This window comes from Ectobacillus polymachus (assembly GCF_048159605.1).
Classification (GTDB): domain Bacteria; phylum Bacillota; class Bacilli; order Bacillales; family Bacillaceae_G; genus Ectobacillus; species Ectobacillus polymachus.
This window is the reverse complement of the sequence record NZ_JBLREB010000007.1, coordinates 1-57,671: the sequence shown is the minus strand read 5'-3', so window position 1 is coordinate 57,671 and position 57,671 is coordinate 1. Positions and strand designations below refer to the sequence as shown.

Sequence of the window (57,671 nt, the reverse complement as noted above, 5' to 3'; positions counted from 1 at the left end):
TCACACCTCCAACGTCACTACACACACCAAATTATATATATTGACACTTATTTTCATCATACCATTGTATGGTGCAAGTTGCAAAGCCTTCCTCGCTTCTTGTTTATCTTTACCAAGCAAACAAGGAATCATTCGCATCTGAATCTATTACAGATGTTCTTTCCTTTTCTTAACGTTCGGTTAGTAGGTTTTCAATTCCTACAATTTGACCATTCTTTCGAAAAACACGAGGTACACGGAAATTAATCATACAAGTAATTTCATAATTAATGGTACCTAAATATGCAGCAACATCATCTGGACTAACCGCTTCATTTCCTTGCGTACCAATTAACGTGACATGTGTACCTACCGGTAATTTATAAGGAAGCCTGATCATCATTTGGTCCATACAAATACGACCGACAATCGAAACCTTCATACCATCTACTAAAACTTCAAAGCCTTGTAATTTCCGAATCCATCCATCAGCATACCCAATTGGTACTGTTGCAATCCATTCTGGCTCTTGTGCTGTATACGTAGCCCCGTAGCTTACGCTTTCCCCACTTTCAATTTGCTTTACATGAACAATTTTACTATGAAGTGAGAAAGCTTCTTTCAGCTTATACGGAAGAAGCGTATTCATTTCTGGAGATGGGGTAAGCCCATACATAATGATACCAATGCGCGCTGCATTAAATAAGCAATCGGAAAATCGTAAACTTGTCGCACTATTCGCACAATGAATGAGTGCAGGGCGTCCGTGCATCTCTTCAAGCCAGTGTATTTGTTGCTGGAAGGTAGCATATTGTTTTTCAAAATATGTTGTGTCTAATTCATCTGCTGTTGCAAAGTGGGTAAAGGCTCCCTCGATTACAAAATCAGGGATATCCTTAAGTTGTTCAAGGCAAGCGGCTAATTCTTCTTTTAATCGTATTCCAATACGTCCCATTCCACTATCAAATGTAATATGAAGACGTAAGGGATGATTGTTATTCCATACTTCCTTAGCTTGCTTCAACCACTCAGCATCAAAAACCGGCAGGGCTACATTGCTTGCAGCAGCTATATTTACATCTTGCGGACGTACAGCTCCCAAAACTAAAATAGGTGCAGTAATCCCTGCTCTTCTCATAGCTAATGCCTCGTCCAGAAATGCGACCGCTAAACGAGTAGCTCCTGCTTCTAGCGCTGCTCTTGCTACATAAGCCGCTCCATGACCATATGCATTTGCCTTTACAACTGCAAATAACTCTACATCTTCGGGAATATGCTCTCTTGCATGCCTTACATTCTCGTGAATAGCATCTAAATCCACTTCGATCCACGTATCCCGGTAAAACGATGACACCTTCATTAAAAAAACACTTCCCTTATACGTTATGCAATGCTTATTCTTGTATATTCATAGTTTAAAGTCTATTCTAGATTATTGACTTAAGACAAGGAAAAGTCAACGAAATTTCGAAAAACGACACTTCTAAAAATGACCTATTCTAACAATTTTATACTTAAATAAACAACATGACGAGTCTGGACCCGTCATGTTGTTTATTACTTCGATGATTTTTGGTATACAGAACGAGCCACAGCAAGAATTTCATCCTGTGATAACCCTTTTGCAACTAACATATAGTCAACGCCGTTTTGTGACCAACTCACCGATTTATCTGTTAATGCACCAATTGTAAAGCCTAAATCTACTGGCTCCCCGTTTAAACCAATCGGCGTACTTGTCTGTGATGTTCTAGCTTTCTCCTCTACTAATGTAAAGGTTCTGTTACTATCTCCATAAGTAAGAATGATTCGTTTTCCGTTATTCGTTTGCAATTGTTTTTCATCATTTAGTTTCATATCCTTCGGTAGGTCATTCGGATACAAAACTGAAAACGGTTGATCCTCTTTCCCGTTCGTAGGCATTTCCATTTGAGCACCCGACATGTTCTTCTTCATATCAAATGAACTCTTATCGAATTTTGCATCGAATTTCACATTCGAAAACTTCACTTCAACAAGGGGATTTTTATCATTGTCTAATAGCTTAACTGAAACTGGGGCTAAATCTTTTTTGCTAAACGTAATTTCCTGCTTCGGCATCATATTCTGATTTTGATAGTTTGTTTTCGTTTCAAAAATATAGTATTGATCCGTACTCGTAAACGTAGCATTTTTATCCTTCATTACATCGCGAACGAGCGATTCGAATAAATAAGATTGACTACTGTTTTGCGGCCAATCGCTTTGAAAGCGAAAGCTTTTATTTAAGGCAGGCGTTAATACAAATACACCATCATCATTTCGCAAAATAATTTGACTTTGCTCCTGCTTGGCATTCTTTAAGTTAACACGATAATACGCAGGCTTGCTATGCCAAATATCAACCATGTACTCCTGTACATCTGCCCCAGTTTTAATCGATAGCGTTGCCTCAGCTTGATAACCTGACATCTTTTTCACTTTGGCATCTAAATCAGAAATAACACTTTCCTTTGTTTTTGGCCCACAGCCTGCTAAAGCCGCCATTGCAAGCAACCCGATTATTACTGCAAACAGCAGTTTTTTCATTATTTCAGCCCCTTTGTCTCATAAGTTAAGTAGAATCTATCGCTACTCAAATATATGAGAGGAAAAGAACGATTATGCAGACTAGCATGACGGGCTTTCAAGAATTACTTGTGCTACCGCATAGCTGTTGCTATGTGAAATAGAAATATGAATATTGTAGGAGAACACAGAATGAACCACTGGCTTTCCTAGCTCATCATTTATAATTTCTACATCTTGAAAACTAACGTCTTTGCCAATCCCTGTACCTATTGCTTTTGAAAATGCTTCTTTTGCAGCAAAGCGCCCAGCCACAAATTCAACTTTTCGTTTTCCTTTAAGAGAAGAAGCAAATTCGCGTTCACAAAGCGTAAGGATACGCTCTAAAAATTTAGGCTGCTCCATAGACTTCGCAACTCTATCTAGTTCAATTATATCGATTCCAATACCTACTATCATTCTCATTCATCCCTTTTTACCCGAGTCCTTTTAGTGCATAGAGAAGGCAGAATGATGACCAATTCCCTTATTAACACGAACAGGCAGTAAGCCCCTCTTTAGGCACATTATATTATAAGCCTAAGTGAGAGATTACTGCCTGTAAAATGTAAAAATTGGTTTGTTAGCCTAACAAGGAATGTTTCACTTTATTTCGTTGCAGTAGGCTTGCGTCCCTGCTTACGATTATCAGAGTAGCCTCTACCTTGTCCTCTGCCTTGTCCTTGTCCTTGTTCATAATGATGGCCGCCCTTACGATTTCTGCTACGATCGCGGTTACGGTCATCCCCTCTATTACGATCACGATTACCACGGTATCCACCTTTTTGTTTGTCACGTGATGAAACAACCGGCGGTTCATCTGTCAATCTAATAGGAGTTGTATCTGGCTCTTTTGTCATCATTTTTAAAGCTGCAGCAATAATTTCTACTGAATCTTTTTCTTCTAAGATTTCTTCTGCCATACGCTTATAATATGACAAGTTTTCATTATCAATGATAGAACATAATCGATCCGCAATAAGACGTTGTTGACCTTCTAATGCTTCGTCTAATGTTGGTGCATTCATACGTTCAATTTTACGTTTTGTTGTACGTTCAATATTATGCAATTGACCAGATTCACGCGGCGTAACGAATAGCATAGCCACTCCTTTTTTACCTGCGCGACCAGTACGGCCAATACGGTGTACATAGGATTCTGGATCTTGCGGAATATCGAAATTGTATACATGTGTAACTCCTGAAATATCCAATCCACGAGCTGCTACATCTGTAGCTACAAGTACATCAATGGAACCTTCTTTAAATTTCTTCAATACAGACAAACGCTTCGCTTGGGTTAAATCACCATGAATTCCTTCTGCTGCGTAGCCACGAAGGTTTAATGCTTCTGATAATTCATCGACACGACGTTTTGTACGACCGAATACAATCGCAAGCTCTGGAGATTGAATATCCAATAAACGAGTAAGCGTATCGAATTTCTTCTTTTCTTGTACTTCAATGTAGAACTGTTGAATATTAGGCATTGTTACTTCTTTAGCCTTTACCTTGATGTGCTTTGGCTCCTGCATAAAACGTTCTGCAATACGGCGAATTGGTTCTGGCATAGTAGCTGAGAACAACAACGTTTGATGCTCTTTTGGTACATCCGTTAAAATAGATTCAATATCTTCAATGAATCCCATATTTAACATTTCGTCTGCTTCATCAAGTACCACTGTTTCAACGCTTTGCAAACGAATTGTTTTGCGATTAATATGGTCAAGAATACGACCTGGAGTTCCGACAATTAAATGTGGGTGTTTCTTCAAGGAACGAATTTGGCGATTGATGTCTTGCCCGCCGTATATTGGAAGAATACGAACGCGCTTGCTAGTTCCAATTTTGTATAATTCTTCCGAAACTTGAATTGCTAGCTCACGAGTAGGTGCAATTACAATTCCTTGAATCCAATCATGGTTTGTATCTATTTTTTCTAATAACGGTAAGCCAAATGCAGCAGTTTTCCCAGTACCTGTTTGTGCTTGTCCGATAATATCTAATCCTTCTAAGGCAACCGGAATCGTTTCTGCCTGTATAGGTGTTGCTTCTTCAAATCCCATTTGCTCTACTGATTTGAGCAAAAGTTCACTTAATCCTAATTCACGAAATGTTGTCAATTTTAACGTGCTCCTTTTCTTTTTCATATCACTATTCACATAAAAAGGCATCCTCCTCGCGCGAGGAAAATGCCCTTACTATCGTTAAGGAATCTCTTCCGACTTATCTAATGGGCTCCCCTCGAAAGAGAAATAATGGAAATGCATTTTTTATGCTCTACCTATTATAAGTTTTGTAGTAAAAAAAAGCAAACTCACTATTTCCTTCTTTTTCGAAATTAGGTCCTTTTTTACTAAATTTAGCTCTTACATGAAAAAACGATAGGTAGTGAGGCTCCTATCGTTTATTATTTATTAAAGTAACGGGATCAATTCTTCGAGTTTCATACCTCGAGATGCTTTTAGCAACACAACATCTTGTGGGGATACCACTTTTCGCAATGCACTTGCCAGCTCCTCTTTATCAGTAAAACTCATAACACGTTCCTTAGCAAAATGTTCGTTCGCTCCTTGAGCAATATGCTTGCCAAGTTCTCCGTATGTGAAAACATAGTCGACAACCTGCGGATCAATACATGTTCCAACCTCATGGTGAAACTGTTCTTCTTGATCGCCAAGCTCTAACATATTTCCTAATACGACAATTTTCTTATCATATCCGTGCAAATCTTTCATGATAGCAAGCGCCGCTTTCATCGAAGTCGGGCTTGCGTTATAGGCATCATTTATTATTGTTAACCCATCGGCAGTATGGATGATTTCTGAGCGCATGCGAGTCATTTGTAAACGGGCAAGGCCTTCCTTCATACTCTCCCATGTAACACCAAAGAAAGAAGCAATCGCTATACACGCTAAGGAATTATAGACATTATGCTTGCCAAGTGCCGGGATGAAAAAGGAGAGATCTGACGCTTGGTTAATAGAAAATTCCGTACCATTTTCCTTCGTTACAATGCGAGTAGGAAAATAATCATTCGTGCTATTATCTCCAAAGGTAGCGATCTTCGCTTTTATTTCTAATTGCGGAACTCTCTCTCCTAGTAACGGCTCATCTCCATTATAAACAAACAAGCCATCCGGCTGCAGTCCTTGAACAATCTCCGTTTTTGCAATTGCGATTCCTTCTCGTGAACCGAGATCCATTAAATGAGACTCACCGATATTTGTAATAATCGCTGCATTAGGTCTAGCAAGCTTTGATAAAAATTCAATTTCACCAAAGTTTGACATACCCATTTCAATTACAGCCATTTCTGTATCTTCCTCTAAACGAAGAATGGTAAGAGGTAATCCAATGTGATTATTCAAGTTACCTTCTGTTTTTTGAACCTTATACGTTGTGGCAAGTATACTAGTAAGAATATCTTTCGTAGATGTTTTTCCATTGCTGCCCGTGATTCCAATTACTCGAATACGTAACTGGCTGCGATACTCATAGGCTAAAGCTTGCAATGCTTCTAGCGTATCTTCTACAAAAATTACAGGTATATTCGTTGGCGGACTTGGCACATCCTTCTTCCAGAATGTTGCAACAGCACCGTTTGCCACTGCGTTAGCTACAAAGGAATGTCCGTCAAAGCGCTCTCCCTGAATCGGAATGTATAGATTCCCTTGTTGAATCGAACGGGAGTCTATGGATACACCCTTTATACGTACGTTCTTCCATTTTTCATCAAGGCCATTCCCATGAACCATTTCTTGAACTTGTAATAGTGTTCGTTCTAACATACGAGTTCCCCTTTACAAGGAAGAAACACTATTCCCTTTGAATAGTGCTTCGGTTCCATCTTAAATTGTATATTTGATTTGTTGTTTTTCTTCATGACGTTTGATAGCCAGACGCACAAGCTCTTCAATAAGCTGCGGATATTCAATACCCGTGCTTTGCCATAATAACGGGAACATGCTTACAGGTGTAAAGCCAGGCATAGTATTTACTTCATTGATATACACCTTGCTGTCCTTCGTTAAAAAGAAGTCCGCTCTTGTTAATCCAGAACCATCCAATGCTTGAAATGCAGTAATAGCATCGCTGCTAATTCGTTTATATTCTTCTTCTGTAATGTCAGCAGGAATAATTAATGCTGTGCTTTCATCAGAATATTTCGCCTTATAGTCGTAGAATTCTTTTTTCGGTACAATTTCACCAACTACCGAGCAGCGAGGTTCTTCATTTCCAAGAATGCCAATCTCTACTTCGCGTGCTACGATATTCTCTTCAATAATTATCTTACGATCAAATTGGAATGCTTCTTCAAAAGCCGCTTCTAATTCTTCGCGGTTTTTACATTTACTAATTCCAACGCTTGAGCCAAGATTTGCAGGCTTCACAAAGCAAGGATAGCCGAGTGTTGTTTCCACTTTATCATAGGCTGCATTGCGGTCTTTTTCCCATTCATGTCGAATAAACCAAACGTAATTCGCTTGAGGAAGACCTGCTTGTGCAAAAATATTCTTCATAATTACTTTATCCATACCTGCTGCCGAAGCTAATACGCCATTTCCTACATATGGAATGTTCAACAGTTCAAGTAAGCCTTGTACCGTACCATCTTCACCATTTGTCCCATGAAGAAGCGGAAATACAATATCAATTCCTTTTTCAGTACTCTTTGCAGAAGTCAATTCATGACTTAATGAAAGCGGAGATACTTCATTACTGCTTTCCGTTAGCTTTAAAGACTCAACAGATGTAACGTCACCTTCAATACGATTGCCATGGCGCCACTGACCTTGTTCTGTAATATAAATAGGGTAAATGTCGAATTTATTACGATCTAATGCTTTTGTAGCAGCGAGCGCAGTTTGTAACGACACCTGATGCTCTGCTGATTTTCCACCATAAAGTAAGCCTAATTTTATTTTCATGGTAAACCACCTTACTCGTTTTTTATCACCATCTTATTTTAACACTTTTTAAAAAAATGGATAGAGAATGTTTACAGAAACTTCTTTTCGAAATGTTCCGCTGCCAATTACATCAAAGACTATTTATAGGTATATACCTAAGTATATGTAAGCAACATAAAAGATGATATGATTTTATCAGAATTGACATTAGTTAGATGTCTAACTATAATGATGCCATGATTAAGAAAAATGCTGTTGCGCTCATTAGTAGATTGAAGGAAAATAGCGACCGACTGATCTTGTCAGAGCTAGAGAAACATGGTGTGAAAGGAATTGCCCCTTCACACGGTGGAATATTAGTAGCTTTATACGAAAAACAAAAGGTGACAATGAAGGAGCTTGCGGAGCGTATTAAACGAACGAAGCCTACCGTTACGGTTCTCGTAAATAAGCTGGTTGATTCCGGGTATATTAAAAAGGAAAAGGATCCGCAGGATAACCGAGTCACTTATATTTCATTAACAGAGAAAGGAAAGGATTTAGAGCAAATTTTTTATCAGGTATCCTCTACATTAAACGATGTGATATATGGTGACCTTACTGAGGAAGAGCAAGAACAATTAGAACATATACTCACAAATAGACTAAATCGATTTAGGTAAGCTAATTAGGGATTCTTTGCAACCATTCTTGTTTTGAAGGATTGCTGCAAAGAGTCCGTTCCTCGGAACCGACTAATAGTTAGATATAAAACTAAAAAGGAGACTTGAACATGAAACACTTAATTGTATATGCACATCCAAATCCAAATAGCTTTAACAACGGTATAAAGGAATCACTCATAAAAGCATCAGAAAAAAACGGACATGAAGTGGTCGTTCGCGATTTATATGAATTAAACTTCGAACCTGTGTTAAAAGGTTCTGACTTCGAATTGTTCCAAAAAGGACAAGTAGCAGAAGATATCAAAAAAGAACAAGAGTACATCAAATGGGCAGATGTGATTACATTCGTGTATCCTGTGTGGTGGACAGGATTTCCTGCTATTCTAAAAGGATATGTCGACCGTGTCTTTTCTTACGGCTTTGCCTACGCCTATGTTGATGGAGTACCAAAAGGATTACTTACTGGTAAAAAAGCACTTTTATTTAGCACAACAGGTACTCCAAGTGAAATTTACGGACCAAACGGTATGCTTAATGCAATGAAGAAAATATCAGATGAAGGTATTTTTGGCTTTACTGATGTGGAGGTCTTAGATCACGTCTTCTTCTGTGGTATTCCGGCGGCCGACGAAGCAGCGTTAAAAAACTATTTAAAAGAAGTTGAAAATACTGTAACAAAGTATCTTGGATAATGGAAAAGACTGCTGAACTAATATTCAGCAGTCTTTTTATATCTTATCTTGCCATCTTTATTTCCTTCCAGTTTCCATACATGTAATACAAAACATTACATACAACGGTCACTGCAAAGCTGATTGGGAAGCTCCACCATAATGCATCAAGTCCATACATCTTTCCAAGATAATACGCAAGGGGTGTACGCAATACCCAAAGTGCTATAAATGTAATGATAAGAGGTACCATGACAGCCCCTGTAGACCGAATGACACCAGAAACGACAAACATAACTCCAAATAAGATAAATGACCAAAGTGTTATGTTGTTAATCTGAATACCAATATGTAAAGCATTACTATTTGCTGGCAAGAAGAGAAGAAGTGCCTGGCGATTGAATAAGTGGATAATAGCAACAAGAAAGCCTGTTAATAACACATTAAATGCTACTCCCATCCACGTAATACGATGAACACGATCCCATTTACCAGCACCTACATTTTGTGCAGCCATGGAAGTGACCGCTCCTCCTATAGCCATTGCCGGCATTTGTACATAATTGGATAGCTGTGAAGCTGCCCCATATGCAGCCGTCGCTTCAGAGCCAAAGGTATTAATTATATTAAATAAACCAAGTGCACTAGAAGAAACAACAATCATTTGCAATCCCATTGGTATTCCCTTCGCAACTAGAACGCGGAGAATATCCCAATCGATACGAAGCATATGAAGTTCATTCTTCGTAATACGAAGAAAATATTCCTTTTTATACAAATAGAAAATAATAGCAAAGAGACTAATAAATTGTGCAATAAAAGTAGCCGTCGCCGATCCTCCAATTCCAAGCTTAGGAAAGGGGCCAATTCCAAAAATAAGCATAGGATTTAAAACAATATCCAAGCCTGCAGATAACAACAGGAAATAAAATGGCGTCTTGCTATCTCCAGAGCCACGCAAAATAGTCATTACATAATTGTATCCGAACATAAATGGAACACCTGCAAACATGATACGCGTATAAATAAGAGCCATCGGCTTTGCATCCGCTGGTGTATTTAGTACATCTAATATAGGTGAGACAAATATCAAACCTAATGCCGCTACAATCAGGGACAAGGCCATGAAGAAGATTGCACTCGTTCCTACTACTTTCTTCGCCTCTTCGATTTGCTTAGCACCGATTTTTTGCCCAACTAATATCGTCGCTGCCATTCCAATCCCGAAAACAGAACTAATAAGAAAAAACAAAAGAATATTGGCATTAGAGGTTGCAGCAAGTGCCTGTTCCCCCAGAAATTTCCCAACCCATATCGAATTGATTGAACCGTTTAAAGATTGCAGTATATTGCCTAATAAAATTGGCATTGAAAAGAATAATAACGTTTTTGCAATTGGTCCTTCCGTTAATATAGGACGTTGCTTCATTGATGCTTTTTCCAAATAATTTCCTCCTTATGATTTCATTTCAATATGTAAGTAAGCATAACCATATTTTTTCTAACTAAAATTCTCTCTATGTATCATCAGCGAAGGGAAAGTAAAAAACAAATAATTTGTGCTTACCCTTTGAATTTACTATCACTAATCTGTACTTACTCCTCGCGATATTCTCAAATCTTAAAAAATAATTACTCTTCCTTTTTCTATTAAACATGATACATTTAGTAAGTTGGATCATATATCTTAATAGATAAGGAGTGTCCTAGAAATGAAACTTATTTCCATTGATATGGACGGAACATTATTATCAAAGGATTTAACCATTTCACCACAAAATATCGATGCTATCAAAAAGGCACAAGCTGAAGGCCATATCGTAATGATATGCTCAGGAAGAACGAAGTATAGCATCTTGAAAATATTAAACGAATATTCGATTCGCTGTCCGATTGGAGCAAGTAACGGATCTATAGCCTTTGTAGACGACCAAGTAATAGAAGCAAACTATCTACCAAAACAGACAGTGTCTGAACTTACTCGCTTTTTAGAAGCAGGCTCTTTTCCTTATAAGCTTTACACAAATAAAGGTGTATATGTACCGAATACATGGAAAGAGCGTGTCATGAAGGCTTATAAAGAAGGTTCTTATCCAGATAGAAAGATGACAATAGAAGATCTAGAACGTGTAACGGTTCAAGAATTGAAAGCAACATATTACCACTTATTTGATGATGTGACAACTATACTTGCGGACAATTCTACTCACATGGAAAAAATATTTCTTCTTACATTAGAACAAGACAAACGAAAGCAGTTAGTACAAGATATACAGCAAATTACAGATATTACGGTTACATCATCAGCCCCAAGTAATTTAGAAATAACAACTGAACATGGAAATAAAGGAACTGCACTACAAGCTATTGCTAACCATTTTCACATCCCAATGGATCAAACGATAGCAATTGGTGATAATTTTAATGATGTACCTATGATGAAAGCAGCCGGCTTCAGCATAGCGATGGGGAATGCAGAAGAAGAAGTAAAAGAAATTTGTGATACTGTTACTCTTACGAATAATGAAAGCGGCGTAGCCCATGCCGTGCACAAATATGTGTTACACACTGAGAAAGCCGTACAATAACTACAAATAATTAAGAAAGGGGACGTTATCGTAAATAACGCCCCTTTTTTGGTACATATACTTTAATTTTGCTCCGTTAATATAATCGGGTCTCCATCTGTAATGACAAGCGTATGCTCATATTGTGCTGACAAAGAACCGTCAATCGTTCTCGCTGTCCATTTGTTGCTATCCATCTTCGATTGCCAAGCTCCTATATTAATCATCGGTTCAATGGTAATAACCATACCAGGTTTCAATCGATGACCCTTTCCTGGAAGTCCATAATGCGGAATGTACGGATCTTCATGAATCGTATGGCCTATACCATGACCGGTAAATTCTCGAACAACAGAATATCCTTTTGGTTCTACAAAGCTTTGAATGGCATGGCCAATATCTCCAATACGATTGCCTGCCTTTGCCTGATTGATTCCAAGGTACAATGCTTCTTTTGTTACTGCAAGTAAGTCACTTGCATGTTTGGATATTTTTCCCACTCCATAACTCCAAGCGGAATCCGCTAATCCACCATGTAAATTTACTACCATATCAACTGTCACGATATCTCCCTCCTTTAGAGGAGATTTACGTGGGAATCCATGGCATATTTCATCATTAATCGAAGCACATGTAGCATACTCATAGCCTCTATATCCCTTTTGTTCAGGCTTTGCACCGTTTTGCGCTAAAAATTTGTCTACAAATGCATCAATTTCCTTCGTCGTAATTCCTGGTTGTATTAAGTCAGCAAGTTTTTGATGACAAGCTGCAAGCAATTTTCCCGCTTCGTGCATTAATGTAATTTCACGTTCTGTTTTCAAAGTAATCATATTACAGTCCTCCCTACCTACATACTAATACTTCTCTCTCATAAGAGACAAGCACACTGCATATGCATTCCTTGAAAATATATGTTAGGAGTGAGAAATGGTCCTTCATTTACCCAATTTTTTTTCGAAAAAAGAAAACGGGACTTTGCCCGTTTTTCGCATTCGCTCTTATTCATATCGAATCCGATATAAACCTATTATAAAAAATACGGCAGCAAAGGCTAGCAAAATCCCAGCATAGCTTGCGATATCTGATACACTTCCCCCTCGTGCAATGAGCTCTGTAAAGCCCCGCATCGCCCACGTTTGAGGTATAAAATCTGCGATTCGCTGCATGAAAGCAGGCTCAATCTCAAGTGGCCAGTACATGCCAGATATCATACATGTGCTAGCTACTACAATATTACCAATTGCAGCTTGCTGCTCTGACGTTTTTACCATTCCCGCTATGAATAATGCCAGACCAACGATAGCTAGCAGCATGGCAGAAACAAGAACGATATTCCCGATTATGTTCCCCCACGTTACGTGGAAAAGAAGATTGGTCAGCAACATCAGCATTCCAAATTGGATCCAGCCGAGTACGAAGAAGGACAAAATATACCCTCCTAATATTTGTGCTTTGGAAGCAGGTGTACTCATCATTCGATACCAAACACCGTTTTTACGCGCTTCTAATATCGTACCGGTTGCAACCATCATGACGATCATAACGAACAGAATGGAAAAGCCAGCTGCTCGACCAGACATATTGTTTAAACTCGTAGCTTGAGTTCCTTTCGATACCGTATCTTTTTCCAAGGTAACAGGCTTTGCAGCAGCTTCGCTTGTTAGCTTATCATACATAACAGACCAAGAATCACCGCTATATGTGCTCCATGACTTCGCAGCACGAACCCGCATATTGACCGAAGTAAGATCATCTTGCAACGATTGTTGCACAGTCCCAACAGTAGTGAATTCAGGAGTATGTTCTAGTACAATTTCTTTTTTGTTATCATTTTCTACACTATCTTGAAATCCTTTTGGAATCGTAAGCACACATTCAACCTTTTTATTTTTTAGCAAATCTGCTGCCTCTTGTTTTGGCGATAACGAAACATTTAGCAGCTTATTTTGCGTTATGATTTCATAGTATGACTTTGAAAGAACAGATTGGTCTTCATCCACGACAAGCATCTTTATGCGATTGTCTCCTGAATCACTAATTAAACTTCCAAAGATGAGAGTAAAGACTAGAGGCAATGCAAACATCACCAAATAGCTTTGCGGTTTTTTCAATAATCGCATGAGTTCGAACTGACAGATGGCAATCACTTGTTTCATCGTTTGTTTCCCCCTAACGCGCCTGCAAACGCCATGTTCCTAAAATAAGCGAAGCGAATCCTATAATAAGAAGGACGCTAAACGCAGGAAATAGTTCTTGCCACGTAACTCCTCCCATTATGTCAAGAAAACTAACCAATGCCCATTTGTTCGGTGCAATGTTTGCTATTACTTTTAACGAATCTGGGAAAGCATCTAATGGCAGCATGGAGCCTCCTAATAGTGCAAGAAGCTGAATCACAACACCATTTATCGTATCTGCTGTCTTTTCACTTTTAATCATTCCAGCAAGTAACATTGATAATCCAGATACACAGATCGAATACGAAAGGCCTACCGCAGCAATTTGGAGCATATTATCTCCCCAATCTACACCAAAAAAGTAATGGGTACCAGCAACAAAAACCACAAACTGCATAACCGAAAACAGTAACGTTCCGATAAATTTCCCTGTTATGATGGACAATGCACTTGTAGGTGTACTCATTAAGCGAGCTAACGTTTCTGTAGATCGCTCAGCAATAATCATCTTTGCTCCAATAGATATGTTAAATAGCAGGAACATAACACCCATTCCAACTGAGTAATATTGCATGGATGACACACTCTTCTTCCCAGCTGTCTTGGCAGTAATACCTGTTTTTTCAGTTGCCATACCCTTCAGCTGATTACTAATATCATAAGCAACATTACCTAAGTTGACGCTTCCTGTCATAACAGGTGTTGATTTTGCTAAATCATTCACAACCATATTTACCCCTAGGGAAGCCGTTTGGGCACGTTGTGAAAAGGATTGGATAACCGTCTCAATAATAGAAGATTGCATAGTCTTACCTGGATCGGATAACAAAATAGGTTGCTTGAGTTCACCTTGATTGATATTTTCACTCCACTTTGCTGGAATAATTAAGCCTGCATCTACTTTTCCTTCTTGTATGAGTGTTGTGAGTTCTTCTCGGGATGCTACTTCCTTCACTGTAATATAAGAGCTTAAGTCAGCACTTTGCAGAACATCCTTTTTAAACATATCTGCAAAGGAATCATGGTCTTCTTGATAGTAGCCTAGCACGGTATTTGGCAATTTGTTTCCTTCCATTACTCCGCTAAGTGCAGAACCTAAAATGGCTGTCAAAAGAAGCGGCATGAATATCATCAGTAAAAACCCACGCTTATCAGTAAAACGAATTTTGAAATCCTTCCATGCAATAATTAAGCTTTTCATCGTAATGTCCCCCTTAATCCCGCAGTGAACGTCCTGTTAGCTGTAGGAAAAGCGCCTCTAAATTGGGTTTCTTCACTTCAAGCGCTTCGATTTGCACCTGGTACATCACTGTGGCACCGACAATCTCCCCAATTACTTTCTCGTCTGTAACAAAAATATCGATGCTGCTCTCATTCACCTTAACCCGTTCGACATTAGCAAGGTTTTCTACGAAACGAATAAACTCCTTCTTTCCCTCATTGACTTTGAGCTTAATTATCGAACCATTTGCAATTTGGTTAACTAAATCTTCCTTCGTTCCGAGTGCAATCAACTGACCGTGATCTAAAATGGCAATTCGCTTACACAAATATTCAACTTCCTCCATATAGTGACTTGTATAAATAACTGTCATTCCTTGTTCATTTAACTGTTTTACTGTTTCTAAAATATGATTACGTGATTGCGGATCAATTCCAACGGTCGGTTCATCCATAATTAACAGCTCTGGCTTATGCAATAAAGCTGCACCAATATTAATACGCCGTTTCATTCCACCTGAGAAGGTTTCAATTTTCTCCTTCGCATGATCAGAAAGCCCTACATACTCTAGGACCTCATCGGCACGTTTGTTCACTTGTACTCCGCTTAATCCGTACATTTTCCCCCAAAAAATTAAATTTTCTTTGGCACTCATTGTCGGGTACAATGCAATATCCTGTGGAACAACCCCAATTTTACGTTTTACTTCTATCGGTTTATCTTTCACCGATACACCATCAACGACTATATCACCGCTATCAGAAGAAACAAGGCCGCATATCATTGAAATCGTTGTTGATTTCCCTGCTCCATTCGGTCCTAGCAGCCCAAAGGATTCCCCTTTTTCTACTGAAAATGAAATATCACAGACTACTTTCTTTTCGCCAAACGACTTTGCTATATGTTCTATGACAAGCATATCATCATACTCCTTTCCAGCAATCTACCTCTATTTTACGAAGAAAAATAAAATGCTCCATCTGTCTTAAGATAGAATTACAGATTTGAAGTGCTGTCAAAAGTCATATGTACTCAGAAATACCGTAGCGAACTGCAAAAATCGCTGCTTGCGTCCGATCACGTAACTCCAGCTTACTAATTAAATTGGACACATGATTCTTTACAGTTCCTTCTGTAATGTATAGCTTATGTGCAATCTCCTTGTTGCTAAGTCCATATCCAATCTCCCGTAAAATATCCAATTCTCTTTCCGTAAGCTGCTTTACAGAGGATGGAACTTCCTCAAGCAACATAGCATCGCTCTCTCTTGTTTTCTTTAATTCCTGCAAAACCTGTGCCGTTACTTCTTGTGGAAGAACAACACCGCCTGATTTTACCGTTAGAATCGCTTGCACGATCGTATCCGTCGGCATATCTTTTAATAAATATCCGCTCGCTCCTTGTTCTAGCGCTTCAAAAATGAGATCACTATCCTTAAATGTCGTTAACATAAGCACTTGCAGGGCAGGGAGATGCTCTCGCAAAAGTCTAGTACCTTCTACCCCATTCGTCCCCGGCATACGAATATCCATTAATACAATCTCGGGATTGTACTTCCTCGCTTTTTCTAGTGCTTCGGCACCATCACAGGCAGTCCCAACGACTTCTAGTTCCTCTCGCAGATTCAAAAGCATGCCCAATCCATCACGAACGAGCGGCTGATCATCTACAATCAAAATCCGTATCATCCTATCCCTCCTAAGCTTCGTTTATCTCGAAAAAGCGGAAACTGTATAGCAATATGGAATCCCTTTCCCTCCGAACTTGTAAATACAGCCTTTCCGCCATGCTCTTCCACTCGCTCTTTCATATTGGTAAGTCCAAATCCTTGCGTGACTTGTTTTGTGCCCCTTCCGTTATCCTCCATTTGTAGCTCAACCATGTTCTCATTACAGGACATATTCACTTTACATTCTGTTGCCTTTCCATGGCGCAGGGCATTCGTTAACGATTCCTGTATGATTTTTGAAATAGAAGGATGCATAGAGGATGGAACGATTGTTGGATCACCCTGAATTTCAAAGAACACTTTAACTCCCGTTGTTTTAGAAAAATCATGGATGATGGAACGAACAACAGAAGGAAAGGAATTTTCATTAACATCTTCCTTTAATGCGCGAACACTCATTCGAATCTCTTGGAGAGTAGTTCTGGATAATTCTGTACAAGTTTCTAATGTCCGCCTTGCTTGTGGCAGCTCCTTCTTATAAAGCTCTAAGGCGAGCTCCTGCTGAACAATTAGTGCGGTTAAATAATGGCCAACTGTATCATGAATGTCTCTTGCGATTTGATTTCGCTCGCGAACTGTAGTTAGCTCCTCTACCTCCTTCGCATATACACGAAGCTGGTCGTGAGCTTCCTTTAACACTCTATGAGATTGAGACAGTGCTTCATACTGAAGATCAATATTCGATCTTGCAACCTGTAATTTGTGAATTAAATTACCAACAACTGCTTCTAAAATGATAAAAATAAGGTTTAAGATATTTGATATAAGTCCGTTAGTACCTAACACAATATAGGAATGGACAACTGTAACAAGCCAACTGATAAATAGAAAAAATGAGAATCCAAACAATACTTTCTTATTTCCTGTATATAAAAATAATGTAAGTACTTCTGCTCCCAATAAAATTAAATGAAGAGTATAGTCTGGGAAGATAAGTCCAAGTGCGATAATCCAAGCACAATCAATGGCGAGAAGATAGTAAAAAAGCTGACTTTTCTTTGCGATACAAAGGATAAAGAAATGATTCATAATAAATGCTACTAGCGCAATTCCAATAAGCACTTTTATATACATATTTGGTGCTTCTATGTAATAAACAAGGGTAACTATGATAAATGTAGCTAACCGTAGATAACCTAACAAAGTCTCACCTCATCTTCTCACTTATGTAAGTGTAATCCATAGCTAGCTATATTTTACTATAACCTCATACAAAAATGACCAATATGATGAATTAATATATAGTGAAACCTCCACCCAATCGGGTATATGCCAGAGTTTCTCTCACATATCGAAAAAAAAAGCCGCCCTAGGCGACTTCTTAAGCGAAAGGATTAATCCAAGCTAACTGGTTTAACCTTTTCTCCATATTTTACTTTGCTCGTTCCATGCGGAGTACGAACCCAACTGTTATTTCTAAATGTAAATAATGCAAATACGATGATAACATTTTGTATAATCAAATATGGTACATGAAGCAATAGACCTGCCAGATCAGAAAGCCCACGATCCAACGCCATCCAGAACAAAATGAAGATCATAGAAAATACTAAATTTAGTAGAGCATGGTTATTAAACCAGAACCCAGACAAACCGATTAACATAAAGAACGGCAGCGCCAAATACATACAAAACTCTAAATCTTTAAAAACAAGCTTTGGAAAGTATTGAAAAAACACTTGCCATTGCCCCCGTGCCCAACGTGTTCTTTGACGTATACCAACTCTTACACTTTGTGGCTTTTCATCGTAAATCTTCATAAGCGGGTTATATTTAACACGAATCTTTGCTAAACGTAGCTTTGCTGTATATTCTAAGTCGTCTGTGACAGACGTTACATCAAATGGAACACTTTCCAAGACTGATAAACGAAATCCCCAGCCTGTACCACCTAAAATAGAGCAACGATTTAAACGTTCTCTACCTGAATAATAATAACGCAGCATAAAGTGATAGTTCATTGCATACCAACGTGTTTGTAGGTTATCTGAGCTATTTAACGTAGCAATGTAGCCTTGTACCACATCATCATTTTGTAATGAGCCTACAAGCTGTTCAAAGTAATCTGGCTCAATCTTATTATCCGCATCTAGAATTGTAACAACGATATTAGAATTAAACCCATATTCTTTTGTTAAATTTGCAAAAGCATCCTTTAGTAAATATTGCTTACCTGGAATACCTGTTTTACGTTCAAATACTTCTACATTATTCTTCTTACAAATCGGCACCGTATTATCCGTACAACGATCTGCACATATAATTAATCGAACTGGATATCCATTTATATTAGACGTTACATTTTCTATCAGTCGTCCAATGACTTTTTCCTCGTTATGAGCAGGAACCAAAACAACGATTTGCTCCGGATGGAATTGTTTTGCTGAACCTGATGCTCGTTTCGGTATCACCGCAGCGATAAACACGACGACTGACCAAACAGCAAAAATGGCCATAACTATGTTTATAAGAATCATAAGTTTCCTCCTAATTACAACTAAGTTCATCCCAAATTAAGTTAGGTGAGTATATATAAGCTGTAGCTTGGTCCTTTTCACCATAAAAGATTGCATATAAATAGAAAAAATGAAACGCCATTTTCTATCTAAATGCGTTCTTCTCTCTTTCCCCTTTAAATAATGGGAAGTTTTAGTTAAGTGTACTGCGTAAATGAGTAAATCAGAGGCATCCATCCAATTGCTTATGTTACGAACAGATTCAAGATAGGGACAAATGGATGTGTAACTTCTCTTTCATGTTCAATCCATCATTCACTTGTCGTTAATGAATGTTTTGTCCATTAGCACCACCCTTTTACACATAACCCATAATCACTATTGTATCAAATAAGCAATAAGAAAATGTTAAGTTTAGATAAATATACAAAAGAATTTAAGTGGAAAATTACACAAAATAGTGCAATATTCTACTTTTAGAAACAGATTGGCTATGTACGTCACCGAAATGAAATCCTCTTTTACAGCATTAGCATGAAATCAGAAAATCATTCTCTCTTTTCATAATTCCAATCCGTCATTCTTAATAAAGTACATCATTTCATCTTTTTCCAAAATAAATGTACGATACAGAATCAAGAATTAAGATTCCATAGGATGTATGTGACATACCCTCTTTGTTTCTTTCCTTTATATATTTACTACACTTTCCATTCCTCTGATCATTACTGTATAGCTCTCTATACAGCATGTATTTACCAAAAAACCGAAAACGATTGTGAGTTTTGTTCATAGAGAAATGGGTCTCTACAAACAGATTACACATCATATGTTGTAAAACTAAATATGCCTCCACTGATAGAGTATATACTTTCTTTGCTATCTTGGTAAGAGGGTATTTCATAATACTAGCATATTCCTTTCATTTTCAACATACGCAAACACAACACCGTTCATAAACTTGAACGGTGTTGTGTTTGCGTAATGGTATATTGTCTCAATATATTATTATTTGTTCAAGACATTCGTTAAAACTGGAACAATCTGTTTTTTACGAGAAACAACGCCTTTAAGTAATGCCTTATTATTATCTAATTTAACGCCAAATCCTTCTTCGACAGCGTGCGTTGCACTTCCCAAAGCAAGAGCAACTGAATCATTTTCCAAAATGTCAGTAGCTGCAAATACGAATAAATCAAGATTTCGCTCTTCAATGGTTTTGCGAATAGCTGCTTCAATTTCTTGTTGCTTTGCAAACACTTCATCCGTATCAACTGTGTTCACTTGTGCAATAACAGCCTTGTGATTGCCCATTTGAAATTCCTTCGCATCTAGAGAAATCAATTGATCTACTGTTTTATCACTTAAATTAGCGCCAGCTTTCAGCATTGCCAATCCGTAGCTACTAGCATCCACGCCAGCGATTGCTGCTAATTCATTAGCAGCTGCCACGTCTTGGTCTGTGCATGTTGGTGATTTAAATAATAATGTATCTGAAATAATCGCAGACAACATTAATCCAGCGATTTCCTTACGAATTGCTACACCGTTTTCTTTATACATTTTGTTTAAAATCGTTGCAGTACAACCGACAGGTTCTGCACGGTAATATAATGGATCACTCGTTTCAAAATTAGCGATACGATGGTGATCGATTACTTCAAGTATATGAGTATCTGCAATGTCGTCTGCACTTTGTTGGCGTTCATTATGATCGACTAAAATAACGCCGCTTCCTTCACTTGCAACTGTTGCAGTAAAACGAGGTGCCTCTACTTTAAAATAATCAAGAACAAATGCTGTTTCGCCATTTACTTCGCCTAAACGCAATGGTTCTACTTCTACACCTAGTTCAGTTTTTAATGCTGCATAAGCCAAAGCAGAGCAGATTGAATCTGTATCTGGATTTTTATGACCAAAAATTACGATTTTTTCCATTTTCCTACTCCTTTATTGTTAAATTATGCTCTTTCACAAAAGAGAGTATTCCTTCTGCATTCTATTTTAGCATGAATTATAATTTGTTTGTTCTCATTTGTATCATACTTCTTCTCATAATTCAAAAAAATACAGATATACAAGTAAAATATTGTCCTATTACTTTCATTCAGCACTAGATTTCTTTAGGCTGTCCTCTAGCTGTAGTCTTCTTCGATATTCAAACCACTCTAAAATCCGTGTATTCTGCCAATTGTCTATATGCTTTACCTTCACACATTTCTTACCCGCAAGTCCAGATAAGACATATATTTTAATAGTTCCAACCTTATCTTTTTTTTGAAAGATCGTCTGTTCTGTACCTATAGATTGAATATGCTTTCTCAAAAGAATCGTTGTATAGGCTGCTATTTTCCGGTAGGATAGCGTGATTTGTTTACCATGAATAGAAAATCCAGCTCTGCGATAACATGCATACCCGTGCCAAACAGCTACTAGTACGAGTAAAAAGGCTGGCGCTAAAAATGGTTTCCAAATCGTTAATCCACTTGCAAGTAAGAAGGAAAGCGTAACTTTTATATACAAAAATCGCTTTAAGGAACGAGTGGGTACATGTTCCTCCACCTGCCTATATGTATATTGCGGTACAACCCTCCGCAAGAAGTCAGGTATATTCTTCTTCAGAATAAACGGATGAAGTATAACTTTATACTCCTTCGTATCTGTCATAGAGACAACTGCTTCTGCTTCAATCGAAGCAAACCCAAACCATCCTCGCAGGATACCTTCTTCAATTGTAATGCCTTGAATTTTTTTATGTGGTAATGTTACATTTCTCTTATGCAATAACCCATAGACAATATGTAATTTATCACTAGATGAGTTAATTCGAAAGCCGTAATATTTCAAAACAAATGAAACCGTTGCCGCAATCCATGAAAACACAAGAAAAACCAATGCTAACATAATCCAAATATAATAGGAAGAGTGAATGAGCTGATCGGTAACAAACGTTGTTGAGGATGCCGGAAGCAAATCTTTGACTTGTGACCATAGCCCCATTAAAGCCGTAAACAAAATTCCAAATTGTCCAGACGTTGCCCCGGCTAGTAGCATTTCTTTTTTTGTTAGCTGATACGTCTCTGCAGCAGTCTTTGGCTCTTTTGGTTTGTCTAGACTTTTTTCCTTTCCTTTTAAAATTGCAACCATTTCATGTACAGATTCAATTGGAACACCGTATAAATTAATTTCAGGAGCCTTTCCTCCGGCTGTTTCAACAATTACCTGCTCAATATGGAATAATTGATGAAGAAGTGTTGCATCAGTAGATACCGATTGCACCCGGTCTCGATGGACAAACGTTTCTTTCTTAGTAAAAACACCTTTTTTTACATACAATCCGTCATCTTCGATTCGATAGATAGAAAAATACCATATTACGGTATTTCGAATCCCGATTAAAATCAGTACCCCAATTATGATAAGAATAGTATATTGCACGGATAAATGTTTAAATCCCACAAAGAGAAGAGGAATCAAGCTCCAAATAAAATCCTTTAGAAATTTAAAGTAATGAAACAAGATTGTAATAGGATGCTCGCGTCTATTCATCATCTTGCTCATCAACCTTCGCCAATTTAATAATCGTCTTTTGAAGAGAGATTGCCTCCTGATCTAATAAACCATGGATTTCTTCCGTATTTGATGCAGTAGAAACAAACAAGGATGATAAGTGAAAATGTTTCATAATAGGCCCTTGCTTCGTCTTTACATTCTGTACGCGGTTCATCGGAATAATTATATGAGTGACAATAAATAGACCGTGCGTAACCGCAATTTCATCCTCCCTCACCTCATAGAAGAAATTTCGATAGCGAATTGCTGGAAAGACAACATACTCGCAATAGGTAAGTAAGATGATAATGATAATGCCCGCAGCATACACCCAGCTACCTGCATGCCACCATCTTTCATTTACATAGGCGTACACGATTATAGCAATGAGATAGAGAACAAAAGAAAGGATTGCATGCACTCGCCACACCTGAATCATATTTTTATCAAGCTGTTTCACTTTTGCACCTCCCAAAAATACCACATTCTACTATTATATTCTAAATATACAAAAAAAGAAGGCTAGATTCTATCGTAGAATCTAGCCTTCCCTACATATCAAAAAAACGCGAACGATATAGTTAATATTCTTTTCGCGGAATCACATCTAATTGTTGAAGTAAGTGAATAACTTGTTTATGAATTTCTTCACGTACATCTCTCAATTTATTTACATCACATTCATCGTTATCAGAAGCGAAAGGGTTCTCGATATTCCATTCTAAGCTGCGAATTCCAAAGGGAATAGCCGGACATTTTTCATTTACTTCTTCACATAATTTTACGACAACTGTAGATTTTAGTAATATCCTCATATTAATTTCATCGGCAGTCTCGCCGGAAATATCAATTCCAATTTCTTTCATCGTCGCAATGGTTTGTGGATGAACGCTAGTTGGTGTAACTCCTGCACTATACACTTCAACCTTCTGCTTACCATAATCATTGGCAAATGCAGCTGCGATTAGACTTCGACAACTGTTTTGAACACAAAGAAAATAAATAATAGGCTTTTGTACCATAACTCCTCCAAGTGTGTCTCATGATGATAATATCTATTAAATGAACATGCCATTCTCCCAAACATACATACTATTTTTAATAGTAACATAGTCATATGAGATTTGCTTTTGATGATTTATATTGTTATCTCCTAATCAGTTGAGATTCTTCCTACGAAGTACTATACTTTTCTATAAAAATTATTTGTGTTTTATTCCTATTTCACACATATATGCATTACCATACCGTTTCAAGCCATTATCTAAGAAAAAACCGATTTAATCAAAGGAGATGAAAGATATGGGTTTGTTACAAAACGGTGTAACTATTTTACAATATGACGATACATATCAAGCACAGCAGACATTGCTCTCGTGCCCTCATGAAGAAATTGACTTACGAAATCTTCCTAGGGTGAATTTATACTGCGAACAGAACTCCCTAAAGAAAATAAAAAGATCCCTTTCAAAGAGAAGAAAAAAAGGCATTACCTTTATTGGTAATGGAAACTATCATTATACGACGTTCCTACTACTACAAGAAATTCAAAAGCCGTTTACACTTATATTATTTGATCATCATACCGACATGGGTAGTACAGACACGATTATGTCCTGCGGTTCCTGGGTATCATTTGCTCTGCAGAACATCCCGATGCTAAAGCATGTAGTCATTATTGGGCCTACCGTTACCTTAGCGATGCACTCCTCAAAAGTAACCTTACTTCCCTTTCAGAAAAACCAGCCCTATTCTCCGAAAAAAATAGTATCTGTCATTCCAACAGATACCGTATATATAAGCATCGATAAAGATATTTTAGACCCAGCCGTTGCCGTCATAAATTGGGATCAAGGCGATATGAATGTCCGTACACTGATTCAATATTTACAAAGTATTTTCACCTATGAAAATGTGTATGGAGTCGATATTTGCGGAGAGCTCCCACCTTCTCCTGTTTTATCCTTTCAACCAAGCTATCAACGCTCGGTTCAAAAAAATGAAATGGTCAACCTAAAACTACTACAAGCAGTCGCAAGGCCACCTTTAAACGCAGCGAGTAAGAAAAACCTTTCATAACAGTAAAAAAACGCAGGGGTTCTAAAGCGACCCCTGCGTTCGTCTGTTACCTTACATTGCTTTTTTCTGATGCAACTCTAGAAGTGCAGCCTGTTGTTTTGACTCATCAAATTCATTCTCACTCTTCGCTACAACAATAGTAGCAACACCATTTCCGATTAAGTTAACAATCGCACGTGCCTCTGACATAAACCGGTCAACGCCAAGCAAAAGTGCAAGTCCTTCAAGCGGGATTACATTTATTGCTGATAACGTAGAGGCAAGTACAATAAATCCTCCGCCAGTTACAGCAGCTGCCCCTTTTGATGTTAACAGTAAAATTGCAATAATCGTAATTTGTTGCCCAATCGAAAGATTTACATGGAATACTTGCGCTAAGAAAATAGTTGCCATAGATAAATAGATAGAAGTTCCGTCTAGATTAAAAGAATAACCAGTTGGAATAACCAAGCTTGTAACAGATTTTGAAGCTCCGAATTTCTCCATCTTCGCCATCATACGCGGCAATACAGATTCTGAAGATGATGTCCCTAATACAATCAATATTTCTTCTTTAATATAAGATAAATACTTCAATAAACTAAATTTATATATTTTCGAAACAAGCATTAATACAACAAAGACAAATAAAAACATCGTAGTGTAAACACATAGCATCAATTTACCAAGCGGAATGAGTGTATTTACACCAAATTTACCAATGGTATAAGCCATACCGCCAAATGCCCCAAGAGGAGCTAACCTCATTATCATACTTAATATATTGAAAAATACTTTAGATAATTTGTCAAAAAATTCAATGATAGAATTTCCTGTTTTTCCAAGCATCGTTAAACCTGCACCAAAGAAAATAGAGAAGAATAAGATTTGTAGAATATCTCCCTTAGCGAATGCATCAAACATATTAGATGGAACAATATGAAGAAAGAAATCTACCCAATTCATGGATTTCCCAGTTTGTACAAACGAAGACACATCACCTTTGCTAAGTGTAGCTGGGTCTATACCCGCACCGGGTTTTGCTACATTGGCAATTATAATCCCAATAATAAGAGCAAACGTCGTAACAATTTCAAAGTATAAAATCGCTTTTCCCCCAACGCGACCTACTTTTCTCATACTTCCCATATTACCAATACCAAGTACGATTGTTAAAAAGATAATTGGGGCAATGACCATCTTAATCATATTAATGAAGGTGTCCCCAACCGGCTTCATCTGTTGCCCTACAGATGGCCAAAGAGTCCCAACGGTAATACCTAGAATAATTGCAATTACCACTTGAAACGTTAAATTCTTAAAAATTCTCATCATGACTCTCCTCCGATGTTGAATTGCATCTCCCTGTTTGGAAACGGTTACATTTAACCTTCTAATCTAAATCCAAATCTAATTTTATATAGCCTATACTGTTATAATACAACTACTTACTAGAAAAATAAATAGTATAACCTATTATATTTTATTTTCCGCAAATAATATAGCCTAATTATTATTTTTTTAACGTTTATGTCATATTAATGGAAAATAAAAAATTTATATAATAAATTACCTAATTATTACTATTTTTGGATAATTAAAAACAGACGACTAATGAAACTGTCGTCTGTTTTCTATCTTTATCCCGCTTTAACGGGCAGTAAGACCCCCACTTCAAGGCATAGAGAAATCGGAGAAGTCTAGGTGGGGGCCAACTGCCCGTAAAAGTCCGATTGGTTCAACTAACCCTAGGTGGGGGATGAGAGAAAACCCCCACCTAGGGAAGTTTCACTTTATTTCACTTGTGGAAGCGGCCGTTGTAACCACTCACTATAAAAGGCATCAATATCTGGTTCAAAATCTTTCAAAATTGGATACCAAGGTGTCACAGCTTCTACCTCTAGCTGGGTTGCACATTCAGGGCAATAGTATTCACGAATTACTTGCCATTCTGGATCAGGAGCAAGCATTTTCGGATACAGCTCCTCCATTTTTTCCGGAGTATCACGAACGTAAATCAAGGAATGAAGCTTCCAGTTATCTTTCGCATCGCAAAATTCATGACCGCAGTCACATTTTACAATTCTGTCGCCTCCTGGCTTTTGGACGATGTATAAATGAAGTCCAACTGGGAGTAGAATAGGATCCTTCCATGTAACTCTCTCTTGAAGGATGCTCATGTACTTTTCAAATCGATCGGCATCTTTAAAGTTGGACAACATCTCTTTAAGCTTAAAGAAATCAATCGTACCATCTATTAATTCTTCAATCGTTTTACGATCGTATTGCGTCATACTCTCACCCCGTTTTTGTGATTATTTGTTCGAACGTTTAATTTTCGCACCGAACACTGGAACTCCCAGCTCTTCTTCTGTTACGTCCCATTCTTTTGGTAGATTCCAGAATTCTTTAAACTCTCTATTAAAGCTCTCACTTAGAGCAAAACTACCTGCATACATATGTCGTACTTGAACCGCTGCGTCTTTCTTAAGGATGGTTTCTCTCTCTTTCTCCATCCACTCGTTAATCGTAACCCCTCGCCCTAGACGTTCTTTTCTCATTTCGTTGCGGCGTTTTTCTGTAGCCTTCTCATCGACAATATACGTACCCTTCTCATTCTTGCTCGCAACTGCACCGTATACTCTTTCGGCATAGCGAGGCAGAATATGTCCTTCATTTAAATCTTCCGCAATCATACTTGGTTTTCTTTCCAGCGGATCTCCAAAGCCAGGACCCCCGCGAAGGTAGTTCAAATACAGATCATAATCCTCAAATATGGTTTCTGTCGTGATGGATTGTTTGTCACGAATCACTTCTTGTGCTTCAATCAGTTTGTCATACTCTGGATTGTCAGGATCCATATCTCCACCAGTTGGAATAGGGAGCCTCTTTTCAATTCGTTCCTTAATGTTTGTGCCATGTGCTTCAAAACGGTAGCCAGATGCAGCCGGGTATCCGCCCATTAAGCCACAGTCACTGGACATATATCCATTACCCATAAAGAACATCGTCCAGTCCTTCGCTCCGTATACCATTCTAAGCGTTTCATATCCGCTGCCACCGCGGTATTTCCCATATCCAGCGGTATTTGGTTTCATACTTCTACCCAAATAGAGGAGAGGTTCGGCAAGTTCCCAAATTTCCATATCTCCCATATCGCCTTCAGGATTCCAGATTGCTGCAGCGTGGCTAATTCCATCCTTCACCGCTCCAGCTCCTACACCTTCAGCAGCAGATTCAAAGCTATTCACTGCATGATTTTCATTAAACTGGTTGTACCCGCCACCTTGCAGCCAGTTAGATGTATTCGCATTTCCAGCATTCACTTCTTCCAAGTAACCTCTTGCAAAGTAGTTACGGCTAAGTGCTCGCCATAATGGACTCCAAGCGGAAACGAGGAAGTGCCACGCGTAACTATGAGCTGTTCGGATATCATCTGGATTCAACCATGAGCCATATGGAAGATCAAAACTGCTCGCGTAAAGCGCACCGTCATTTACACGATCATTCGGAATTAACGTTTGGGACATCATAACCCAAATTCCGCTTGTAATCGCAACTGGAGTCGCATTATAACTATGCCATCCCCAGCGATTTACACCTTCAAAGTTGATTTGAAATTTACCATCTTTATGAACAGTAAGCTCAGTAGGTGCATGCATAATCGTGTTAACACGCGCGTAAGGAGGGACATCTAAATCTTTGTATGGTACGTCAACAAATGAAACCTGACGATACTTTCCTGGGATTAACAACGTTTTCACTTGATTGACAAAGCCTCGGCGTCCGTCCTCAATGACCTCACGAATGAATTGCTTGTATGTGTCAGCGCCTTCCTCCTTAATAATATCAAGGACAAGATCTCGAATCATATGGCATCCAGCCACACGCGTCCGCTCATCAAGCAGCCAATACTTTGTTGTTCGGACAGACCGTTGGCTTTCAATTAACCAGTCTTTTAGTAACGTATCTTTCTTCCCAATTTTACGACAAGCAACTTGGTAGCCATCATCGTAACGCGAGACAGGGCCGACCGTCATACTTCCTGGTGCTGTTGCACCCACATCAATTACATGCGTAACTCCGCCGACCCATCCAATTACCTCCCCTTCATGAAAAATTGGGACAATCGTATGAACGTCACACGGATGAACGTTACCAATCTGACAGTCATTGTTACAGAAGATATCCCCATCTTCAATTCCCGGATTTACTTCGTAATCGTTTTTAATCATATATTTAATGGCTGCACCCATTGTTCCCACGTGAATGATAATTCCAGTTGAAGTTACAACCGAATCTGCTTCTGGCGTATAGAGCGTAAAGCATAATTCTCCTTCCTGTTCCACAATCGGTGAGGCTGCTACCTTTTTTGCTGTTTCTCTGGCATGCACAACCCCTCCGCGCAACTTTGAAAAAATCTTTTCATAACGGATTGGATCAGTTTCTTTTAAAGGCAGCGTCTGCAATCCTGCGTAATTTCCCGTCTTACTGCTAACCTCATCGATTTCGTTACGCATTTGCTTTAGGGTTTTCCCATCCCAACCAATCGTTTTACGCCCTTCTAAGTCTTTGTCGATCATCGTCATGCCATATTCCCTCCTTTTGCATTAAAGTTCTTTTAAATGGAAAATACGATGTCCGTCCAGGTACGCTTCAAATCCAGGCGGAATTACAAAGGTCGTAGCAGGAGACTCAAGAATTGCAAACGCCTGAATTTTATTACCTGGTTTTAATTTTTCCATTTCCCAAATGTCCGCCCTTATCCATTCCCCTTTCCAATACACATCACGTTGTCCGAGGAATGCTTCATCCACCGGTGTTTCACCTACTAGAGGCTCCTCTGAAATTCGCGGTTTTGCGACTTCTACAACACCTCGAATAATTGCTCCCGTGATACTGTATCCAAGTTCAGGTGATCGTGCTGCTTTTGCGTAAACTCTTGTGTAGGAATCTTCAAATGCATTCACAAGATGCTCCCAATCATTTACGCTCCGAAATGCTTCTATCGGTGCTTCTATTTCAAGGTCATTTAGCTGTCCTTGATATTGCATACGGAAATAAAGACGGAAATCTACATCTTCTCTATTAAACTGATTTTTCTCAAATTCAACTGCCACTTTCTCCATCAGTTCATCCCAAGCATCCTGTAATTCTTTACCCGCTAACAACTTACCTTCATCATTAGCTCCATCATCTACGTTAATATCTAATGTTTTATCATAACGGTATTCAAAGTCTGCCGCACCGCATCCAAATGCAGAAAATCCAGCTGCCCATGCAGGTACGAGAACATCTTCAAATCCAAGGCCTTTTGTATAACCCGCTGTATGAAGCGGACCCCCTCCTCCGTAAGAGAAGCAAACATATTGGGACGGTGAATACCCTTTTCCTAAAATCATAGATTCCAAGTAATTGCGAAGCTGAGACTCTAGCAAATCAATTACACCGTATGCTGCATCTTCCACTGTCAAACCAAGCGGATCTGCAATTTGTGCTTTTACAGCTTCATAAGCACGACCTGGATTTAATTTGACCTCACCGCCGAGGAAGTTATTCGGATTAATTAATCCAAGAACAACATGGCAATCAGAAACTGTTACCGTATCAATACCGCCCTCTGGATAACAAACCCCTACTCTCGAGCCTGCACTGTCCGGTCCTAGTGTCAATGATTTAAAATTCGGATCAATTCTAACAAAGCTGCCAGCACCGGCTCCTACTGTATCCATCGCAACAAGCGGAAGTGACAGAACAAGTCGTGCCATATCAGGACTTGTATTGATACTTAAATCTCCTTGTGTGATGAGCGCCATGTCAAAGCTTGTACCCCCAATATCTGAACAGGCAATATTGCGGATACCGAGATGCTCGCCAAGGTATTTCGCGCCAATTACTCCTCCAATTGGACCTGAAACAAGCGTTCTTGCAAGCTCATTTGCACGCGTACTAATCGTTCCGCCATGACTTGCCATTACACGAAGGTCGAAATCTGCTCCATGATCTTGGAGCATCGTATCAATTTTAGACAAGGTCTCCCGTGACGGATCTGCTGCATACGCTTCGATAATTGTTGTATTTGTACGATGAGACTCTTTTCTCACCGGATAATAGTCAACGGAAGCAAAAACAGGAATCTCTTTGCCTTGTTTTTGTATGACCGCTTTTGCAATATCTCTGATTTTACGTTCATGAAGCGGATATTTATAAGAATGAAGCAAACTAATAACGATTGCTTCTACATCTTGTTCTAACAGTTCTAAAATAGCTGGTTCTACTTCATGTTCATAAAGCGGAATCACCACATTTCCAAATAAGTCTACTCGTTCTGTAATTCCGCGCGTCCGTTCCCTTGGTACAAGCGGCGGGTCAAAGCGATGCGTGTTTAAGTGGAGACGATCAGAATACGAATACCCTAAATATGCTTGAATAGCCCGGCCCATCCGATGGAAATCTTCCATCCCTTTATTAACGATGAGACCAACCCGCCGACCATTTCTTGAAACAAGACGGTTAAGCATGGCAGTACCGGAATATACACCAGCAAGCAGTTTTGGAAATGCTTCTTCTACCGTTGTATCCCAATAGGTAAGGGCATCTCTAGCAGAGTTTAGAAGACCAATTGATTCATCTTGTGGTGTAGATTGTGCCTTTCCTACGACAAAATCTCCACTATCATCAATGATGAAAGTATCTGTCATCGTTCCTCCAGCGTCTATCGCAAGTATTTGCGCCTTTCTAGTTGTATTTGTTTTCATTCTCTTCTCCCCTTTCAACTATATTTCTTGTTCACTTATGTAATATGCAAATGCTATACCAACTTTTCATTTTGTCAAAAGTGCTTGTTATATCCCGTAACAGTACCAGAGGAAAACTGTAAGTGTAGCAAATTGCTACAACTGTTTCGCTACAGATATACAATGAAACAGTAGATTATCAATTTATTTTTGGAAAAATAAATGCTAGAATATTCTTAATATTCACCAAAGGAGGAAAGCGATGGATAATCCTTATATGTCTATTTTCTCAACACATGACTTGCCTATCAAAACAAAGGAATTAGAAGAACTGTGGGAATTATTCGTTGCCGAGTTGCAAGAGGATGCCAGATTTAATAAGGTACGAAAAAATATTTTACATTCTTGGAAACGTTGTCATGAAACTGGTGTAAATCCTGCACAATTACAAACAAAACTCGCCCTAGCTGAATCTGACTTAAACCAGCTATTACAAACATCGGAATTATATCAGATTGCAAAGCCTATTATTGATGATTTGCATTATAAGATGCTGGGCACTGGATATTTAATAACACTGTCCGATCAAAATGGTTATATTCTGTATGTAAAAGGCGATTCATCTATTATGCGTAAAGCAGAAAAAATGAATTTTGCGCCCGGTATGGATTGGAGTGAGCATACCGCAGGTACAAATGCAATTGGTACAAGCATTGTTACGAATAGTCCAATCCAAGTTTTTTCAGCTGAACATTTCTGCCAAGGCTGCCATCCATGGACCTGCTCCTCAGCACCTATCACTCATCCATTTACACAAGAAATCATCGGAGCTATAGATTTCACAGGATTTTGGAATTTTGCTCAGCCCCATACATTAGGACTCGCTCTATCCATCGCACAGGTAATTGAATCACAGTTTGCACAAGTTTACCTAAAATGGAACAACCTCTTAAATGAAACCTTCTTTCAAGGAATTAGCAAATGGAAAACGGAACAAGTTCTCGTGCTTAATCATGCCCTTGTCGTAGTCAAAGGCAGTACGAAGCTAATGGAATCGTTTAACCTATCATCAGGTACAAGATTAGCAGATTATCCCCCATTTCAAATGCTAGTAAACGAACTCTTGATGATATCAACCTACTCTGATCAAAACCAATCCTACAATGAAATAATAATAGATAATTTACAAATTATTGCTATTGAACCCATTGATTATATGGGGAACAATATCGGTTATATGGTTATATGGAAAGATAGAAAACTAGAACGAAAAGCCCTGTCGGTGAGTATTCCTCTTGAGGAGCCATGGAATCAAGTAATTGGAGAATCTAACACCTTTATAGAAGCAGTATATAAATGCTATAAAGCTTCTTCTTCCAACGTCCCTATTCTTCTATTAGGGGAAAGCGGATCTGGAAAGGAAAAAATTGCACAAACTATACATACAGCTAGTCATAGATGCCAGAAACCCTTTCTAGCCATTAACTGCGGTGCGATTCAAAAAGAACTAATAGGAAGCGAACTGTTCGGGTACGAAAATGGAACCTTTACCGGAGGAATGAAAGGCGGAAAAAAAGGAAAATTTGAAGAAGCACATGAAGGGACGTTATTTTTAGATGAAATTGGCGAAATGCCGCTTGATTTACAAGTGCACTTACTCCGAGTACTACAGGAAAAAGAAGTTACGAGATTAGGATCATCAAAGCCTATTTCCATAAATGTACGTATTATTGCTGCAACCAACAAAAACTTATACAATTTGTGTAAAAAAGGATTATTTCGAGAAGACCTGTTTTTTCGGCTAAACGTAGTTACAGTTAACATTCCCCCACTCCGCGAAAGAAAAGAAGATATTACACTTATTACAGACCACCTTTTAAAACAACTTGCGATAAAGTATGAAAAACATTCACTCTCGCTTTCTGAAGAGACGTTCAATCACTTTCTAGCATACAATTGGCCCGGCAATATACGCGAACTGCAAAATGTGTTGGAGCATGCCGTTATTTTCAGTGAATCTTCTGTCATTAAACCAGAAAACTTACCCACCTACTTGTTTGAAAACAATTGTATCGCCAGCGAGCAGCCAATAAATTTAACTTTATTAGAAGCAAATGAACAAAAAATGCTCACCCTTCTATTAAAGGAAACAGACTGGAATGTTACAGCGGTTGCCAAGAAAATGAACATGGCAAGGTCGACTTTGTATCGGAAGATTAAGAAATATCAGCTGCAGCAAAGATAAACAGAATAAGAAAATCCAAATGTTAGAATAGGTCCTATAGAGTAGGCACGAAAAAAGGCCACTCTATAGCGGCACTTTTATAGATTGTATCCAAGCTTTTTAGAAATATCCATAGCGGCCATTTGTACCTTCTCAATTAGATATGGCAATCTTTCCTCACTAAAACGAACCTCCAAACCCGCAACACTAATACCCGCAACTACTTTACCTTGATAATCATAAATTGGTGCAGCTACAGCAGAAGTATAATTTTCAAGTTCGGATCTGCTAATTGTATAGCCATTTTTTCGTGTTTCTTCTATGATATTTCGTAGTTTTTGTTTATCAGTAATCGTACCCTGGCCAATGGACTGTAAATCCGTTTCATTTAAATAGGTTTCAATTTCTTTATTAGATAGGTATGCAAGGATAATACGAGAATCTCCTGCATATAAAGGCGATTTTCTTCCTATTTCTGTATACAATCGAACCGGTTGTGTTGTGTCTTGCTTTTCAATATACATCGCTTCATTCCCGTATTTTACAATAAGATTGACAGCCTCCTCGACATCATCTCTAAGCATTTTCATAACAGGAAGAGCAAGTTTCCTAATATCTAAACGTTCCGTTACTAATTGTCCAAACTGAAGAAATAATAGTCCTAATGTATAATACCCATCCTCATCCTTGTCTAATAATTGTATTTCTTCTAGAGAAGAAAGCATCCGATGTGCAGATGTCTTTGGTATATGTAAAAGTGACATCACTTCATTTAAATTTAATTTAGTATGTGTTAAAAACAAGTTCAGCAAGGTCATTGTTTTAATTACCGTTTTATTCTTGTTTTCCATGTATTCTCCTCACCCATCTACTAGAATCTGCTTTTCATTATACTATTGAATGCCTAAAAAAAAGATAGGAAAAAATCATCCGATCCTCGGAGTTTTCACCTATCTTTCTTGTATGAATAAGCTACGTTTCAGTTGTTTCATCTGTAGTTCTCTTTGCAGTAGCAGTCTTTCTGCTTCTTTTATACCAATAAGCTGAAAACGAATCTGATCCCCTGGTTTCATTTGAGCAAGAATCGGAAGGTCAGCAGTTACTACTTGAGCCATTCGAGGATATCCACCTGTTGTTTGACGATCAGCTAGCAAAATAATCGGATTTCCCTCTGGCGGTACTTGAATGGTTCCGTGGCAAACCGCTTCTGACAGTAATTCGAATGGTTTTTGTAATTGTAAAGGTGCTCCCGATACACGATACCCCATCCGATTCGATTGGGATGAAATAGTAAACGCTTCTGTAAATAACTGTTCTTGACTCACCTCGGTAAATGCTTCGAAATGTTCCCCACGTATCACCCGAATCTTCCTTGTATTAGCTGGAATATAACTTGGTACAAACCAATTCGTTGTCGAAAATGGATTCCCTTGATTTTGATTCTCCAGTTTTTTAATCAAACGTTTTGTTACATCTGATATAGGCCCGACTAATAAACGATCCTCCTTATCTAATGCTCTTCCCTTATATCCACCTAATTTCCCTAATAAATATGTACTTTTGCTATTCAATACTTTCGGAACAGAAAATCCACCGCCAACTGCCAGATACGCCCGGCATCCTGATTGACAAGATCCAAACTTTAGAATACTGCCTTCTTTCACATATACAGGTCGTCCCATCGGAACCAACCTTCCATCTATTGTTGGCGATAAATCTCCACCTGTAATACTAATTACCATCGATTTCTCAAACAATAAAGACGGACCAACTACTGTTATTTCTAAAACAGCTTCGCTTTCCTTATTTCCAATTACTACATTTGCAATTCGAGATGAATAGGAATCCATTACACCGCTAATAATTACTCCATGTTTTTGAAAACCTGTTCGACCCAAATCTTGAATGGTAGTGAAAAGTCCTGGTTTCAAAACTTGTATACTCATATATCTCCCTCCCCATAAGCGTTATACTCTTCTAATGAGATAGCGTGAAATTTCACACGATCTCCTGCTTGAAGAAGAGAAGGAGGATTTTCCCCTGGGAGAAACAGTTGGAGTGGCGTTCGACCAATAAGCTGCCAGCCCCCTGGTGTGGAAATAGGATAAACTCCTGTTTGCATACCTGCAATTCCAACTGAACCCTTTGGAATGGATAATCTCGGAGTGTTACGGCGAGGCATAGCAATACGATCGGACATCCCTCCTAGGAATGGAAATCCCGGGCAAAATCCAATCATATAAACAAGATACTGTCCACTTGTATGAATGTCGATCACTTCACTTGTTGTCATATCATGATATTTTGCTACTTCTTCTAAATCAGGACCAAATTCTCCGCCATAACAAACCGGAATATCAATGGTACGCAAATTCGTGCTATCTTCCCCTTCACAAACCTGTAAACGATCTTCTATCAACGATTTTACAATTTCAAATGGGGAATCTTCACGATCTTTTTTATACGTACACCATACAGTGAAACAATTATAAAAAATCGTTAGACTTGTATATCCGAGAACACACTCTATAAATCCTACAAAGGGATGGTCTTCCACCTGCTTAGCCAGCATCTTTATTTTCTGATGAATCCCATCCTCTATTTTCTTCCCAAATTCAATCCGAATCGCAGAATCACCTAATGGCGAAATGATAACATTCATGTCTTCATTACTACTCTTTTGTTTCAAACAATCATCCCCTACAAAACATACGTCTTTCATTTCCAACACTATTTCTTATTTTAAGTAATTACAGAACGAAAGCTAGTAAAAAAAGTACTAGCTTTCCTTTCATCTCTATCTTCTTATTTTTCCTACTATTCGGTAAATTTCGCCGCTACCTCTGCAAACTTTCTACATGTATTCGTCATTTTGTAAATAATTTTGGTATATCATGCATCATCGTATATACACTCATCCAAGCTAAAATTACAACCACTATAACACCTAAAATGGTTAACCATAATGGATGTTTATAATCACCGACGATTTTTTTCTTATATGCAGCAATTAGTAAAGTTCCTAATGCAAGTGGAAGAATAAGACCATTTAAAGCACCAACTAGAACCAATGTTTTCACTGGTTGTCCAATCATAATAAATAAAAGAGTAGATATGATAATAAAGCCAATAATAATTCTTCTGTGATTGGTATCTATGCTAGTATGAAATGTTCGTATAAAGGATACAGATGTATAGGCAGCTCCAACAACAGATGTTAAAGCAGCTGACCACATGATAATTCCAAAGATCTTATATCCAATATTTCCGGCAGCAAGCTGGAATACAGATGCTGGAGGATTTGCTGCATCAATGTGTAATCCCTTTGAAACAACACCAAGTACAGCTAAGAATAATACTACACGCATAATAGAGGTAATAATAATCCCAGTCACTGAGCTTTTTGTCACCTCAGGTAGCGCTCGTTTTCCTTTGATCCCTGCATCTAAAAGACGATGACCACCTGCAAAGGTTATATAGCCCCCAACAGATCCACCTACCAAAGTAATAATCGCAAAAATATCGATTTTATCTGGAACAAACGTTTTAACAACAGCTTCACCAACTGGTGGTGATGTTATAAATGCAATAAACACCGTTAAACCAATCATTACGATCCCCGCAATTTGTGTAAAACGATCCATCGCCTTTCCTGCTTCTTTAACAAGAAATATAAATACGGCAATTACAGCACTGATAATAGCGCCTGTTTGTACCGAAATGCCAAATAAAACATTAAGCCCTAAACCTGCGCCTGCAATATTACCTATATTAAATGCCAGCCCACCTAAAACGATTAAAAAGGCTAATAGATAACCAAGACCAGGAAATACCATATTCGCAATGTCTTGTCCTCTTTTTTCTGATACAGCAATAATTCTCCAAACATTCATTTGGGCAACAATGTCTAAAATAACGGAAATAAGAATAATAAAACCAAAGCTAGTCGTTAAGGTTTGTGTAAATACAGTTGTTTGTGTCAAAAATCCTGGTCCAATAGCTGAGGTTGCCATCAAAAAGGCGGCACCTAATAATACAGACCAATTTGCTTTCCTTGGAGATGCAGCTCGTTCTGTTTTTGGAGCTTGTTTTGGAATGGCCATTGTTTGATTCCTCCCCTATCAAATTTCTATATTATTTACCAATGGATTGAATTACTACGTCTGATGCTTCCAAAGTTTCTCGAATTAAGCGGGCAAACAATAGAGCCTTTGCGCCGTCACCATGAATACATACCGTATCTGCTTTAAGCGAAATGTCTACACCTTGCTGCGTCAGAACCTGTCCTTGTTTTATCATTCGAATGACCTGCCTAACGGCTTGATCTTGATCCTGAATTAAGGCATCTGCCTGGGTTCGAGGTGTCAGTTTACCGTCCTGCTGATACGTTCTATCTGCAAATACTTCCTCTGCAGTTCGCAGTCCAATTCTATCTCCTGCATCAATTAACTCACTGCCGGACAAACCAAATAATATTAAATTTGGATTTACTTTATATACAGCCTCTGCAATTGCCTCCGATATTTTCGGGTCTTTCGCTGCCATATTATAAAGAGCCCCATGTGGTTTTACATGCTGCATCGTTGCACCTTCTGCTTTCACAAATCCATACAAAGCTCCAATTTGATAGACAACGAGATCAAATACTTCTTGGGAAGTAATAGCAATATTACGGCGTCCAAACCCCTGTAAATCTTGAAAGCCTGGATGGGCGCCAATTGCTACCCCTTTTTCTAAAGCAAGCTTTACTGTCTTTCTCATCACCCCTGGATCTCCAGCATGAAATCCACATGCAATATTAGCGGAAGTTGCATAATTTAGTACTTCTTCATCCATTCCCATCTTATAAATTCCAAAACTTTCACCTAAATCACAATTCAAATCAATTCGAAACATACCCATCCCTCAATCTTGTAATAGTATAAATCATCTAATTTTTCATCCTATTCAGAAATTAAAGAAACCATTTAAACCATGTCGATTTACTTAGTACCTAACAGGCTGTTCCATTTTACGGAATCATTATTCTGAATTTTATTATTTTTATTGTAGCATAAAAATTTGTTAATTCTACATCTATGTTAGATTTTCTTACAAACCTATTATCATACTTGCCTTTTATTAAATAAAATATAGTGAAACGATCCGAATTAAGAGATTACTACTATTCAATTGACAAAAAGCAATTTATAAATGATAATAATAATCAGTTGCAATATAAATGATAATAAATTTCAATTAAATAAGTACAATTATTATGGAGCTGATATTATGTTTAAGCGAATAGGCTATTCCATTTTCTTCGTTCTTCTCCTATCTCTTGTAATAATGAAGCCGCTTACTGGATGGGCTGCTAGTCAAGGAACGGATAACATGAGTAAAGCAGAACAACACCTTGATCAATCAATTAATCTTGCAAATCAAGGTAAGTTAGACGAAGCAAAAAAAGCATTTCAGGAATTTAATGATACTTGGCTTACAATTGAGGACTCGGTAAAATCTGATTCAGCTCAAGCATATAGCGACATTGAAGCAAATATGGGGCAAGTACAATATGCTTACATACAAAATAAGCAGCAAGATGTAAGTACAGCCCTGCAAAATCTGAAAAGCGTCAATGAAAAATACATTCAGGGTCAATATTCACAAAGTGAAAGTTTTAAGAAGCAAAACATCACACTTTCTGATTTCATTGTCATGCTGCAAAAGACAAAGGAATCGGTCCAAAACAATGACCAACAATCCTCTTTATCAAATATTACAAAGGTCAGGGAGGCATGGCTCAGTATTGAAGGAACTGTGGTAGCACAATCGTCTACACTATATAGCGATTCAGAACGTGATATGGTATCAGTGAATGCGATGATTTCTGCAGGTAAATACAAAGAAGCTGATCAATTACTTGATAAGATGATTGGGTATTTGACACCACTTGCTACCAAAACTAGCTATACGATTTGGGATGCAGCAATGATACCGATTCGTGAGGGACTAGAGGCACTTCTAGTTGTAACTTCATTATTAGCCTTCGTTAAAAAGTCAAATAACGGGAAAGGAAAGGCTTGGATTTGGAGTGGTGTCACAGCAGGTTTCGTTCTGAGTGCGATTCTAGCAGTAATTGTAAAATTCGTTTTCACATCTGGTGCCTTCGGTCAAAATAATTTCCTTATTTCAGGCTGGACAGGTGTTATCGCCGCGGTCATGCTTCTTTACATGAGCTATTGGCTACACAGTAAATCAAATATTGCAGAATGGAATCGATATATTCACGATAAAAGCCAATCCGCAATGAATACAGGGCGTATTATATCCCTTGGGGTTCTTTCCTTCTTAGCAGTTTTTCGCGAAGGAACAGAGACCGTACTGTTTATTATGGGTATGGTAAATCAAATTAGTTTTCAACAATTAATTATTGGTGTTCTCATTGGTTTAGGCTTCTTAGCAGTACTAGCTTATCTCATGCTAGTTGTAGGTGTTAAGCTACCAATGCGGCCATTCTTCCTAATATCAAGCCTTATTGTCTTTTATATGTGCTTTAAATTTACAGGAATGGGTATTCATAGCCTTCAGCTTGGAGGTGCCCTTCCATCAACAACCGCTCAACACTTACCAAGTATCGATTTCTTAGGATTCTATCCATCATGGCAAAGTGCCTTACCGCAAATCGCACTACTATTGTTTGCTTTAGGTACTTTACTTTGGAACCGATTTAAACCACAAAAACAACAGATGCAAGAGACCATACAAAAGGAAAATGTATAACAAACAGGAGGTATTTATTCAATGAAACTTATCAATACAATTGCTGTAGTAGCTATTACTGGTACATTGGCCCTAACTGGTTGTAGTTCAACCAATCAGTCTTCTAACACTTCTGCGACGAAAACAAGTACACAATCTACATCAGGAGGACAGACTTCCGCAACGAATGTAAAAGACGGAGTGGCAAGTTTGCTGCATACTGCTAATCAATTAGATAAAGCCATTCAAGCTGGGGATGAAGCAACTATTAAAAAGACCGGACCACAACTCGAAGAAAATTGGAAGACGTTTGAAGATAATGTAAAGTCACAATACCCAGATCAATATACAGAGATTGAAAAATATCTAAACCCCGAAGTAGCAGGGTCAGGGGCAAGCTCTCTTGATAAAGAAGCTCTTAAAAAATTAAATGATCAATTAACGCAAACATTACATGATCTAGAACAAACAATTAAATAAGTAATAGAAAAAAGGAGCAGCCATCTGCTTCTTTTTTTATGATATTTAGTAAAATGATAGGCATTTCACGAAATAGTTCTTCTACACAAATTCTCTCCCTTATTGTATAGTTAACAGTGTTATTGTTTACTATATTAAATATTTTCTGAAAGATGGAACAATTAGCATCATTCTTACTATGATTAAGCAAACAGAAACGAGGGGTATTCCGCTATGATCAAAGCAATCTTTTTCGACCTAGATGACACGCTGCTCTGGGATCAAAAGAGCGTGAAGGAAGCTTTTGCAGCAACTTGCCGCTATGCAGGGAAAAAATATGAGATTGATCCAGAAGTGCTAGAAGAAGCTGTGCGCAAAGAAGCGAGAGAACTTTACGCCTCCTATGAAACGTATCCATTTACCCAAATGATTGGGATAAATCCATTTGAAGGTCTGTGGGGAAATTTTTTAGACGATGATGATAATTTTCGAAAAATGAAGGAAATTGTTCCGACCTATCGTAAAGAAGCATGGACACGAGGATTGCAAGCACTCAGTATCGATGATCCTGCCTTTGGCTATGAACTAGCTGAACATTTTCCACAAGAACGACGTAAGAATCCATTTGTTTATGAAGAATCATTTGAAGTACTTGATGAGCTGAAGGGCAAATACAAGCTGTTACTACTAACGAATGGATCTCCTGACTTACAAAATACGAAACTAGACATTACTCCAGAGCTTGTTCCATATTTTGATCACATCGTCATTTCTGGTGCATTTGGCAGAGGAAAGCCGGATCCTTCTATATTTGAGCATGCCTTGTCGCTTATGTCACTGCAAAAAGATGAAGCGATTATGGTGGGCGACAATTTAATGACAGATATTCTTGGTGCTTCCCGAGCTGGTATTAAGTCTGTTTGGGTGAACCGTCATAATAAAGAACGAAATGAAGTCGTACCTACGTATGAAATAAAACACTTAAGCGAACTTTATGCTATCATAGACTCTCTTAAATAAGAAATAAGCAACTCGGCTTACCGAGTTGCTTATAACTTCGATTAATTAAACGTTTGAATAAATTCTTCCTATCCCACTATTCTAGAAGCCCTTCTTTATACTCCCATTCATCTGCTACACTCAATACATACGTTCTCGATTCAATTTTTCATAATCAATAAGAAAACAGCTGAAAACCTATGACAATATGGTTAAAATAAGATGTGGCATACACGAGAAACACGAATTATATCTTTATTTCCAAAATTTTGTTCCTAGATAGGTACAAGGAGTGGGCTATCATTTTAAGTAATGTAAAAGGCAAGAAAATTAAATTCATTATTTTTTTATCTATATGTTTATTTATGTGCCTAACGGCTGTAAACGTTATTGTATCCTATATAAATACAAAAAATGCAGTGGAAGTGACAGTAGGAAATCAAGGCATTGAAACAGCAAAGTCAATTGCGTCTTCCATGGACATTGATGCTTACAAACGCTTTCTTGCAGATCCTAGGGAAACACAGGACTATTGGAAGATTCATAACTACTTACAGGATGCTAGAAAGAAAACAGGTGTACTTTATGTTTACACATTAACGAATAACGATCCCCATGTAATGAAGGGTATGATCGTAGATCTTCCCGAAAAGAATTCCACAAATTTGATTGGTGGAGTTAGTTCAGTTCCTCCTGAGCAAGCCGCAAAGGCTTTCAAGGGAGAAACGTATTATACAGGTGTGATCGATGATAAAACATATGGACAATACCTATCAACCGGAGCACCGATTAAAGATGAAGCTGGTCATATACTCGGATATGTCGGAGTTGATATTAGCGTAAATCTACTTGATGATATTCGAAGCAAGGTCATTCAAAGCAGCTTAGCATCGTTTCTCTTCGATAGTATATTCGCCCTCCTGCTACTCTCTGTTTTCTATTTCATGCAAAAGTGGTATCGCATTGAATGGAAGAAAGAAATGGGGGAAACAGAAGAAACCTATCAACAAGAACTTCGATTATTAAATAATTCTGTTCGTTCACTTCGTCACGATTATTTAAATCATCTTCAAGTGCTATACGGTCTTCTTCAGCTAAAAAACTATGAGAAAGCTAACGAATATATGGCGAGTCTTGTCAAGGAAGCAACACTTACGAATTTACCTGTTTGGGTAGAAAATCCAGCCCTGCTCTCCCTCTTGCAAACGAAATGGGTTACAGCTCAGAAACATGGTATACCTCTCCTATTAGATATAGGAGATAGCTATTTTCATCAAATCAAAACAACGGATTTAATTAAAATATTATCTAACCTCATTGACAATGCCTTAGATGCTACTATGACCCTGCCGCTTGAAAAGCGAAGAGTAGAAATAAGCTGTAAGGCAAAAGATGAACATTATGTATTTATCGTCACCAATACTGGACCAATGATTCCACCTAAACAACAAATAAAGATCTTCCAAAATGGATTTTCTACTAAACGTAAAGAAGCAAATGAAATACGTGGACAAGGGCTATTTATTGTAAATGAAATGGTTAAGGGGTATGAAGGAACCATTACGGTCTCATCTAACGAGGAGCAAACTACCTTTTCCATCGACCTTCCCATTCGGAAAAAATAGTTAATAAATCCAAATTCTTAAGTTTGAAGCAGGTGTCTTACTGCCATTATTAGCGAGAAAAATCGCTCTTTTTTCAAATCGATCTTTATGTTCTATAATGGTACATAGAAATAGAAAGGCTGGTGTCTTATGACAAATTCTCAACACGTTAAACTTACTACCCTATCCTCAAAAGGAGGTTGTGGGTGTAAAATTGGTCCTGCAGATTTAGCTGAAGTTATGCGCTCCCTTCCACCTGCAGTAGAAAATCCAAATTTACTCGTTGGAATTGATACAAGCGATGATGCCGGAGTTTACCGGATAAATGATGATATCGCACTTGTACAAACCGTTGACTTCTTTACTCCTATTGTCAATGATCCCTATTCATTTGGACAAGTAGCAGCGACTAATGCAATTAGTGACATTTATGCTATGGGAGGTACACCTCTAACAGCACTGAACATCGTTGCGTTTCCAATTCATACATTAGACAAGCAAGTTCTTACGGATATTTTACGCGGTGCAGCAGATAAAATGAAAGAAGCAGGTGTAACACTCGTTGGCGGCCATTCCATTGACGACAAAGAGCCGAAATTTGGTCTAGCTGTTACAGGGCTCGTAGATCCAAAGAAAGTACGGACGAATGCAGGAGCAAAGCCTGGTGATAAACTTATCCTTACAAAGCCGATTGGCGTTGGTATTATGACAACCTCGATTAAGCATGAAGCAGTAACAGATGCAGAAATCGAACTCGTGACAAAGGTCATGACAACCTTAAACAAAACTGCAGCCGAAACAATGCAGCCTTATCATATTCATGCGTGCACGGATGTAACAGGCTTTGGGCTTCTCGGTCATACAACTGAAATGGCAAAGGGAAGTAACGTTGGCATCCATATTATAAAAGAACAAGTGCCAGTATTACCAAGAGTTAGAGAACTAGCAGAACAAGGCCACATTCCGGGTGGTACAAAAAATAATTTTGCCCATGTAAAGGAATCGATTACCTTCTCTCAAGAAGTAGATCAAATCGATCAATATATATTATGCGATGCCGTGACATCTGGAGGTCTCCTTATTTCTGTTGCAGGCGAAGAAGCAGAAACGCTGCTAGCAGACCTTATCAATCGTGGTGTAGAAGCAAGCATGATTGGAGAAATTGTTGCTGAACATCCTGGTCATATTATAGTGAAGTAACACAAGAGAGGAAATGATTCAATTGTTTCAAGACATTGAGATAGAAGAACTTCTTGATTTACGTAGCAAGAAGAAGCTTGTTTTCATTGATGTAAGATCCCCTTCCGAATTTGAAAATGCTACGATTCCAGGAAGCATAAATATACCGCTTTTTAATGATGAAGAACGTGCAGAGGTAGGTACAATTTATACTCAGCAAAGCGTACAGCTAGCAAAGGAGCGCGGTCTGGAAATCGCTTCAGCAAAACTACCAAGCTTCGTCAAAGCATTTCACGAGATTGACGAAGAGAAAGTTGTCTTTTGCTGGCGAGGCGGAATGCGAAGCAAAACATCTGCAACCGTCTTAGATCTTATGGGTATTCATACGTACCGAATTAAGGGAGGATTTCGTGCATATCGTAAATGGGTTGTGGAAACACTCGATCAGTTCGAAATTCAGCAGCCAGCTTATGTATTGAACGGCTACACAGGATCAGGAAAGACTATTATCCTTCGAAAGCTCTTGAAAGAAGGATACCCTGTTCTCGATTTTGAGGGAATGGCCAATCATAGAGGAAGCATCTTCGGACAAATCGGATTACAGCCGCACAATCAAAAAGCGTTTGATTCGATTCTTCTCGAAACCTTGCTCCCTCTTCAGCAAGCACCCTATGTCTTGTTTGAAGCAGAAAGCCAGCGTGTAGGAAAAGTTGTCCTTCCCCATTTCATCACAGATAAGAAAGAACAAGGAACAGAGCTTTTTATTGAAATACCAATGGAAGAACGAATTCGCAACATTTTAGAGGATTATCGCCCTTGGGAATATCAACAACAATTCATTGACGTTTTTGAAAGAATTAAAAACCGTATTCATACCCCAATCGCAGCAGACATTCATTCAGATTTACTAGCAGGCGATTTCGCTTCAGCTGTAGGGTTATTGTTAGAATACTACTATGATCCTCGATATGAATATACAATGAATCAATATCCAGAAAATCGGAGAATTCATATAAAAGCGAAGAATACAGAGGAAGCCTTTTTGAAAGTTCAAGAATTCCTTCAAGTAAAACAAAATGTGTAAAACAAAATGATCAGAAGAATCCCAAAGTCCTTTGAGACCCGGGATTCTTCTGATCATTTTTTGTTTGTCATTGTTACAGCAAAAACACTATTGACAAAACTAAAATTGTGTGTTATAATAAAATATTTATTTTACATTTTCGAAAATATCGTGTTATAATCCCCTTAGCGCTAAATGTCGATAAAGTAGTTAACTACTCTCTAATTAAGGAGGGGTTTTATTGAATAATCAGTCTAGCTTAACAGCGTTAGTCAGTGCCTTTGCTAGATCCTATCATTCACAACATGCTACCGATAAAATATTTGATGACTATCTTGCACACAAATTGCTTACAAGTGAGGAGTCTTCCCTCATTGAAAAAAATTTTGCACAATCGATATCCTTTTTTAATCCTGAACAAGCTTCCATATGTCAAAACGAAGAGGATGCATTAGACTGGGTAATGAACACACAATGTGTTCCGCAAACCGTTAGTCGTGCTAGATATGCAGAGGATTGTTTGGAACAGGCAATCAAATTTGGTGTCGAACAATATGTCATCCTAGGCGCAGGATTTGACACATTCGCCTTTCGTAGAAAGGATTTACTTCGGAATATTCACATGTTTGAACTGGATCATCCAGCGACGCAATCTTTGAAAAAGGAACGTATGAGGCAACAAGGATGGGATCTTCCTGACAAGCTGCATTTCATTCCTATCGATTTTATAAACGAAGATCTCACTACCGTTCTTAAACATACCCCTTTCGATTCTAATAAACGTACTTTTTTCAACTGGTTAGGTGTTACCTACTATTTAACAAAAGAGACTTTTTATCAGACATTTCGTTCGATTTCAAAAATCGCCCCAGCTAGGAGTATGGTTGTGTTTGACTATTTAGATGATGCAGCATTTATTCCTAACCAAGCATCGAAACGTATTCTGCAAATGCAAGAAATGACAAAGCGAGCTGGAGAACAGCTGCTAACAGGATTTGATCCCTTTACGATTGATTTAGAACTGCAACAAGCAAATCTATTACTATATGAAAACCTCTCACCTGAAAATATAGAGGAACGATATTTCACTGGGAGAGAAGATCATTTGCATGCTTTTGATCACTTTCACTTTGCACATGCTGTTATTGATAAGTAAGAAATTCTCCAATACAAAAAGCTGTCTCATGAGTCAATTTCAGAGACAGCTTTTCTTTACGTTTTCATATGGAGGAAATTACAATTCGTACTCCTAGCAAAGCATAATAGCTTCCAGATTGAAGCAAAAGGGTTGTTAGATCGTCGTACCTTCTCAAAGATCCATAAATCCTTTTCCAAATACATCCCGTACATCATGTACAATCACAAAGGCATTCGGATCGATTCTTCTAATTATCTTCTTCAATCTCACTAATTCTTGTTTATTAATAACAGCATATAGGATTTCCTTTGATTCTTGCGTGTAATTGCCGCGTCCGTTCAAGATGGTTACACCTCTTGCAAGTGTATAATTAATTTCAGTAGCAATTTCATCTTTATTGGAGGAAATAATTGTAACAGCCTTTTTCGTATTAATCCCTTCTATTACAAAGTCCATAATTTTCGTTGCAATATATAGCATCGCAATCGTACACATCATTTTCTCCGCACCAATGATAAAATACGTACCAAATACGACGATCAAATCAAAGAATAATAAGGCATAGCTTACATTCCAATCCCAAAATTTATTGGCAATTCTTGCGAGGATAACGGATCCAGCTGTTGTTCCCCCTACACGTATTATCAATCCGAGGCCAAATCCATTAATAACACCAGCAAAGACAACCCCGATTAACGGTTCCTGCAGCGGAATCGTCCAGCCAGCTGTCATATGCAAGAAGAACGAATTTGCAATAACAGCAACAATTGTGTACACTGTCGTTTTTGCATCCAAAAATTTATATCCTATTACTAACAAAATCGAATTTAACACGAGATTACTTACACTTGGAGCAATGTGGAACAAATAATATAAAATAATAGAGAGCCCTGTAACTCCACCTTCCCCTAAATGAATAGGAATAACAAACATATTTAGTCCTAACGCAAAACAAAATGATCCTGCGAAGATAAACAACATATCTTTCCAAGTACTCTTACTCAAGCCAATTCCTCCTTAAAAATGCAACAAAAAACCTTCCGCTGTTATAGAAGACAAGACACTTACTTATTTGTAGATTTCTATAATCTGCACACCGATCCATCTAAGAAACGAATATAGTCTGCTTACATATACTTGTCAACACTCCTGTAGATTTTTCTTCCCTTGCTTTTTTACTATCTTTCGTGCGATAATATGGGAGCGATGAGCTGAATTGTGTAAGTCGACGGACAGGCCGTAGGGCACACACGATGTGGCGTGTGGTTCGTCGCCTCAATCCCAAAAAGACGTTTGCAAATGCAAACGTCTTTTTTTATCTTATAGATACCTCAGAAAATTAGAGATACTCCTTACTTCCCAAACGAAGACAAAAATTTAACACGATCTCCCATCGGTGGTACATTGTTATCTACAAGTGATATTTCTAAAACAACAGGGCCTTTCTGTTCAAGCAAATTTTTAATTTCAGATTCCTTAATATCTTCCATCGATGTAACTCGATAGTTTGGCACTCCCATTCCTTCTGCAATGGCAGCAATAGAAACAGGCTGCTGTTCAAATCGTTCATGAACACGTTTATATTGCAGTGCATGACCATGATAAACCATTCCAAGGCGTGCATCATTCATTACAATAAATAATATAGGTAGATGGTACTCTTTTGCCGTTAATACTTCCATTCCGTGCATAAAGAAGCAGCCATCACCTGCAATACAAGCAACTGGTCTTGAAGAGTCTGCTAGGCTCATACCAATTGCAGAACCAATGGCCGTACCCATTGCCCCAAAGTGAACATTTAAATCAAAGGAATGAAAAGAAGGTACCTTCATATAATGAATCACATAGGACATGAATGCGCCAATGTCTACATTGTAGCGCATGGAAGCAGGGAAAATTTGCTGCAATGCTAATAATACATTTTGGGTATTATAGTCTTCTGTGAAGGAATATGTAACCTGGTTTAATTGCGCATGATGATTTGATTGTAACCCACGATGTCGTAATTCTTCTGCTAGAAGCAACAGTGTTTCTTTAACATCCCCTATTACTGGCAGGTCAACCTCATACTTCCGGCCAAATACAGATGCATCATGGTCAATTTGGATGATATATCGATTAGCTGTTAATCTATCATTATAGTTATTTGTTGCCGTTTCGCCGAGACTAGAACCGATAACCAATAGAAGATCCTCTTCGCCTTCATTGATTAGATGAGATGCTTGTTTATGACTCGCAAATCCAAATATCCCTTTATACAACGGATGTGATTCAGGCATTAAACCTTTGGCTTGCGGGGTTGTAACAATAGGCCAGTCTAATAGCTCTGCTACTTGGATCATCTCAGGAACTGCATAGCGTGTACCTTGTCCAACAAATAGAATGCCCTTGTGTTTTAGAAGTTGATCAGCAAGTACCTCAATTTCTTCCTTTACAGGAACAATCTTTTGTCTAGTCGGAAACTGCGGACAAACTACTGGCGAAATCTGTTCTAGCTGAAGATTAATCGGCATCGCTACATGAACAGGTCCTGGTACACCAGACAGAGCAATTTCAACGGCTTTTGCTACTTCGGTAACTAAGTCTTCCGCCTTTCCAACTGTTACACTGTATTTCGTAACAGGTCTGTATATTGGCTCTGCATTGAGCTCCTGAGAAGCATTTAATCCAACCGTATTCGTTGGAACTGCCCCTGTCAAGAACAGGATAGGAAGCTGTTCACGCATAGCATTCGCAGCTCCCGTAATCAGATTGGTGCCTCCCGGTCCGCTGCTGCCAATACAAACCGCCAGCTTCCCAGAATTTCTAGCATACGCCGCTGCCATATAAGCTGCAGCTCCTTCATGCTTCGCTACAATTGGAGTGATGCTTGGAATTGTATACAACTCGTCAAAAAATGCATTCACTGATCCAGCTGGAATACCAAAAATGTATTCAACCCCGCCAGAAACTAAATAATCGAGTACTGGTCTAACTGCTTTCATAATACCCCTCCTAATGTCATTCTAAATGATGATTGGATTTAATGTATTTGATAATAGCAAGTCGGTAAGCTCCTTTGCAGGAAGCGGCTTGCTAAAATAATACCCTTGTATAATGTTACATGCTTGTGATTGTACGTAGGCTAGTTCTTCTTCCGTTTCCACTCCCTCGGCCGTCACATTTAAATGCAATAGATGAGCCAGACTTATAATAGTGGAAGTGATTGCTTTCATTTTCGGATCCACCTTACAATTTCGGATAAAGGATTGATCAATTTTCAAATTATCAATTGGAAAGTCTTTTAAATAACGCAAGGAAGAGTAGCCTGTGCCAAAGTCATCAATAGCTATGGTAATTCCGAGCTTTTTCAGCTTATGCATTTTTTCAATAGCTGAACTTCGAACAATTACACTCTCTGTAATCTCAATCTCTAAATCACGCGGAAATAAATTCGTTTCCGCTAAAACATTCGCAATGATTGTATCGATATTTGATTGATAAAACTGTCTTGTCGAAACATTAACTGCAACGCTCAAATCAGAAAATCCCATTTCCTGCCATTTCTTATTTTGTGCACAAGCTGTCCGCAGGACCCATTCCCCGATGGAAAGAATTAATCCAGACTCTTCTGCCAATGGGATAAATCTAGCTGGAGAAACAAATCCTAATTGAGGACTCTTCCACCTTAGAAGTGCCTCTGTTCCAATAATTTTCCTTTTGCATAAATCTACTTTCGGCTGATAATAAACTTCAAACTCTCCCCGCTCTAAGGCAGTATGCAGACTATTTAATAATCCAGCTCGTTCCATACTTTCTTTATTCATAACAGGTGAATAAAATTGATAACTATTGCCGCCATGTTCCTTTGAACGATACATAGCTGTATCTGCATTGGCAATAAGCATTTCCACTTCCTCTGCATCTTTCGGATATAAGCTAATTCCGATGCTCGCCGTTGTAAATAATTCATGCCCTTCAATAGAAAAAGTAGCACTGAGAGTCTTGAGCATTGTCTCTGCAAGGATGGATAGTTCTGATGTATCACCTATATTCTCCATCAATACAAGAAACTCATCTCCACTTAGACGTCCCAGTATCGTATTCTTTTTCATACAGCCAAGCAGCCGACTTGCTACATGCTCCAGCATCTGATCCCCCATGCTATGTCCTAACGTATCATTAACAAGCTTAAAGCGATCTAAATCAAGAAACATAATACCTACCAAACCTTGATTCATTTTCGCTTTATCAATGGCTCCTTTTATTTTCTGATGCAAAGAAAACCGGTTTGGGAGCTGTGTAATTGAATCATAATAAGCCTGATAATGAATCCTTTGCTCTAACATTTTCCGCTCGGTTATATCCTTAAAAGTAACAACGATTCCAACTATCTGATTCCCTTCTCTTATAGGGGTGCTTACATATTCAATAGGAAAAATTGTCCCATTATTTCTTCTAAAATATTCATCGTTGCATTGCTGCACGTTTCCTTCCGTTAATGCCTTGTATAACGGGGATTCTTCAAATGCATACTTGCTCATATCCCCACGTAGATGATAAATCACTTCTTCATGAGACTTTCCAACAATTTCGTTTACTGTGCTTCCAAACATTTCTGCTGCTTTTGGATTACAAAATGTAATCGTTTTCTTAGCGTCCAATCCATAAATCCCATCACCAACAGAATTCAAAATAAGCTCATTTTGTCTACTCAGTTGCTGAATTTGAGTAACAACTGTTTCAAGCATCGTATTTTTTTCACTAATTTCCGCCGTGCGATTTTCTACAATCCCCTCCAAATTTTCCCTGCGCAAAATATTAGCAAGTGCCGTTCCCGAAGCATCAACAATCGATTGAGCCAGTTGGGTCTCATACTCTTCATAACTACGAGAAACACCAAGACTCACAACCACAATCGCACCTAATACTTCCCCCATGGCTATCAGCGGAAATAGGTACATTCCTCGAATGTTGAAATTCTCTATTATTTTTTTATTCGGCCTTGGATCTTGGAGCACATCAGGGATAATTACAGGTTTCTTTGTATTTATCACTTCGATAAAAACGGGATCATTCTTAAAATCAGCATTCAGCCTCTCATGTTCTTTTTTCCAATCTTCTTCATCCCAATCACTATCGTTGCTTAATCGCGTTGGATCTACTTTATCTTCAACCGTATCTACGATATGAACACCTATATTCGTATTTTGAAGAGCTTGTCCTACATAGCGGAAACACACTTCAAATGCTTTCTGGCTGGTCATACATAAAGATAGCTCCCTCGTAGCATCGAGTAACAATTGTTTTTCAGCAAGAAGGGCTTGCTTTTTAGAAAATAAGCGGGTGTTTCGAATTGCTACCGCTGCCATATTTACATATGCCTCAACAGATTCTATTTCACTTTTCTTTAAGTCTAAAAATTTCCCATAATTAAACAAAAAGACTACACCGAAAATTTCTTCCTCATAACTGATAAGCATGCCTAGCAATGATTTAATTCGGAAATTTTCAACAGGCTTCATATCCGGTCTATTATCAAGATCCGTATCAGGGATATAGATGCCTTTCTTCGTTCGAAGCATTTCCCGCAATAATAAATCATTGTTTGGATCAATAACATGCTGATCTAATGTTATCCCATTAATTGTGTCGGGCTTCCCTACAAAGCCACGAAATGTCCCATCACCTTGTGGAAGATAAATTCCTACAGAATCACATTGTACAACCTCTTCAGAAATTGCTGTGACAACGTGTTCCAGCGCTTCATGCAGATCTAACTTTGAATTTATAAGCTGTGTGATCTTTGCAAGCTTGGAAAAACGTGTGTTTTCTGGCATAGAAACCTCCGATCTCACCATCCATGCTAGCGAGTCCTACATGCTAAATTGGAATAGTTGTTTTGAATAATTTCCATCAGAAGACCCAACGTTTGACCTTTAAAGGAATCAGCAACCGGTTCTCCAGTGGGGTTTACATAGTATGAAATACCTGTATTCTCGTTATAGTTGTACCCGAGTTTACCTAAAGCCTCTTGCAGTACATCCGGCAATCCTATACATCCTGTTTGCTCAGTAAAATATTGGGTTGAATATATCTTTACTTCTACATCTCTAATATCTGTATACACAGAAAATAAATCATGTTCATGCCGCGTAATCCATTGGCCTTTTGAAAACAAAGAAAAATGAGCGTTATTTAACAAAGATATGCCATCTAGATTCACGCCAAAAATGTCATTAATCACACTTCTTATATGCTGACCCGTACTATTATTTCCATTCCATTCAAGATAAGTATCCATTACATCTGTTTGCTTCATAAGCATTATTGTTGAGTCAAGCTCAGTAGAAGAAGGCGCAACATAGAATTTCTTTCGCATTGCTTCCATTATATAGGAAGGATAACTTGATCTATATTGATTCTCAATTATGTCTAAATCGATTTCAAAGATATGTTTTACAAGCTTTCGAACTTCATATCCAGACAAAGCTTGATCATATCCTTCTAAGTAATCGTCCATTCTTTCTACCTTGCTCATCTGTTGGATTTGATCATCCAATTGATTTGACTTTGAATCTACTTCAGGGTCTATTCTCACTTGCTTTATGACAGTCGGAATCCTATTCTTGTTTTCCAAATCTTCTCACCTCTTTTTGCATGGTTTCGTTGTTAGATTCAATTGATCGTATATTTAGAAAACTACAGCAGCAATATATACTGATGTAAGATCCATCATAAATATAAACAGAAAGTGATATATTCTATTTTACTTTTACCATATATATAAATGGAAGAGAAATATTATTAATATAATGTTAAATTATCACCGAACATGAATATATTAAAATATTCTTCTTTAGACTATCATAGCTTAAGAGAAGTTACGGTACAACTAACGAAGTAACTTTTTTATTTTATCACTATTATTATTTTCTTAATTGTGTTGTAAAGAAATAAGAAAATGAAACAAAAAGACCGCCATCCGGCGATCTTTTTTGTTAATTCAAACCTCACACCATAAGCTTACAAATATCATTCGTAAACTCTACTGGATCTTCAATCGATAATCCTTCGATTAGAAGTGCTTGGCTATATAATAAATTTGTATATAAAGCTAATTTCTCCTTGTCCTGTTCAAAAACAGCCTTTAAGGAATGGAATACTTCATGATTCGTATTAATTTCGAGAATTTTATCTGCTTTTACATTTTGGTTATTCGGCATGGATTGCAATACTTTTTCCATTTCAATCGTTAATTCACCTTCCGTAGAGAAGCAGACCGGATGGGTTTTTAAGCGTTTGGAAGCTCGTACGTCTTTTACCTTACCAGATAGGATTTCCTTCATAGCTGTAAGAATCTCTTTATTGTCTTTGTCTTCGGAATCATTATTTTTTTCTTCTTCTGCTTCAATACCTAAATCTCCGCTAGATACGGACTTAAATTCCTTCTCTTTATAGTTCATGAGCATTTTAATTGCAAATTCATCGATATCTTCCGTAAAGAAGAGAATTTCATATCCTTTGTCAGCTACTAGCTCTGTTTGCGGCATCTTTTCAATACGTTCATACGATTCACCAGAAGCATAGTAGATATATTTCTGATCCTCTGGCATTCTAGATACGTATTCATCAAGTGTTACCATCTTCTTCTCTTTTGAAGAATAGAACATAATTAAATCCTGAAGTACATCTTTATTTGCTCCAAAATCACTGTAGACACCGTATTTCAACTGTCTTCCAAATGCAGTATAGAATTTCTCGTACTTTTCACGATCATCTTTCAATAGACCCTTTAATTGGCTCGTAATTTTATTCTTAATGTTTTTCCCAATTAGTTTCAATTGTTTATCATGCTGCAGAATCTCACGTGAGATGTTAAGTGATACATCTTCAGAATCAACCATTCCTTTAACAAAGCTATAGTAATCTGGAAGCAAATCTCCGCATTTTTCCATGATTAATACGCCATTTGAATAAAGCTCAAGACCCTTTTCGAATTCCTTTGAATAATAGTCGAATGGGATATTCTCAGGAACAAAAAGAATCGCATTATATCGTACTGCACCGTCAACTTTAATATGGATATGCTTTAATGGTTTGTCAAAGCCGTAACGCTTTTCTGCATAGAAGTTCTCATAATCTTCATCCGTTAGCTCGCTTTTATTCTTTCTCCAAATTGGAACCATACTGTTAATCGTTTGTTCTTCTTGGTAATCTTCGTATTCATTCTCGCTGCCGTCTTTTAATCTATGTTCCGTTACATCCATCTTAATTGGGTAGCGAATGAAATCTGAGTATTTTTTCACAATTGCTTTTAGACGATATTCTTCCAAATATTCATCATAGTTCTCGTCTTCTGTATTTTCTTTAATCGTAAGTACAATCTCAGTACCCACTTCGTCTTTCCCACATGGTTCGATCGTATACCCATCTGCACCATGGGATTCCCATATGTACGCTTCATTGTTTCCTAACGCTTTACTCTTCACAGTAACAGCATCAGCGACCATAAAAGCAGAGTAAAAACCTACACCAAATTGGCCAATGATATCGTAGCCGTCTTTTAATTCCGTTTCATTCTTAAAGGATAACGAGCCACTCTTCGCAATAACACCAAGATTATTCTCAAGCTCTTCCTTCGTCATTCCGATACCTGTATCTACAATTGTTAAAGTTCGATGTTCCTTATTTGGTACCACTTTAATAAAATAACTGTCTTTGTCAAAGCTGAGCGTATCATCACTTAACGCTTTGTAATACATTTTGTCAATGGCATCGCTAGCATTCGAAATTAGCTCTCTCAAAAAGATCTCTTTCTGAGAATAGATAGAATGAATCATCATATCGAGAAGTCGTTTGGACTCCGCTTGAAATTGCTTTTTTTCCACTGCAAACTCTCCTCTCAAATAATAGGATGGAACAGACCTATATGGGCCTTTAGCACTCTATTTCATCAAGTGCTAATCATTCATTTAATAACATATCATGTAGGATATGTCAATCTTTCATGAAAAAGTTGAATGTATCTTATCTCATCCGAAACAAAAAACACCACTACTCGTGGTGTGAAAATAGATCATCTTCTATTTCAAATTCTATATTGGATTCTAGGCAATTATAGTTTCTCGTTAATCAAACGTTTGATTGTTTTAATTGCATCAAAGTGCATCCCTTCATGAAACAAGACAAAGCTAAGTGCTTCTTCTACAGTGGAAAAAGTCATTCCAGAAGAAGTTGTGAACGGCTTCTTGAGCTCTTCTGTTAGTCGTTGTTCCAATACTTGCTCGATTCTATAAGGTTGATCTTGCAGGCACGTAATCAATTCTTGAAAGGAAGGAACTTGTTCATCCCAATCCGTTGGCTTTGAGCCTGGACCAAATAATTTGATATAAGACTCCGGCATATTCATTTTTTCTCCTGTTAACCCAAAAGCAAATCTTTCTAGTACAAAATAGATATGTCCAAGATTCCATTTGATATTGTTGTGAAAACCTTGTGGTATAAGAAGTATTTCTTCCTCTTTCATATTTGCTACACTACGAATCGTATTCTCGCGGACAAATTGTATTTGTTTGAAAATATAATGACTCATTTTTTTCCTCCTATTCTATAATTTAAAGGTTAGATACTGATGATTTCATATTATCGATCATTAGAGCAATTAACATTTACATGTAAGCTGTCGCTTCTTTCTTAGTTTTTTATTTCGAGATTTTCCTTTATTTTCCCTTTTTTCTATATATTTCATATTAATTCTTTGCACTACTTTTTCTACAAATAAGGACACAGCCCTTCTTTTTTCAGTTTCTCTGATATATGCTATTACATTCATTCCATATGTATTTCATACATTCAATTCCATCATTCATTCGTTGTTTTTTCGAAGGGTAGTGACGTATCGTTTCCCCTTTTCGAATATGAAGTGCTTCTTTTATAATTGGATGCCATCTTTCTGGCATATGCTGTAAGGCATACTTACTAGCATCAATTTTTGAAGTAATATCGCATTCCTTAAGCGTATAAAATTGACGAAGCATTCCCATAATCGACCATTCTATTTCCATGTCTACCATATTACTAGGTATCAGATGAGCGACTACTATCATATTCTCATTTTTTTGGATACGATGAAGCCAATAGGTGTTCATATTATCGATTACATAATTTCGTAAAATCTGATCATCTACATCAAAATGGAAAGATGTTAGTTCTGGTCCTATAATGGATAATCCTTTGTTCTTCAGAATCCACCACATAATTGGATTTGTAATGCGATCACTCTTTATCATCTTACCATCATTGTAGTAGAATCTTTGTTTCGTTTTCATTACCGTTTCCTGCTTCCCTACATCCTCCTGTAACAGATAGCATCCATCCATAGCTATAGTGTGGGTCTTCTCAATTTCTTGATGTAGTTTCTTTAAATGAAGTGCTTCTGACTTTGTCAGCTGACGTTTTATCACAGCAAGAAAGTCAATGTCACTTGACTGTGGAATATACGCGTTTAGTGCAATGGAGCCGTGTAAATATACCCCTGTTAGTGTATTTGGTATCTGTTTATGGAACAAGGATATATATTCATACAAGGTGTTTTGAACAGGAACGGGAATTCTTGCATCCATAGGAATCCCCCTTTTTTTATTCCGATTAATATTTGTTCTTCATTTTAAAGCGTTACTGCTACTAAAAACATAAACAAATGTACTCAATGTCCACTTATTTACGCTAGATTTTTCCTGCTTCATGGAACCCGACCTCGCCACTTGCCCGCTACTATCGTGGTATGGCTCTCTACAGGCGTACATTCCGAGGTAGCCCCCCGTACTCACTTTCGATTACCTTGCGGTGATAACCGTAAAGTCTTTTGCATATTTCAGATTTAAACTGGCATTAAAATCTCTATCCATTTCCATTCCACAAGTGTCGCATTTGTATGTCCTTTCGGATAATGGCAATTGAACTTTCTT

At 38.0% G+C, this 57,671-nt stretch carries 47 protein-coding genes; 12 read left to right on the top strand and 35 right to left on the bottom strand.

From position 1 onward, the window contains the following. Positions 1–169: 169 nt before the first annotated feature. The 6 genes from alr to ACM5BR_RS17550 form a co-directional block, all read right to left on the bottom strand. Complete coding sequence (alr, locus tag ACM5BR_RS17575; RefSeq protein ID WP_416829379.1) at positions 170–1,339, bottom strand: alanine racemase; 1,170 nt, start codon at positions 1,337–1,339, stop codon at positions 170–172. Positions 1,340–1,536: 197 nt separating this feature from the next. Beyond that, positions 1,537–2,505 carry a LolA family protein gene (locus ACM5BR_RS17570; RefSeq protein WP_416829393.1) on the bottom strand — a complete coding sequence of 323 codons (969 nt, stop codon included), beginning with the start codon at positions 2,503–2,505 and terminating at the stop codon, positions 1,537–1,539. 123 nt (positions 2,506–2,628) lie between these two features. After that, positions 2,629–2,985, bottom strand: coding sequence for a holo-ACP synthase (acpS, locus tag ACM5BR_RS17565; protein WP_416829377.1), 357 nt, complete (start codon positions 2,983–2,985; stop codon positions 2,629–2,631). Positions 2,986–3,173: 188 nt separating this feature from the next. Next, the gene (locus tag ACM5BR_RS17560) at positions 3,174–4,688 is read right to left on the bottom strand and encodes a degradosome RNA helicase CshA (RefSeq protein WP_416829376.1); all 1,515 of its coding nucleotides are present in this window, start codon (positions 4,686–4,688) and stop codon (positions 3,174–3,176) included. A 294-nt stretch (positions 4,689–4,982) separates the two neighbouring features. Then, the gene (locus ACM5BR_RS17555) at positions 4,983–6,356 is read right to left on the bottom strand and encodes a UDP-N-acetylmuramoyl-tripeptide--D-alanyl-D-alanine ligase (protein WP_416829374.1); all 1,374 of its coding nucleotides are present in this window, start codon (positions 6,354–6,356) and stop codon (positions 4,983–4,985) included. A gap of 60 nt (positions 6,357–6,416) precedes the next feature. Then, a complete protein-coding gene (locus ACM5BR_RS17550) occupies positions 6,417–7,496 on the bottom strand; it encodes a D-alanine--D-alanine ligase (RefSeq protein WP_416829373.1) in 1,080 nt (359 codons plus the stop codon). Between the two features lie 197 nt (positions 7,497–7,693). On the opposite strand from ACM5BR_RS17550, the gene ACM5BR_RS17545 reads away from it, so the two are divergent. Both ACM5BR_RS17545 and ACM5BR_RS17540 read left to right on the top strand, forming a co-directional pair. Then, positions 7,694–8,140, top strand: coding sequence for a MarR family winged helix-turn-helix transcriptional regulator (locus ACM5BR_RS17545; protein WP_416829371.1), 447 nt, complete (start codon positions 7,694–7,696; stop codon positions 8,138–8,140). A 110-nt stretch (positions 8,141–8,250) separates the two neighbouring features. After that, the gene (locus ACM5BR_RS17540; protein ID WP_416829370.1) at positions 8,251–8,835 is read left to right on the top strand and encodes an NAD(P)H-dependent oxidoreductase; all 585 of its coding nucleotides are present in this window, start codon (positions 8,251–8,253) and stop codon (positions 8,833–8,835) included. Between the two features lie 43 nt (positions 8,836–8,878). Here the strand turns inward: ACM5BR_RS17540 and ACM5BR_RS17535 are convergent, their stop codons facing one another. Beyond that, positions 8,879–10,258 (bottom strand): MATE family efflux transporter, encoded by a 1,380-nt coding sequence (locus tag ACM5BR_RS17535; protein WP_416829368.1) that lies wholly within the window; start codon positions 10,256–10,258, stop codon positions 8,879–8,881. 268 nt (positions 10,259–10,526) lie between these two features. On the opposite strand from ACM5BR_RS17535, the gene ACM5BR_RS17530 reads away from it, so the two are divergent. Further along, positions 10,527–11,402, top strand: coding sequence for a Cof-type HAD-IIB family hydrolase (locus tag ACM5BR_RS17530; protein WP_416829367.1), 876 nt, complete (start codon positions 10,527–10,529; stop codon positions 11,400–11,402). Positions 11,403–11,464: 62 nt separating this feature from the next. Here ACM5BR_RS17530 and map read toward each other — a convergent pair whose 3' ends face one another. The 11 genes from map to ACM5BR_RS17475 form a co-directional block, all read right to left on the bottom strand. After that, positions 11,465–12,214, bottom strand: coding sequence for a type I methionyl aminopeptidase (map, locus tag ACM5BR_RS17525; RefSeq protein WP_416829365.1), 750 nt, complete (start codon positions 12,212–12,214; stop codon positions 11,465–11,467). Positions 12,215–12,382: 168 nt separating this feature from the next. Beyond that, on the bottom strand, positions 12,383–13,540 hold the full coding sequence (locus tag ACM5BR_RS17520) for an ABC transporter permease (protein WP_416829363.1): 1,158 nt from the start codon (positions 13,538–13,540) through the stop codon (positions 12,383–12,385). A 13-nt stretch (positions 13,541–13,553) separates the two neighbouring features. Continuing rightward, the gene (locus ACM5BR_RS17515; RefSeq protein WP_416829362.1) at positions 13,554–14,762 is read right to left on the bottom strand and encodes an ABC transporter permease; all 1,209 of its coding nucleotides are present in this window, start codon (positions 14,760–14,762) and stop codon (positions 13,554–13,556) included. Between the two features lie 13 nt (positions 14,763–14,775). Then, on the bottom strand, positions 14,776–15,702 hold the full coding sequence (locus ACM5BR_RS17510) for an ABC transporter ATP-binding protein (RefSeq protein WP_416829361.1): 927 nt from the start codon (positions 15,700–15,702) through the stop codon (positions 14,776–14,778). 103 nt (positions 15,703–15,805) lie between these two features. Next, positions 15,806–16,471, bottom strand: coding sequence for a response regulator (locus ACM5BR_RS17505; protein ID WP_416829359.1), 666 nt, complete (start codon positions 16,469–16,471; stop codon positions 15,806–15,808). Then, positions 16,468–17,655, bottom strand: coding sequence for a sensor histidine kinase (locus ACM5BR_RS17500; protein WP_416829357.1), 1,188 nt, complete (start codon positions 17,653–17,655; stop codon positions 16,468–16,470). The genes ACM5BR_RS17505 and ACM5BR_RS17500 overlap by 4 nt, the downstream gene beginning before the upstream one ends. Positions 17,656–17,846: 191 nt before the next feature. Next, the gene (locus ACM5BR_RS17495; RefSeq protein WP_416829356.1) at positions 17,847–18,989 is read right to left on the bottom strand and encodes a glycosyltransferase family 2 protein; all 1,143 of its coding nucleotides are present in this window, start codon (positions 18,987–18,989) and stop codon (positions 17,847–17,849) included. A gap of 987 nt (positions 18,990–19,976) precedes the next feature. Next, positions 19,977–20,906: a manganese-dependent inorganic pyrophosphatase gene (locus tag ACM5BR_RS17490; RefSeq protein WP_416829355.1), complete on the bottom strand. Its 930-nt coding sequence runs from the start codon at positions 20,904–20,906 to the stop codon at positions 19,977–19,979. A gap of 165 nt (positions 20,907–21,071) precedes the next feature. Beyond that, the gene (locus ACM5BR_RS17485) at positions 21,072–22,520 is read right to left on the bottom strand and encodes a PH domain-containing protein (protein ID WP_416829353.1); all 1,449 of its coding nucleotides are present in this window, start codon (positions 22,518–22,520) and stop codon (positions 21,072–21,074) included. Continuing rightward, the gene (locus ACM5BR_RS17480; protein WP_416829351.1) at positions 22,510–22,980 is read right to left on the bottom strand and encodes a PH domain-containing protein; all 471 of its coding nucleotides are present in this window, start codon (positions 22,978–22,980) and stop codon (positions 22,510–22,512) included. The genes ACM5BR_RS17485 and ACM5BR_RS17480 overlap by 11 nt, the downstream gene beginning before the upstream one ends. A 121-nt stretch (positions 22,981–23,101) precedes the next feature. Next, positions 23,102–23,542: an arsenate reductase ArsC gene (locus tag ACM5BR_RS17475; protein WP_416829350.1), complete on the bottom strand. Its 441-nt coding sequence runs from the start codon at positions 23,540–23,542 to the stop codon at positions 23,102–23,104. A 280-nt stretch (positions 23,543–23,822) separates the two neighbouring features. Between ACM5BR_RS17475 and ACM5BR_RS17470 the strand changes: the two genes are divergently transcribed. Beyond that, on the top strand, positions 23,823–24,599 hold the full coding sequence (locus ACM5BR_RS17470; protein WP_416829348.1) for an arginase family protein: 777 nt from the start codon (positions 23,823–23,825) through the stop codon (positions 24,597–24,599). Positions 24,600–24,650: 51 nt separating this feature from the next. Here ACM5BR_RS17470 and ACM5BR_RS17465 read toward each other — a convergent pair whose 3' ends face one another. The 4 genes from ACM5BR_RS17465 to ACM5BR_RS17450 form a co-directional block, all read right to left on the bottom strand. Further along, entirely contained in the window at positions 24,651–25,910 is a 1,260-nt protein-coding gene (locus tag ACM5BR_RS17465; RefSeq protein WP_416829346.1) for a dicarboxylate/amino acid:cation symporter, read from the bottom strand. A gap of 461 nt (positions 25,911–26,371) precedes the next feature. Next, positions 26,372–26,872, bottom strand: a complete 501-nt coding sequence (locus tag ACM5BR_RS17460; protein ID WP_416829345.1) for an acetone carboxylase subunit gamma — start codon at positions 26,870–26,872, stop codon at positions 26,372–26,374. 21 nt (positions 26,873–26,893) lie between these two features. Continuing rightward, entirely contained in the window at positions 26,894–29,167 is a 2,274-nt protein-coding gene (locus ACM5BR_RS17455) for a hydantoinase B/oxoprolinase family protein (protein WP_416829344.1), read from the bottom strand. Between the two features lie 21 nt (positions 29,168–29,188). Beyond that, the gene (locus ACM5BR_RS17450; RefSeq protein ID WP_416829341.1) at positions 29,189–31,336 is read right to left on the bottom strand and encodes a hydantoinase/oxoprolinase family protein; all 2,148 of its coding nucleotides are present in this window, start codon (positions 31,334–31,336) and stop codon (positions 29,189–29,191) included. A 241-nt stretch (positions 31,337–31,577) separates the two neighbouring features. On the opposite strand from ACM5BR_RS17450, the gene ACM5BR_RS17445 reads away from it, so the two are divergent. Next, positions 31,578–33,560 carry a sigma-54-dependent Fis family transcriptional regulator gene (locus ACM5BR_RS17445; protein WP_416829339.1) on the top strand — a complete coding sequence of 661 codons (1,983 nt, stop codon included), beginning with the start codon at positions 31,578–31,580 and terminating at the stop codon, positions 33,558–33,560. A 77-nt stretch (positions 33,561–33,637) separates the two neighbouring features. Here ACM5BR_RS17445 and ACM5BR_RS17440 read toward each other — a convergent pair whose 3' ends face one another. From ACM5BR_RS17440 to ACM5BR_RS17420, 5 genes are all read right to left on the bottom strand, one after another. After that, positions 33,638–34,390, bottom strand: coding sequence for an IclR family transcriptional regulator (locus ACM5BR_RS17440; RefSeq protein WP_416829338.1), 753 nt, complete (start codon positions 34,388–34,390; stop codon positions 33,638–33,640). 99 nt (positions 34,391–34,489) lie between these two features. Next, the gene (locus ACM5BR_RS17435; protein WP_416829336.1) at positions 34,490–35,485 is read right to left on the bottom strand and encodes a 5-oxoprolinase subunit C family protein; all 996 of its coding nucleotides are present in this window, start codon (positions 35,483–35,485) and stop codon (positions 34,490–34,492) included. Further along, positions 35,482–36,201, bottom strand: a complete 720-nt coding sequence (gene pxpB, locus ACM5BR_RS17430; RefSeq protein ID WP_416829392.1) for a 5-oxoprolinase subunit PxpB — start codon at positions 36,199–36,201, stop codon at positions 35,482–35,484. The genes ACM5BR_RS17435 and pxpB overlap by 4 nt, the downstream gene beginning before the upstream one ends. Positions 36,202–36,406: 205 nt before the next feature. After that, positions 36,407–37,642 (bottom strand): NRAMP family divalent metal transporter, encoded by a 1,236-nt coding sequence (locus tag ACM5BR_RS17425; protein ID WP_416829335.1) that lies wholly within the window; start codon positions 37,640–37,642, stop codon positions 36,407–36,409. 31 nt (positions 37,643–37,673) lie between these two features. After that, positions 37,674–38,435 carry a LamB/YcsF family protein gene (locus tag ACM5BR_RS17420; RefSeq protein ID WP_416829333.1) on the bottom strand — a complete coding sequence of 254 codons (762 nt, stop codon included), beginning with the start codon at positions 38,433–38,435 and terminating at the stop codon, positions 37,674–37,676. 375 nt (positions 38,436–38,810) lie between these two features. On the opposite strand from ACM5BR_RS17420, the gene ACM5BR_RS17415 reads away from it, so the two are divergent. The 7 genes from ACM5BR_RS17415 (at position 38,811) to ACM5BR_RS17385 (ending at position 46,740) form a co-directional block, all read left to right on the top strand. Beyond that, entirely contained in the window at positions 38,811–40,301 is a 1,491-nt protein-coding gene (locus ACM5BR_RS17415) for an FTR1 family protein (protein WP_416829331.1), read from the top strand. A gap of 21 nt (positions 40,302–40,322) precedes the next feature. Beyond that, positions 40,323–40,760 (top strand): hypothetical protein, encoded by a 438-nt coding sequence (locus tag ACM5BR_RS17410; RefSeq protein ID WP_416829330.1) that lies wholly within the window; start codon positions 40,323–40,325, stop codon positions 40,758–40,760. Positions 40,761–40,973: 213 nt separating this feature from the next. Beyond that, entirely contained in the window at positions 40,974–41,759 is a 786-nt protein-coding gene (locus ACM5BR_RS17405) for an HAD family hydrolase (RefSeq protein ID WP_416829328.1), read from the top strand. A 203-nt stretch (positions 41,760–41,962) separates the two neighbouring features. After that, on the top strand, positions 41,963–43,363 hold the full coding sequence (locus ACM5BR_RS17400; RefSeq protein WP_416829326.1) for a sensor histidine kinase: 1,401 nt from the start codon (positions 41,963–41,965) through the stop codon (positions 43,361–43,363). Positions 43,364–43,492: 129 nt separating this feature from the next. Beyond that, entirely contained in the window at positions 43,493–44,542 is a 1,050-nt protein-coding gene (gene selD / locus ACM5BR_RS17395; RefSeq protein WP_416829325.1) for a selenide, water dikinase SelD, read from the top strand. A 22-nt stretch (positions 44,543–44,564) separates the two neighbouring features. Continuing rightward, the gene (gene mnmH, locus ACM5BR_RS17390; RefSeq protein ID WP_416829390.1) at positions 44,565–45,605 is read left to right on the top strand and encodes a tRNA 2-selenouridine(34) synthase MnmH; all 1,041 of its coding nucleotides are present in this window, start codon (positions 44,565–44,567) and stop codon (positions 45,603–45,605) included. A gap of 220 nt (positions 45,606–45,825) precedes the next feature. Continuing rightward, positions 45,826–46,740, top strand: coding sequence for a class I SAM-dependent methyltransferase (locus ACM5BR_RS17385; protein WP_416829323.1), 915 nt, complete (start codon positions 45,826–45,828; stop codon positions 46,738–46,740). Positions 46,741–46,893: 153 nt separating this feature from the next. On the opposite strand, the gene ACM5BR_RS17380 is transcribed toward ACM5BR_RS17385, so the two are convergent. The 8 genes from ACM5BR_RS17380 to ACM5BR_RS17345 form a co-directional block, all read right to left on the bottom strand. Continuing rightward, entirely contained in the window at positions 46,894–47,703 is an 810-nt protein-coding gene (locus tag ACM5BR_RS17380) for a YitT family protein (RefSeq protein WP_416829388.1), read from the bottom strand. Between the two features lie 371 nt (positions 47,704–48,074). Next, the gene (locus tag ACM5BR_RS17375) at positions 48,075–49,706 is read right to left on the bottom strand and encodes a thiamine pyrophosphate-binding protein (protein WP_416829321.1); all 1,632 of its coding nucleotides are present in this window, start codon (positions 49,704–49,706) and stop codon (positions 48,075–48,077) included. Between the two features lie 21 nt (positions 49,707–49,727). Then, positions 49,728–52,541, bottom strand: coding sequence for an EAL domain-containing protein (locus ACM5BR_RS17370; RefSeq protein ID WP_416829320.1), 2,814 nt, complete (start codon positions 52,539–52,541; stop codon positions 49,728–49,730). Between the two features lie 26 nt (positions 52,542–52,567). Next, a complete protein-coding gene (locus ACM5BR_RS17365; RefSeq protein WP_416829319.1) occupies positions 52,568–53,341 on the bottom strand; it encodes a hypothetical protein in 774 nt (257 codons plus the stop codon). 373 nt (positions 53,342–53,714) lie between these two features. Beyond that, entirely contained in the window at positions 53,715–55,592 is a 1,878-nt protein-coding gene (htpG, locus tag ACM5BR_RS17360) for a molecular chaperone HtpG (RefSeq protein WP_416829318.1), read from the bottom strand. A 227-nt stretch (positions 55,593–55,819) separates the two neighbouring features. Continuing rightward, entirely contained in the window at positions 55,820–56,296 is a 477-nt protein-coding gene (locus ACM5BR_RS17355; RefSeq protein ID WP_416829316.1) for a DinB family protein, read from the bottom strand. 208 nt (positions 56,297–56,504) lie between these two features. Continuing rightward, the gene (locus ACM5BR_RS17350; RefSeq protein WP_416829315.1) at positions 56,505–57,326 is read right to left on the bottom strand and encodes an aminoglycoside adenylyltransferase domain-containing protein; all 822 of its coding nucleotides are present in this window, start codon (positions 57,324–57,326) and stop codon (positions 56,505–56,507) included. Between the two features lie 213 nt (positions 57,327–57,539). Beyond that, entirely contained in the window at positions 57,540–57,659 is a 120-nt protein-coding gene (locus tag ACM5BR_RS17345; protein WP_416827797.1) for a zinc ribbon domain-containing protein, read from the bottom strand. Positions 57,660–57,671 lie beyond the last annotated feature (12 nt).

Bases quoted from the DNA above. Each gene is read 5' to 3' on its own strand.
- ACM5BR_RS17450 (WP_416829341.1), bottom strand. From the start codon at position 31,336: ATGAAAACAAATACAACTAGAAAGGCGCAAATACTTGCGATAGACGCT.
- ACM5BR_RS17410 (WP_416829330.1), top strand. From the start codon at position 40,323: ATGAAACTTATCAATACAATTGCTGTAGTAGCTATTACTGGTACATTG.
- ACM5BR_RS17415 (WP_416829331.1), top strand. From the start codon at position 38,811: ATGTTTAAGCGAATAGGCTATTCCATTTTCTTCGTTCTTCTCCTATCT.
- ACM5BR_RS17530 (WP_416829367.1), top strand. From the start codon at position 10,527: ATGAAACTTATTTCCATTGATATGGACGGAACATTATTATCAAAGGAT.
- ACM5BR_RS17425 (WP_416829335.1), bottom strand. From the start codon at position 37,642: ATGGCCATTCCAAAACAAGCTCCAAAAACAGAACGAGCTGCATCTCCA.
- ACM5BR_RS17420 (WP_416829333.1), bottom strand. From the start codon at position 38,435: ATGTTTCGAATTGATTTGAATTGTGATTTAGGTGAAAGTTTTGGAATT.
- ACM5BR_RS17540 (WP_416829370.1), top strand. From the start codon at position 8,251: ATGAAACACTTAATTGTATATGCACATCCAAATCCAAATAGCTTTAAC.
- ACM5BR_RS17555 (WP_416829374.1), bottom strand. From the start codon at position 6,356: ATGTTAGAACGAACACTATTACAAGTTCAAGAAATGGTTCATGGGAAT.
- map (WP_416829365.1), bottom strand. From the start codon at position 12,214: ATGATTACTTTGAAAACAGAACGTGAAATTACATTAATGCACGAAGCG.
- ACM5BR_RS17515 (WP_416829362.1), bottom strand. From the start codon at position 14,762: ATGAAAAGCTTAATTATTGCATGGAAGGATTTCAAAATTCGTTTTACT.
- ACM5BR_RS17445 (WP_416829339.1), top strand. From the start codon at position 31,578: ATGGATAATCCTTATATGTCTATTTTCTCAACACATGACTTGCCTATC.
- ACM5BR_RS17510 (WP_416829361.1), bottom strand. From the start codon at position 15,702: ATGCTTGTCATAGAACATATAGCAAAGTCGTTTGGCGAAAAGAAAGTA.
- ACM5BR_RS17465 (WP_416829346.1), bottom strand. From the start codon at position 25,910: ATGAGAATTTTTAAGAATTTAACGTTTCAAGTGGTAATTGCAATTATT.
- selD (WP_416829325.1), top strand. From the start codon at position 43,493: ATGACAAATTCTCAACACGTTAAACTTACTACCCTATCCTCAAAAGGA.
- ACM5BR_RS17355 (WP_416829316.1), bottom strand. From the start codon at position 56,296: ATGAGTCATTATATTTTCAAACAAATACAATTTGTCCGCGAGAATACG.
- pxpB (WP_416829392.1), bottom strand. From the start codon at position 36,201: ATGAATGTTATCATTTCGCCATTAGGTGATTCTGCGATTCGGATTGAA.
- ACM5BR_RS17570 (WP_416829393.1), bottom strand. From the start codon at position 2,505: ATGGCGGCTTTAGCAGGCTGTGGGCCAAAAACAAAGGAAAGTGTTATT.
- alr (WP_416829379.1), bottom strand. From the start codon at position 1,339: ATGAAGGTGTCATCGTTTTACCGGGATACGTGGATCGAAGTGGATTTA.
- ACM5BR_RS17375 (WP_416829321.1), bottom strand. From the start codon at position 49,706: ATGAAAGCAGTTAGACCAGTACTCGATTATTTAGTTTCTGGCGGGGTT.
- ACM5BR_RS17405 (WP_416829328.1), top strand. From the start codon at position 40,974: ATGATCAAAGCAATCTTTTTCGACCTAGATGACACGCTGCTCTGGGAT.
- ACM5BR_RS17460 (WP_416829345.1), bottom strand. From the start codon at position 26,872: ATGACGCAATACGATCGTAAAACGATTGAAGAATTAATAGATGGTACG.
- ACM5BR_RS17505 (WP_416829359.1), bottom strand. From the start codon at position 16,471: ATGATACGGATTTTGATTGTAGATGATCAGCCGCTCGTTCGTGATGGA.
- ACM5BR_RS17485 (WP_416829353.1), bottom strand. From the start codon at position 22,520: ATGATGAATAGACGCGAGCATCCTATTACAATCTTGTTTCATTACTTT.
- ACM5BR_RS17475 (WP_416829350.1), bottom strand. From the start codon at position 23,542: ATGGTACAAAAGCCTATTATTTATTTTCTTTGTGTTCAAAACAGTTGT.
- acpS (WP_416829377.1), bottom strand. From the start codon at position 2,985: ATGATAGTAGGTATTGGAATCGATATAATTGAACTAGATAGAGTTGCG.
- ACM5BR_RS17380 (WP_416829388.1), bottom strand. From the start codon at position 47,703: ATGTTGTTTATCTTCGCAGGATCATTTTGTTTTGCGTTAGGACTAAAT.
- ACM5BR_RS17455 (WP_416829344.1), bottom strand. From the start codon at position 29,167: ATGACGATGATCGACAAAGACTTAGAAGGGCGTAAAACGATTGGTTGG.
- ACM5BR_RS17495 (WP_416829356.1), bottom strand. From the start codon at position 18,989: ATGATTCTTATAAACATAGTTATGGCCATTTTTGCTGTTTGGTCAGTC.
- ACM5BR_RS17470 (WP_416829348.1), top strand. From the start codon at position 23,823: ATGGGTTTGTTACAAAACGGTGTAACTATTTTACAATATGACGATACA.
- ACM5BR_RS17550 (WP_416829373.1), bottom strand. From the start codon at position 7,496: ATGAAAATAAAATTAGGCTTACTTTATGGTGGAAAATCAGCAGAGCAT.
- ACM5BR_RS17370 (WP_416829320.1), bottom strand. From the start codon at position 52,541: ATGCCAGAAAACACACGTTTTTCCAAGCTTGCAAAGATCACACAGCTT.
- ACM5BR_RS17350 (WP_416829315.1), bottom strand. From the start codon at position 57,326: ATGGATGCAAGAATTCCCGTTCCTGTTCAAAACACCTTGTATGAATAT.
- ACM5BR_RS17490 (WP_416829355.1), bottom strand. From the start codon at position 20,906: ATGGAAAAAATCGTAATTTTTGGTCATAAAAATCCAGATACAGATTCA.
- ACM5BR_RS17545 (WP_416829371.1), top strand. From the start codon at position 7,694: ATGTCTAACTATAATGATGCCATGATTAAGAAAAATGCTGTTGCGCTC.
- ACM5BR_RS17520 (WP_416829363.1), bottom strand. From the start codon at position 13,540: ATGAAACAAGTGATTGCCATCTGTCAGTTCGAACTCATGCGATTATTG.
- ACM5BR_RS17435 (WP_416829336.1), bottom strand. From the start codon at position 35,485: ATGAGTATACAAGTTTTGAAACCAGGACTTTTCACTACCATTCAAGAT.
- ACM5BR_RS17440 (WP_416829338.1), bottom strand. From the start codon at position 34,390: ATGGAAAACAAGAATAAAACGGTAATTAAAACAATGACCTTGCTGAAC.